This is a genomic window from Micromonospora sp. NPDC005686, assembly GCF_042871665.1.
Classification (GTDB): Bacteria; Actinomycetota; Actinomycetes; order Mycobacteriales; family Micromonosporaceae; genus Micromonospora.
Genome location: NZ_JBIAIY010000003.1, coordinates 229,636 through 287,113, shown reverse-complemented (window position 1 = coordinate 287,113; position 57,478 = coordinate 229,636). Strand labels below are relative to the sequence as shown.

At 73.6% G+C, this 57,478-nt stretch carries 47 protein-coding genes (2 of these 47 running past the window's edge); 22 read left to right on the top strand and 25 right to left on the bottom strand.

Translation table 11 applies throughout. The annotated features are described in order from the left end of the window. Positions 1-1,173, top strand: partial view of a cellulase family glycosylhydrolase gene (locus ACFYON_RS08450; RefSeq protein WP_355094894.1) — the 3' portion only. It extends 936 nt beyond the left edge of the window; the window shows 1,173 of its 2,109 coding nt (coding positions 937-2,109); its start codon lies off the left edge, out of view; its stop codon occupies positions 1,171-1,173. 46 nt (positions 1,174-1,219) lie between these two features. Here ACFYON_RS08450 and rph read toward each other — a convergent pair whose 3' ends face one another. After that, positions 1,220-3,817, bottom strand: a complete 2,598-nt coding sequence (rph, locus tag ACFYON_RS08445; RefSeq protein ID WP_357710951.1) for a rifamycin-inactivating phosphotransferase — start codon at positions 3,815-3,817, stop codon at positions 1,220-1,222. Between the two features lie 304 nt (positions 3,818-4,121). Here rph and ACFYON_RS08440 point away from each other — a divergent pair, with 304 nt between their 5' ends. Together ACFYON_RS08440 and ACFYON_RS08435 are read left to right on the top strand one after the other, a co-directional pair. Further along, on the top strand, positions 4,122-8,270 hold the full coding sequence (locus ACFYON_RS08440; RefSeq protein WP_354864045.1) for a SpoIIE family protein phosphatase: 4,149 nt from the start codon (positions 4,122-4,124) through the stop codon (positions 8,268-8,270). Beyond that, complete coding sequence (locus ACFYON_RS08435) at positions 8,267-8,566, top strand: STAS domain-containing protein (RefSeq protein ID WP_354864046.1); 300 nt, start codon at positions 8,267-8,269, stop codon at positions 8,564-8,566. Before ACFYON_RS08440 ends, ACFYON_RS08435 begins: the two co-directional genes overlap by 4 nt. Positions 8,567-8,593: 27 nt before the next feature. On the opposite strand, the gene ACFYON_RS08430 is transcribed toward ACFYON_RS08435, so the two are convergent. Further along, positions 8,594-9,523 (bottom strand): universal stress protein, encoded by a 930-nt coding sequence (locus ACFYON_RS08430; RefSeq protein WP_354864048.1) that lies wholly within the window; start codon positions 9,521-9,523, stop codon positions 8,594-8,596. Positions 9,524-9,544: 21 nt separating this feature from the next. After that, the gene (locus ACFYON_RS08425) at positions 9,545-12,217 is read right to left on the bottom strand and encodes a cation-transporting P-type ATPase (protein ID WP_354864050.1); all 2,673 of its coding nucleotides are present in this window, start codon (positions 12,215-12,217) and stop codon (positions 9,545-9,547) included. Between the two features lie 112 nt (positions 12,218-12,329). Here ACFYON_RS08425 and ACFYON_RS08420 point away from each other — a divergent pair, with 112 nt between their 5' ends. The 4 genes from ACFYON_RS08420 to ACFYON_RS08405 all read left to right on the top strand — a co-directional run bounded on the left by ACFYON_RS08420 (position 12,330) and on the right by ACFYON_RS08405 (position 15,212). Beyond that, positions 12,330-13,142 (top strand): hypothetical protein, encoded by an 813-nt coding sequence (locus tag ACFYON_RS08420; protein ID WP_354864052.1) that lies wholly within the window; start codon positions 12,330-12,332, stop codon positions 13,140-13,142. A gap of 76 nt (positions 13,143-13,218) precedes the next feature. Next, positions 13,219-13,407: a ribonuclease gene (locus ACFYON_RS08415; RefSeq protein WP_354864054.1), complete on the top strand. Its 189-nt coding sequence runs from the start codon at positions 13,219-13,221 to the stop codon at positions 13,405-13,407. A 34-nt stretch (positions 13,408-13,441) separates the two neighbouring features. After that, positions 13,442-13,915: a hypothetical protein gene (locus ACFYON_RS08410; RefSeq protein ID WP_354864056.1), complete on the top strand. Its 474-nt coding sequence runs from the start codon at positions 13,442-13,444 to the stop codon at positions 13,913-13,915. A gap of 76 nt (positions 13,916-13,991) precedes the next feature. Next, on the top strand, positions 13,992-15,212 hold the full coding sequence (locus ACFYON_RS08405) for an MFS transporter (RefSeq protein ID WP_354864058.1): 1,221 nt from the start codon (positions 13,992-13,994) through the stop codon (positions 15,210-15,212). Between the two features lie 287 nt (positions 15,213-15,499). On the opposite strand, the gene katG is transcribed toward ACFYON_RS08405, so the two are convergent. The 3 genes from katG to ACFYON_RS08390 form a co-directional block, all read right to left on the bottom strand. Continuing rightward, positions 15,500-17,776 carry a catalase/peroxidase HPI gene (gene katG, locus ACFYON_RS08400; RefSeq protein ID WP_354864060.1) on the bottom strand — a complete coding sequence of 759 codons (2,277 nt, stop codon included), beginning with the start codon at positions 17,774-17,776 and terminating at the stop codon, positions 15,500-15,502. Between the two features lie 26 nt (positions 17,777-17,802). After that, positions 17,803-18,228: a Fur family transcriptional regulator gene (locus ACFYON_RS08395; protein ID WP_354864062.1), complete on the bottom strand. Its 426-nt coding sequence runs from the start codon at positions 18,226-18,228 to the stop codon at positions 17,803-17,805. Positions 18,229-18,356: 128 nt separating this feature from the next. Then, positions 18,357-19,358 (bottom strand): glycoside hydrolase family 11 protein, encoded by a 1,002-nt coding sequence (locus ACFYON_RS08390; RefSeq protein WP_354864064.1) that lies wholly within the window; start codon positions 19,356-19,358, stop codon positions 18,357-18,359. 515 nt (positions 19,359-19,873) lie between these two features. Between ACFYON_RS08390 and ACFYON_RS08385 the strand changes: the two genes are divergently transcribed. Next, positions 19,874-21,463: a ricin-type beta-trefoil lectin domain protein gene (locus tag ACFYON_RS08385; protein WP_354864066.1), complete on the top strand. Its 1,590-nt coding sequence runs from the start codon at positions 19,874-19,876 to the stop codon at positions 21,461-21,463. Positions 21,464-21,490: 27 nt separating this feature from the next. On the opposite strand, the gene ACFYON_RS08380 is transcribed toward ACFYON_RS08385, so the two are convergent. Beyond that, complete coding sequence (locus tag ACFYON_RS08380) at positions 21,491-21,970, bottom strand: hypothetical protein (RefSeq protein WP_354864068.1); 480 nt, start codon at positions 21,968-21,970, stop codon at positions 21,491-21,493. A 108-nt stretch (positions 21,971-22,078) separates the two neighbouring features. Between ACFYON_RS08380 and ACFYON_RS08375 the strand changes: the two genes are divergently transcribed. Beyond that, complete coding sequence (locus tag ACFYON_RS08375; protein ID WP_354864070.1) at positions 22,079-22,753, top strand: 4'-phosphopantetheinyl transferase superfamily protein; 675 nt, start codon at positions 22,079-22,081, stop codon at positions 22,751-22,753. 9 nt (positions 22,754-22,762) lie between these two features. Here the strand turns inward: ACFYON_RS08375 and ACFYON_RS08370 are convergent, their stop codons facing one another. Next, positions 22,763-23,734 carry a PaaX family transcriptional regulator C-terminal domain-containing protein gene (locus ACFYON_RS08370; protein WP_354864072.1) on the bottom strand — a complete coding sequence of 324 codons (972 nt, stop codon included), beginning with the start codon at positions 23,732-23,734 and terminating at the stop codon, positions 22,763-22,765. A gap of 238 nt (positions 23,735-23,972) precedes the next feature. On the opposite strand from ACFYON_RS08370, the gene ACFYON_RS08365 reads away from it, so the two are divergent. The 4 genes from ACFYON_RS08365 to ACFYON_RS08350 all read left to right on the top strand — a co-directional run bounded on the left by ACFYON_RS08365 (position 23,973) and on the right by ACFYON_RS08350 (position 27,998). Further along, on the top strand, positions 23,973-25,316 hold the full coding sequence (locus ACFYON_RS08365; RefSeq protein ID WP_355096678.1) for a PHB depolymerase family esterase: 1,344 nt from the start codon (positions 23,973-23,975) through the stop codon (positions 25,314-25,316). 193 nt (positions 25,317-25,509) lie between these two features. Continuing rightward, complete coding sequence (locus ACFYON_RS08360) at positions 25,510-26,640, top strand: ABC transporter permease (RefSeq protein ID WP_354864076.1); 1,131 nt, start codon at positions 25,510-25,512, stop codon at positions 26,638-26,640. After that, the gene (locus ACFYON_RS08355) at positions 26,637-27,362 is read left to right on the top strand and encodes an ABC transporter ATP-binding protein (protein WP_354864078.1); all 726 of its coding nucleotides are present in this window, start codon (positions 26,637-26,639) and stop codon (positions 27,360-27,362) included. The genes ACFYON_RS08360 and ACFYON_RS08355 overlap by 4 nt, the downstream gene beginning before the upstream one ends. Before the next feature lie 51 nt (positions 27,363-27,413). Next, positions 27,414-27,998, top strand: coding sequence for a TetR/AcrR family transcriptional regulator (locus tag ACFYON_RS08350; protein WP_354864080.1), 585 nt, complete (start codon positions 27,414-27,416; stop codon positions 27,996-27,998). 182 nt (positions 27,999-28,180) lie between these two features. Here ACFYON_RS08350 and ACFYON_RS08345 read toward each other — a convergent pair whose 3' ends face one another. From ACFYON_RS08345 to ACFYON_RS08315, 7 genes are all read right to left on the bottom strand, one after another. Then, the gene (locus ACFYON_RS08345) at positions 28,181-29,080 is read right to left on the bottom strand and encodes an ROK family protein (protein ID WP_354864082.1); all 900 of its coding nucleotides are present in this window, start codon (positions 29,078-29,080) and stop codon (positions 28,181-28,183) included. A gap of 95 nt (positions 29,081-29,175) precedes the next feature. Beyond that, positions 29,176-30,630 carry a lyase family protein gene (locus ACFYON_RS08340; RefSeq protein ID WP_354864084.1) on the bottom strand — a complete coding sequence of 485 codons (1,455 nt, stop codon included), beginning with the start codon at positions 30,628-30,630 and terminating at the stop codon, positions 29,176-29,178. Between the two features lie 47 nt (positions 30,631-30,677). Beyond that, on the bottom strand, positions 30,678-31,499 hold the full coding sequence (locus tag ACFYON_RS08335; RefSeq protein WP_355095033.1) for a creatininase family protein: 822 nt from the start codon (positions 31,497-31,499) through the stop codon (positions 30,678-30,680). Further along, complete coding sequence (locus ACFYON_RS08330) at positions 31,487-33,235, bottom strand: iron ABC transporter permease (protein ID WP_354864088.1); 1,749 nt, start codon at positions 33,233-33,235, stop codon at positions 31,487-31,489. Before ACFYON_RS08330 ends, ACFYON_RS08335 begins: the two co-directional genes overlap by 13 nt. Continuing rightward, positions 33,232-34,308 carry an ABC transporter ATP-binding protein gene (locus tag ACFYON_RS08325; protein WP_355095031.1) on the bottom strand — a complete coding sequence of 359 codons (1,077 nt, stop codon included), beginning with the start codon at positions 34,306-34,308 and terminating at the stop codon, positions 33,232-33,234. Before ACFYON_RS08325 ends, ACFYON_RS08330 begins: the two co-directional genes overlap by 4 nt. A gap of 60 nt (positions 34,309-34,368) precedes the next feature. Then, positions 34,369-35,421, bottom strand: coding sequence for an extracellular solute-binding protein (locus ACFYON_RS08320; RefSeq protein WP_354864092.1), 1,053 nt, complete (start codon positions 35,419-35,421; stop codon positions 34,369-34,371). Positions 35,422-35,628: 207 nt separating this feature from the next. Beyond that, positions 35,629-36,777 carry an ROK family transcriptional regulator gene (locus ACFYON_RS08315; RefSeq protein WP_354864094.1) on the bottom strand — a complete coding sequence of 383 codons (1,149 nt, stop codon included), beginning with the start codon at positions 36,775-36,777 and terminating at the stop codon, positions 35,629-35,631. A 527-nt stretch (positions 36,778-37,304) separates the two neighbouring features. Here ACFYON_RS08315 and ACFYON_RS08310 point away from each other — a divergent pair. Then, entirely contained in the window at positions 37,305-40,022 is a 2,718-nt protein-coding gene (locus tag ACFYON_RS08310) for a sugar-binding protein (protein WP_354864096.1), read from the top strand. Between the two features lie 79 nt (positions 40,023-40,101). Here the strand turns inward: ACFYON_RS08310 and ACFYON_RS08305 are convergent, their stop codons facing one another. The 3 genes from ACFYON_RS08305 to ACFYON_RS08295 form a co-directional block, all read right to left on the bottom strand. Beyond that, positions 40,102-40,695, bottom strand: coding sequence for a VanZ family protein (locus ACFYON_RS08305; protein WP_354864098.1), 594 nt, complete (start codon positions 40,693-40,695; stop codon positions 40,102-40,104). Between the two features lie 128 nt (positions 40,696-40,823). Next, positions 40,824-41,837, bottom strand: a complete 1,014-nt coding sequence (locus tag ACFYON_RS08300; protein ID WP_354864100.1) for a cupin-like domain-containing protein — start codon at positions 41,835-41,837, stop codon at positions 40,824-40,826. Continuing rightward, positions 41,834-42,013, bottom strand: coding sequence for a hypothetical protein (locus ACFYON_RS08295; RefSeq protein WP_354864102.1), 180 nt, complete (start codon positions 42,011-42,013; stop codon positions 41,834-41,836). The genes ACFYON_RS08300 and ACFYON_RS08295 overlap by 4 nt, the downstream gene beginning before the upstream one ends. A gap of 216 nt (positions 42,014-42,229) precedes the next feature. On the opposite strand from ACFYON_RS08295, the gene ACFYON_RS08290 reads away from it, so the two are divergent. The 4 genes from ACFYON_RS08290 (at position 42,230) to ACFYON_RS08275 (ending at position 46,449) form a co-directional block, all read left to right on the top strand. Continuing rightward, positions 42,230-44,185, top strand: a complete 1,956-nt coding sequence (locus ACFYON_RS08290) for a sensor histidine kinase (protein WP_357708835.1) — start codon at positions 42,230-42,232, stop codon at positions 44,183-44,185. Next, positions 44,182-44,859: a response regulator transcription factor gene (locus ACFYON_RS08285; protein ID WP_354864106.1), complete on the top strand. Its 678-nt coding sequence runs from the start codon at positions 44,182-44,184 to the stop codon at positions 44,857-44,859. The genes ACFYON_RS08290 and ACFYON_RS08285 overlap by 4 nt, the downstream gene beginning before the upstream one ends. Before the next feature lie 360 nt (positions 44,860-45,219). Then, positions 45,220-45,516 (top strand): DUF1540 domain-containing protein, encoded by a 297-nt coding sequence (locus tag ACFYON_RS08280; protein WP_013286940.1) that lies wholly within the window; start codon positions 45,220-45,222, stop codon positions 45,514-45,516. A 150-nt stretch (positions 45,517-45,666) separates the two neighbouring features. Then, positions 45,667-46,449, top strand: coding sequence for a DUF2470 domain-containing protein (locus ACFYON_RS08275; protein WP_354864109.1), 783 nt, complete (start codon positions 45,667-45,669; stop codon positions 46,447-46,449). Here the strand turns inward: ACFYON_RS08275 and ACFYON_RS08270 are convergent. The 3 genes from ACFYON_RS08270 to ACFYON_RS08260 form a co-directional block, all read right to left on the bottom strand. Continuing rightward, positions 46,446-47,687 carry an MFS transporter gene (locus tag ACFYON_RS08270; RefSeq protein WP_354864111.1) on the bottom strand — a complete coding sequence of 414 codons (1,242 nt, stop codon included), beginning with the start codon at positions 47,685-47,687 and terminating at the stop codon, positions 46,446-46,448. The genes ACFYON_RS08275 and ACFYON_RS08270 overlap by 4 nt on opposite strands. Further along, a complete protein-coding gene (locus ACFYON_RS08265) occupies positions 47,687-49,102 on the bottom strand; it encodes an NAD(P)-binding domain-containing protein (RefSeq protein ID WP_387188635.1) in 1,416 nt (471 codons plus the stop codon). The genes ACFYON_RS08270 and ACFYON_RS08265 overlap by 1 nt, the downstream gene beginning before the upstream one ends. Before the next feature lie 163 nt (positions 49,103-49,265). Beyond that, on the bottom strand, positions 49,266-49,592 hold the full coding sequence (locus ACFYON_RS08260; protein WP_354864115.1) for a metalloregulator ArsR/SmtB family transcription factor: 327 nt from the start codon (positions 49,590-49,592) through the stop codon (positions 49,266-49,268). A 160-nt stretch (positions 49,593-49,752) separates the two neighbouring features. On the opposite strand from ACFYON_RS08260, the gene ACFYON_RS08255 reads away from it, so the two are divergent. The 4 genes from ACFYON_RS08255 to ACFYON_RS08240 all read left to right on the top strand — a co-directional run bounded on the left by ACFYON_RS08255 (position 49,753) and on the right by ACFYON_RS08240 (position 52,134). Then, positions 49,753-50,136 (top strand): metalloregulator ArsR/SmtB family transcription factor, encoded by a 384-nt coding sequence (locus tag ACFYON_RS08255; protein WP_354864117.1) that lies wholly within the window; start codon positions 49,753-49,755, stop codon positions 50,134-50,136. 33 nt (positions 50,137-50,169) lie between these two features. Further along, positions 50,170-51,255, top strand: coding sequence for an ACR3 family arsenite efflux transporter (arsB, locus tag ACFYON_RS08250; protein WP_354864119.1), 1,086 nt, complete (start codon positions 50,170-50,172; stop codon positions 51,253-51,255). Positions 51,256-51,269: 14 nt separating this feature from the next. Next, positions 51,270-51,677, top strand: coding sequence for an arsenate reductase ArsC (locus ACFYON_RS08245; RefSeq protein ID WP_355096644.1), 408 nt, complete (start codon positions 51,270-51,272; stop codon positions 51,675-51,677). A gap of 94 nt (positions 51,678-51,771) precedes the next feature. Further along, positions 51,772-52,134 (top strand): metalloregulator ArsR/SmtB family transcription factor, encoded by a 363-nt coding sequence (locus ACFYON_RS08240; protein ID WP_354864123.1) that lies wholly within the window; start codon positions 51,772-51,774, stop codon positions 52,132-52,134. 51 nt (positions 52,135-52,185) lie between these two features. Here ACFYON_RS08240 and ACFYON_RS08235 read toward each other — a convergent pair whose 3' ends face one another. The 4 genes from ACFYON_RS08235 to ACFYON_RS08220 form a co-directional block, all read right to left on the bottom strand. Beyond that, on the bottom strand, positions 52,186-53,493 hold the full coding sequence (locus ACFYON_RS08235; RefSeq protein WP_354864125.1) for an FAD-binding protein: 1,308 nt from the start codon (positions 53,491-53,493) through the stop codon (positions 52,186-52,188). 157 nt (positions 53,494-53,650) lie between these two features. Continuing rightward, positions 53,651-55,174: a class I SAM-dependent methyltransferase gene (locus ACFYON_RS08230; protein ID WP_355097025.1), complete on the bottom strand. Its 1,524-nt coding sequence runs from the start codon at positions 55,172-55,174 to the stop codon at positions 53,651-53,653. A 34-nt stretch (positions 55,175-55,208) separates the two neighbouring features. Then, entirely contained in the window at positions 55,209-57,035 is a 1,827-nt protein-coding gene (locus tag ACFYON_RS08225) for an ABC transporter ATP-binding protein (protein ID WP_387187999.1), read from the bottom strand. Continuing rightward, positions 57,032-57,478, bottom strand: the 3' portion of a protein-coding gene (locus ACFYON_RS08220) for an ABC transporter ATP-binding protein (protein WP_354864131.1). It continues 1,275 nt past the right edge of the window; the window shows 447 of its 1,722 coding nt (coding positions 1,276-1,722); the start codon falls outside the window, past its right edge — the gene reads right to left on this strand; it ends in the stop codon at positions 57,032-57,034. The genes ACFYON_RS08225 and ACFYON_RS08220 overlap by 4 nt, the downstream gene beginning before the upstream one ends.

The following is a 57,478-nucleotide window of genomic DNA, read 5'->3' as shown; positions in this document are numbered from 1 at the left end:
AACGAGCCGCAGTTCACCGGCACCGCGGGTGACGCACAGAGCGACGAGGTGCTGGACGAGCTGAACACCGCGTTCGTCCGCCTGGTACGCCGCACCGGCGGGAACAACACCGGCCGCGTACTGGTGCTGCCCACCCTGCACACCAGCTCCGAGCAGGCCCGGCTCGACGCGCTGTCGGCAACGATCGGCCGGCTCCAGGACGACCACATCGCCGCGACCGTCCACTTCTACGGATGGTGGCCGTTCAGCGTCAACATCGCCGGCGGCACCCGGTACGACGCCAACGTCGAACAGGACCTGGTCGACGGCTTCAACCGGGTGCGCGACACTTTCGTCTCCCGGGGCATCCCGGTGGTCATCGGCGAGTGGGCGCTGCTCAGCTACGACTACACCCGGCCCGGCATCATCGAGCGCGGGGAACTACTCAAGTTCTTCGAGGCCGTCGGCTACCACGCCCGCAGCCGGGGTCTCACCACTGTCCTCTGGGACGCCGGTTCGTTCCTCAACCGCAACGACCTCCAGTGGCGCGACCCCGGCCTGTTCGCGCTGATGAAGGCGAGCTGGACCACCCGTTCCGCCACCGCGTCCTCGGACCGGATCTACGTGGCCCGCACCGGCGCCGTCACCGGCAAGGCACTCACGCTCGATCTGCACGGCACGACGTTCCAGGGGCTGTGGCAGGGCGGCACCAGGCTGGCCGAGGGCGCCGACTACACCGTCTCGGGCGCCACGCTCACGCTGACCGGGGCGGCCGTGGCCCGGCTGGCCGGCAGCCGCGCCCCGGGCGTCAACGCCACCGTCGAGGCCCGCTTCTCCGCCGGCGTGCCGTGGCAGATCAGCGTCGTCTCGTACGATCCGCCGACGCAGTCCGCGGCGACCGGCACGACCGGCGCCTTCGCCCTCCCCACCCGGTTCAACGGCGACGAGCTGGCCACGATGGAGGCGAAGTACGCCGACGGCAGCCCCGCCGGGCCGGCCGACTGGACTCCGTACAAGGAGTTCTGGACGCACTTCCAGCCCGACTACGCCGCGAACACGATCCTCCTGAAGCCGGAGTTCTTCGCCGAGGTCGACGACGGCCCGGTCACGCTCACCTTCCACTTCTGGAGCGGCACCCAGGTCACGTACCGGATAGTCAGGTCCGGAGACACGGTGACCGGCAGCCCCGCCTGACCGGCGCTCCGGGTCCCGGCGGGCACGCCGGGACCCGGACCGGCCGTCAGGACAGCAGCTCGACGTACCCGTCGGTGCCGTGCACGCGGATCCGCCCGCCGTCGGGGATCAGCCGGGTCGCGTCCGGCACCGCGACCACGGCCGGCAGGCCGTACTCGCGGGCGATCACCGCGCCGTGCGTCATCAGGCCGCCCACCTCCGTCACCAGGCCGGCGGCACCCACGAACAGCGGCGTCCAGCTCGGGTCGGTGTGCGCGGTGACGAGGATGTCGCCCGGCTCCAGGTCGGCCCCGGCCAGGTCCGCCACGACCCGCGCCCGCCCCTCGACCACGCCGGCCGAGACCGCCAGCCCCGCCAGGGCGCCCGGGGGCACGTCGTCACGCCGGTACGAGCCGTTGAGGGCCTCGCCGTCGGAGGTGAGCACCCGGGGCGGGGTGAGCCCCTGGTGCGCCCGGAACTCCTCCCGGCGCCGGCGGATCAGCCCGGCGTCCACCCGGCCGGTGGCCGCGGCCTCGCGGAACTCGTCGAAGGTGAGGTGGAAGGCGTCCTCGGGATCGGCGAGCACACCGGCCCGCGCCAGCCGGCCGGCCTCGGCCACGAGCGCCGCCTTGTAGACCGCGTAGCGGCTCACGATGTCGTACTTCGGGTACTCGCGGTAGCCGGCGAACGTCCGTACCCGCTCGATCATGGCCTGCGTCTCGGCGGCCCTGCGGTCGCCGTCGGGCAGCGCGCGCAGGCGGTCGAGCACCTCCCGGGCCTTCGCCTCGGCCCGCTCCCGGCCGTGGGCGAAGCGGCGCGCGGCGGCTCCCGGGGCGAAGTTGCGGACGTTGTCCAGGATCAGCGGCACCAGCGTGACGGGCCGCTCGCTCCACCGGGGCCGGCTGATGTCGATCTCCCCGACGCAGCGCATGCCGTACCGGTCGAGATAGCCGGCGATGGCGTCGCGCGCCTGCGCGCCGCCCGGCAGCCCGGGCAGCTCGTCCAGGAACCCGTCGTCGGCGGCGTGGTCCCGCAGGAACGCCACCACCTCGGGGTACGCGCGGATCACGTCGGCCACGTCGAGCAACGCCAGTCCCATCTCGGCGGTGACGTTGCCGGGCGCGGAGAGCGTGAGCGTGTCGGCCGTGCCGCGCTCGCCGAGCCACTCCCCCAGCTTGTCGTCGAGCCACCAGGCGGCCTGCATCCCCGCCATGATCGCCTGGCCGCTCAGCGGATCGGTGAGCACCCGCTTGTGCTCGGCGAACGCCTCGGTCAGGAAGTCGAACAGCTCGGGTCCGGATCGGCCACCGATGTCGCGGCGCAGCGCGGCGACGGACGCCCGGCTGCGCTCGACCAGCGTGACGACGATCGCCGGGTCGGTGTCGATCGGGGGCGGCGGGCCGCCGGCCGGCCGGGCGTCCGTCGCCGGATCCGGCACGGCCGGCAGGACGTCGCGGGCGAGGACCGTCTCCAGCGCGTCCCGGGTGAGCGGGTCGGCCCGGCCGATCATGTCCAGGAACGCGGCCCGGCCGGCCCGAGTGGCCAGGTACGGCGTGGCGTCGACGAACAGCCGCCCGCCCGCCTCGTGCATCGGCGCCATGGCGGTGAGCCGCCACATCGACAGGCCCAGCGGCGTCATCGCGTCGGTCATCATCTGCTGGTGCCCGACCGACAGGTAGACGTGGAACCGGTTGTCGGCGGCAGCCGGCGCCGGGAACAGCGTGGTGATCGGCCGGCTCTGAAGGATGTGCACGTCGTCGCCGGTCAGGGCCCACTCGATGTCCTGCGGGCGCCCGAAGCGCGCCTCGATCAGCCGGCCCAGCGCGGCGAGGCGTACCGCCTGGGCGTCGGTCAGCGCGGGCCGGGCCTGCCGCGCCGGGTCGACGGGCGTCTCCCGGGTGCCGCCGCCGGGCACCGCGCGCACCTCCCGCGACTTCGCGCCGATCGTCCTGGCCACGACCGTGCCGTCGCGCACCGTGAGAACGTCCGGGTTCACCAGGCCGGAGACCAGGGCCTCGCCGAGACCGAACCCGGCCTCCACCGCGACCACCGTCCGGTCTCCGGTGACCGGGTCGGCGGTGAACATCACCCCGGCCGAGTCCGGGACGACCATCCGCTGCACCACCACCGCCATCTCCACGGCGCGGTCGTCGATGCCGTGCCGCCGCCGGTACGTCACCGCCCGCTCGGTGAACAGCGAGGCCCAGCAGCGACTGACGTGCCGCAGCACCTCGGACGTGCCCACCACGTTCAGGTAGGTGTCCTGCTGGCCGGCGAACGAGGCGGCCGGCAGGTCCTCCGCTGTCGCGCTCGACCGCACGGCGTACGCGCCGTCGGCGCCGAGCCCGGCCAGCGCGGCGGTGACCGCCGCCGCGACCTCGCCGGGCAACGCGGTCCCCTCGACGACGCGGCGGACCTCGGCGGCGGCCGTCCGGATCGCCGCCGGGTCGTCCCCGTCCGCGCCGGCGAGCCGGTCCAGCGGGCCGGCGAGCGCCGGCGTCCGCGCCACGGCAAGCCGGAAGGCGCCGGTCGTGACGCAGAAACCAGGTGGTACGCGCACCCCGTCGATGCGCGTCAACGCGCCCAGCTGCGTGCCCTTGCCGCCGACCGCGGCGATGCGCGTGTCGTTCACCTCGCGCAGTTCCCACACGTACCGTCCGGCCATGCCGTTCCCCCGTTTCCGCAGCTCGATCCGCGTCGGGCGAGAATTCTGCGGCAACACCGGGGCCTTGCGGCAAGACCCCGGGTGCGATATACGTTGACAGTGGCGAGGAGATACGTCTCCTCGCCACTCGTTTGCGCTCCTCTACGAACCCCCTGCCCTGACCCGCTGCCGCCTGGTGAGTCAGATCTCCCCGCCCCGGGTGGAGTGCCGAGGGCGCGACGGGGCAAGAATCGACCACGAGGACGCGGGGCCCGCCCGCGGACTGGACGAGCGGGACCGGACGGGGTGGGGGGAGACTCGGGCGATGAGCGGCGCTGACACCGACCCGCGTACGCGTGCCGACGTCTTCGCCGTCGACGGTGAGATCGGGCCGGACCTGGCGCGGATCGACTGGTCGGCGCACCCCCTGGGCCCGCCGGACACCTGGCCGCAGAGCCTGCGGACCGCGGTGCGGATCCTGCTGTCCTCCCGGTTCCCGATGTGGATGGCCTGGGGGCCGCAGCTCACCTTCTTCTGCAACGCCGCCTACCGGCGGGACACGCTGGGCCGCAAGTACCCGTGGGCGCTGGGACGTCCGGCGAACGAGGTGTGGGCGGAGATCTGGGACGACATCGGCCCCCGCGTGGACACCGTGCTGCGCACCGGCGAGGCGACCTGGGACGAGGGCCTGCTGCTGTTCCTGGAGCGCGCCGGCTACCGCGAGGAGACGTACCACACGTTCTCCTACAGCCCGCTGCGCGCCGACGACGGCGGCCTGGTCGGGATGCTCTGCGTGGTCAGCGAGGACACCGAGCGGGTCATCGGTGAGCGGCGGATGGCCACGCTGCGTGACCTCGGCTCGGACCCGAGCGTCATCCGCACCGAGCAGGAGACGCTGGCGTTCGTCAGCCGCCAGTTGGCCCGCAACCCGCAGGACCTGCCGTTCACACTCACCTACCTGTACGACGACGACGGTGGCGCCCGGCTGGTGGAGGCGACCGGGCTGGCGGCGGGCCACCCGGCAGCACCGGCCACCCTGTCCCCCGGTGACCCCGCCGCACCGTGGCCGGCGGAGGCCCCCGCCGACGGCGAGTCGGTGCGGGTCGCGCTCGACGGCCCGGCCTTCGCGGACCTTCCCACCGGCGTCTGGACCGCCCCGCCCACCGAGGCGCTCCTGGTCCCGCTGCGGCAGCAGGGCGGGGCGCCGTACGGGTTCCTGGTCGCCGGGCTGAACCGCTACCGGGAGCTGGACGACGGGTACCGCGGCTTCGTCGAGCTGACCGCCGGGCATCTGGCCACCGGTATCGCCAGCGCCCGTAGCTACCAGGCGCAGCAGCGGCGGGCCGAGGAGCTCGCTGATCTGGACCGCGCGAAGACCGCGTTCTTCTCCAACATCAGCCACGAGTTCCGCACCCCACTCACGTTGATCATGGGACCGCTGGACGAGCTGCGCGGCCGGTTGCCGGACGCCGACGAGCAGGTCCGCGCCGAGCTGGACGTCATCCGCCGTAACGGGCTGCGCCTGGGCAAGCTGGTGAACAGCCTGCTCGACTTCTCCCGGATCGAGGCCGGGCGGATGCAGGCCCGCTACGAACCGGTGGACCTGGCCGCGGTGACCGCCGACCTGGCGAGTGTCTTCCGGTCGGCGATCGAACGGGCCGGTCTGTCCTTCGAGGTCGACTGCCCGCCCCTGCCCGAGCCGGTGCACCTGGACGTCGGCATGTGGGAGAAGGTGGTGCTCAACCTGCTCAGCAACGCGCTGAAGTTCACCTTCGACGGCACCATCCGGGTGGAGCTGCGCGCCGAGGGCGACACGGCCGTGCTGCGGATCTCCGACACCGGCATCGGCGTACCCGCCGACGAGATGCCGCGCCTGTTCGAGCGGTTCCACCGCATCGAGAACGCCCGCTCCCGGTCCGACGAGGGCAGCGGGATCGGCCTGGCCCTGGTCAAGGAGCTGGTCACGCTGCACGGCGGTGACATCGACGCGCACAGCGCGGTGGGCAGCGGCACCACCTTCACGATCCGGCTGCCGCTCGGTGCCGCCCACCTGCCCGCCGACGCGCTCGCCCCGGCGGGCACCGGCCGGACATCCGCGTCGGCCGAGCCGTTCGTGCAGGAGGCACTGCGCTGGCTGCCCGCCGACCCGGGAGCCGCGCTCGGTGGCGACGATCCGGCCGGCGGGCCGGTCCAGCCGCTGCCCGGCGGGGCGCCGGCCCGCGTCCTGGTGGCCGACGACAACGCCGACATGCGGGAGTACCTCACCCGGCTGCTGCGCTCGGCCGGGCACGAGGTGCGGGCCGTCGCCGACGGGCAGGCCGCGCTGGACGCCGCCCGCGCGCACACCCAGGACCTGGTGGTCAGCGACGTGATGATGCCTCGGCTCGACGGCCTGCAACTCGTCGCCGCGCTGCGCGCCGACCAGCGTACGGCCGGCACCCCGGTGCTGCTGCTGTCCGCCCGCGCCGGTCAGGAGGCCTCGATCGAGGGGTTGGAGGCCGGCGCCGACGACTACCTGGTCAAGCCGTTCCCGGCCGCCGAGCTGCTGGCCCGCGTACGCGCCAACGTGGAGCTGGCCCGGCTGCGCAACCACCACGCCCGCTGGCGTACCGCGCTCGTCGACTCGTTGCAGGAGGGGTTCTTCGTCTGCGACGAGGAGGGCGCGGTGATCGAGATCAACGCGGCGTTCACCGGCATCCTCGGCTACGACACCGACGGACTGCCCTATCCGCCGGTGCACCCGTGGTGGCCGGACCGGGAGGCCGAACCCGAGGCGCACCGTCAGGTGGCGGAGGCGTTCTCCACGCTCGTCGGGCAGACCCGTGGCACCTACACCGTGCCGGTGACCCATCGCGCCGGGCACCGGATCTGGATCTCGGCCGCGTTCAACCAGGTAGACGACCCGGACGGCGGGCGGCGGATGATCGTCGGTACGTTCCGGGACGTCACCGCGGAGCACTACGCGGTGCAGCGGGAGACCGCCCTGGCCGGGCTGAGCATGCGGCTGTCGCAGGCCGAGGACCTCACCGACGCGCTGCACGGGGTGCTGGACGAGCTGCGCAAGCTGTGGCGGGCCGCGGGCGTCCTCGCCGCCGTCTTCGGTGACCCGCCCGCCCCCGACGTGACCGCCACCGACCCGGCGGCACGGTGGGAGACGTTGCCGCACGAGCGCCGGCAGGCGTTGCTCGCGCTGCGGGACACGCCGCTGCTGACGCCGGTGGCGACGCGTACGCACGGCGCCGGCATCGCCGTCGAACACCCGCACGGCACCATGGCGCTCTGGATCGACCTGGGCGAGAAGCGGCCCTTCACCGAGCAGGACCAGACCCTGCTGGCGCTGCTGGCCGGCCACATCGGCCAGGCACTGCACCGGGTGCACCAGATCGACCAGCAGCGGGAGACCGCGCTGGCCCTGCAGCGGGCGATCCTCGGCCCGGCGCAGCTGCCCGCCGGCTTCGCGGTGCGATACTCCCCCGCCGCGATGCCGCTCAAGGTCGGCGGCGACTGGTACGACACCGTGGAACTGCCGGACGGGCGCATCGGCATCGTGGTCGGCGACTGCGTCGGACACGGCCTGCGGGCCGCGACGGTGATGGGGCAGTTGCGCAGCGCCTGCCGGGCACTGCTGTTGCAGGACCCCAGCCCGGCCGGGACGCTCGTGGCCCTGGACCGGTTCGCCGCGCTGCTGCCGGGGGCCGCCTGCGCCACCGTCTTCTGCGGCGTCCTCGACCCGGCCACCGGCCTGCTGCGCTACTCCAGCGCCGGTCACCCGCCGGCCATCGTGGTCCGCGCCGACGGCACTCCCGAACTCCTGCAACACGGCCGGTCCCGGCCGCTGGCCGTACGCCCGGGCCAGGAACGGCCGCAGGCGGAGGCGACGGTGCCGGCGCGCGCCACCCTGATGCTCTACACCGACGGCCTCGTGGAGCGCCGCCGCCAGCCCATCACCACCGGCATCGCCCGCGCGACCCACGCGATCCAGCAGGGCCACCAGGCACCGATCGAGACGCTGGCCACCGAGATCATGGCCCGGCTCACCCCCGACGGCGGCTACCACGACGACGTGGCGCTGCTGCTCTACCGCCACCCCGGGCCGTTGGAGCTGGAGTTCCCCGCCGAGTCGACACGGCTGGCCGAGGTCCGCACCGCGCTGCGGGGATGGCTCGACCGCTGCGGGCTGGCCCCGGCCCACGCCTACAACATCCTGGTGGCGGCGGGCGAGGCGTGCGCCAACGCGATCGAGCACGGGCACCGCGACGACCCGGGCGGCCGGATCCGGCTGCGCGCCGCCGCCACCGCCGACGACCTGCGCCTGAGTGTCACCGACAGCGGGCACTGGCGGGACCGGGACCAGCCTTCCGACCCGCACCGCGGCCGGGGACTCGTGCTCATGCGCGCGCTGATGGACAGCATCAGCGTCACCGCGGGGGCGACCGGCACCACGGTTGACATGCAGGCGAGGATCACGCCATGAGCACGTCCCTGACTCTGACCACGAGCGACAGCCCGGACGGCGTACGCGTGCTGGCCGCCGTCGGCGAGATAGACATGAGCAACGCGTCCACGTTCGCCGACGCGCTGGCCGGGGCCGTGCGCGCCGACGGCGATCCCCTGCTCGTGGACCTCACCGAGGTGGAGTACCTGGACAGCGCCGGGCTGGCCGCGCTGTTCCCGCACGCCGACCGGATCGCGTTGGTCGCCGGCCCGCTGCTGGAGCCGCTGCTGACCATCTCCGGGCTGGCCGACCTCACCACGGTCCGCAGCGCCTGACGCGCCGCCGACGGCGGTGACGCGTCATCAGCCCGGTGTGGCCGGCTCTCCGGACCCGGCCAGGTCACGGGCCACCTCCGGCAGGTTACGCACGATCACCAGCGGCGAGTGGGCGTGGTGCAGCACCGCGTGGCTCACCGACCCGAGCAGCAGCCCGCCCAGCGCGCCGCGGCCGTGCGCGCCGACCACCACCAACTGGGCGTCCTTCGACTGCTCCACCAGCACCCGGGCCGGGGCGCCGCGGACCGACCGCTGCCGCACCGGCACGTCCGGGTAGCGCTCGGCCCAGCCGGCGATCGACTCGGCGACGACCCGCCTGGACTCCTCTTCGAGCGCCGCCGGGTCGTACACCAGGGGCAGGATGTCGCCGGGGCCGATCGGGGTGGGATACAGCCACGCGTGCAGCACGACCAGCGGCGCGTCCCGGCGGGCGGCCTCCTCGTACGCGAACCCGACCGCCGCGGTGGACGACTCGGAACCGTCCACGCCGACCACGACCGGGCCGTCGGCGCGCGCCTCGCCGCGCGTCACCAGCACCGGGCAGTGCGCGCGGGCCGACACCTGGAGCGTGACCGAGCCGATCAGCAGGCCGGCGAAGCCGCCCAGGCCGCGGTGGCCGAGCACGATCAGCGCCGCGTCGCGGGACTCGGCGACGAGCACCGCCGCCGCCGCGCCGTCGGCCACCACGCCGGTGACCGGTACGTCCGGCGCGACCTTGCGGGCCTCGGCGACCGCCTCGGCGACGCACCGCTCGGCCTGGTTGCGCAGGCCGGCGCCGGCGGGCGCGCCCGGCGCCGGGGTGAGCGGCGCGCGGGTCAGCGGCCAGATGAAGGCGTGCACCACCTGCAACGGGCGGTTGCGGTCGGCGGCCTCGCGGGCGGCCACCCGGACCGCGTCCAGCGCGGCGGCGGAGCCGTCCACGCCCACCACGACGGGGGCCTGCGGGCGGATCGTCATGACATCCTCCTTCGCTCGTCCTCAGCCTGCCCGTCCGGCGGCCGGCCCGGCAGGGCCGTCGGTCCCCACCCGGGGGTCGCCGGTCCCCCGGAAGCGGCGGGTCAGCCGCAGCACCAGACCGGGCAGTACGCCGATCGCGGCGCAGGCCAGCAGGTCGAGCGCGCTGAGCGGAGACGTGCCGAGCAGCTCGCGCAGGGGCGGCAGCAGCACGCCCGCCACCTGCAGGACCGCGGAGACCGCGACCGCCACCGGCAACGCGAGGTTGCGTTCGCGCGTGCCCGGCGTACGGGTCGCGCGGACCGCCAGCGCCACGCCGAGCTGGGCCAGGCCGAGCACCACGAACACCACCGACTGCCACGGCCGGTCCGCCGCCGCGGCCCAGACACCGGCGCCGAGCGTCGCCGCGGCGATCAGCGCGCCGGTGAGCAGCACGTCCCGGCCCAGGCCACCGCCGAGCACCGACTCCTGCGGCGAGCGGGGTCGCCGGCGCAGCGTGCCCGGCTCGGCCGGTTCCGCGCCCAGCGCCACCCCGGGAACGCCGTGGGTGAGCAGGTTGATCCAGAGGATCTGCGCCGGCAGAAGCGGCACCGGCAGGCCGACCAGCGGGCCGAGCAGCATCACCGCGATCTCGGCCACGCCACCGGCGAGCGCGTAGCGCAGGAACCGGCGGATGTTGTCGTAGATGCGGCGGCCCTCACCGATGGCGGTCGCCACAGTGGTCAGGTCGTCGTCGACGAGCACCAGGTCGGAGGCCTGCCGGGCCACCTCGGTGCCGCCGCCCATCGCCACGCCGATGTCCGCGCGGCGTAGCGCCGGGGCGTCGTTCACGCCGTCGCCGGTCATCGCCACCACGTGCCCCTGGTTCTGAAGGCCGGCGATGATGTCGAGCTTCTGCTCCGGCTGGGTCCGCGCGTACACCCGGGTCTCGGGGTGGGCCCGGCCCGGGTCGCCGTCGTCGCCGTTGGCGAGCGGGTCGCCGTCGCGCCAGAGCCCGAGCCGCCCGCCGATGGCGGCGGCGGTCGCCGGGTGGTCACCGGTGATCAGTACCAGCCGAATGCCGGCCTCCTCGAAACCCGCGGCGATGCCGGGCGCGGCCGCCCGCAGCGGGTCGCCGACCGCGACCAGGCCCAGCGGGCGCAGGCCGGTCGGCCGGGCCGGGTCCGGCACGGTGTCGACCACCGCGGCGGCGACCGCCAGCACCCGGAGCCCTTCGGTGGCGAGCCGGTGCGCGGCGTCGGTCAGCTCGGCCAGTTCCCCGGCGTCGGCGTCCACCAGCGGCGCGGCCAGCAGGTTCTCCGGGGCGCCCTTGCAGACCACCAGGTAGCGCCCGTCGTCGCGGCGGTGCACGGTGGTCATCCGGCGCAGGTCCTGGTCGAACGGGGCCTCCGCCACCCGGGGCCAGGCCCCGCGGGTGGTCTCCGGGTCCAGGCCGCAGCGGGCGCCGAACGTGACCAGCGCCGCCTCCAGCGGGTCACCGATGGCGGTCCACTCCGGCCGTTCGTCGGTCGGTGGCGTCACGGTGGCGTCGTTGCAGAGCAGCCCGGCGCGGGCGAGGGCGCGCAGCTCGTCGGGGGCGCTCACCGGCTCGCCCCGGTGGTGCACCTCGCCGTCGGGCGCGTAGCCGATGCCGGTGACGGCGTAGCGGTCGCGGCCGGGGACGACCGCGTACTGCACCGCCATCCGGCCCTCGGTGAGCGTGCCGGTCTTGTCGGAGGCGATCACCGTGACCGAGCCGAGGGTCTCCACCGCGTGCAGCCGGCGGGGGATGGCCCGGCTGCCGGCCATCCGGCGCGCGCCCAGGGCAAGTGCGAGCGTGACGACGGCGGGCAGCGACTCCGGCACGGCCGCCACCACGAGGCTGACAGCGGTGACCGCCATCTGCGTGACCGGCCGCCCGTCGAGTACGCCGATCGCGAAGACCAGCCCGGAGAGCACCACGGCGGTCAGGCCGAGCACCCGGCCGAGGGAGGAGAGACGTCGTTGCAGCGGGGTGGGCGCCGGCCGGGTCGCCGCGACGAGGGCGCTGATCCGGCCCAGCGCGCTCGCCGCGCCGGTGCGCACCACGGTTCCGGCGGCACGGCCGGTGGTGACGACGGTGCCCGCGCTCGCCTCCTCCCCCGCGGCCCGGGCCACCGGCACCGACTCGCCGGTCAGCGCCGACTCGTCCAGGCTGAGGCGTACGGCGGCGGTGAGGTCGAGGTCGGCGGGCACCACGTCGCCCGCCTCCAGCCGGACCAGGTCGCCCCGGACCAGGTCGGCGGCGGGCAGCACGAGGTCGCGGCCGTCGCGGACGACGCGCGCGGTCGGCGCGGCGAGCCGGTCCAGCGCCGCGACGGCCCGGTCGGCGCGTACCTCCTGCACCACGCCGATCGCCGTGTTGATCAGGACGACCAGCACGATCACCGCGGTGTCCGGGTAGTCGCGCAGCAGCGTGGTCACCACGGCGGCGGCCAGCAGGAGCGCCACCAGCGGGTCGGTGAGCTGGCGGAGGATCCGGCCGGCGAGTCCGCGCTTGCGCGGGGCGGCCACGGTGTTCGGACCGTCGGCGCGCAGCCGGGCGGCCGCCTCGGCGGAGCCGAGCCCGGTCGCGAAAGCCGGAGAGATCTCGGTGGGCGTCGTCGCTGTAGCGGGCCCGCCGTTGAACACCACATCGTCCTCCGTGTCGTCGCCGCCCGCGCCGGGCCGTTCCAGCATGGCGCGCCAGGATATGCGGGTCGCAGGGCCGAGGACCTGTGGGGCCCGGGACCAACGGCCCTCAGGCGGTACGGGGCAACGCGACACCCGGCTCGTCGGTAACGTCTGCGCGATGAGCCGGACACCCAGCGCCACCCGGCCGAAACCTCTGTCCCGTCACCGGTGGGTCCGCAGCGCGCTCGCGGTGCTTTTCCTCACGTCGGCCGGTTGCGGCAAGGGGATCGGGGAGGAGAGCGGCGACACACTGGCGCGCGACGCCGCAGCGGCGGAGGCGAAGCAGCTCAACACGGAGCTGGGGCACCGTGACCGGGTGCGGGACGCCGGGTCGATCGCGGCGGCCGAGATCATCGAGGAGGCGGGGTCCACCACGCCGGGCAGCGGTGCGACAGTCCGGCGGGAGGCGCTGGCCTGGTCCGGCCGCACCGCCCGGGACGAGCGGGCAACCGTCGACGTGCGGTTCGTGGTGACAGTGACCGAGCAGCCTCAGGTATCGATCGGCGGCGCGAGCAACACCGCCGGTGAGGCCGTCCGCTGCTACCGCTACGAGTTCCAGCTCTACCGCTACACGACGTACCGCGAGATCGACTGCCCGAGCGGCGCCGCTCCCCCACCACCCACTGCCGCGCCGGTGCCGGGCCTGCCCGAGGACGGGCGGAAGCGGCTCACCGCAGTGCTGCGCGACGCCACCCCGGCCACGCTCGCCGCAGCGGTGCGGGCGGCCTTCCCGCAGGAGTGGATCACCGTCGACACGACAGTGCACGAGGGCGCGCTCGTCGCCGCCGTCGGCGTACCGGCCGAACGGGACTGCCTCCTGCTCGTGCGCACGCCGGCCGGCAGGATCGAGTCCCCCGGGTACGACCGGATCTGGCTGGAACCGGGCGAGACCGGCTGCAGGACGGGCCTGTACGTCTCACCGCCGCGCTGAGCACCCGCCGGTTCGCCGCCGCGTGGCCGGGGCGTCCGCCCGGTTTGGCGCTGCGTGGCCGGGGCACCTGACGGTCATGACGGATCCGGAGCAGTTCCAGCGGCAGCAGGAGGGCGCGCTCGAGCGCGGGCAGGTGTTCCAGGACTCGGAGGGGCGGCGTACCCGGGATCCGGGTGCCGGGGCGGAGAACGCCGAGAGCGAGGCCGACCGCAATGCCGAGCACCTGGCACGTGGCGAGGTCGGCCCGGGCCTCCCGGAGGACTGACGCCCCGAGCCGGATGTCAATGTAGCGTTGACGGGTGACCCCCGGGAGCCTGTCCGAGATCGCCGCGGCTCGGGTCGCGCTGGACGACCGCGAGCTGGACCTGATCGACCGGGCCCGCCACGACGGCGCCACCTGGGCCGAGATCGCGCAGGCGCTGGACCTCGGCAGTCGGCAGGCCGCCGAGCAGCGACGGCAACGCCTCGTGGCGGCTCGCCGGGCCCGCCTCACCCGGCTCGACCCGGTCGCGTCCCCCGAGGTGCCGGCGCTGCGGTCGGCCGTCACCGACCTGCATCGCTGGATCGAGGCGGATCGCGCGTGGGACGGCCGGTTCCCCCGCGCGGCCCTGGCGCGGCGCACCTGCGCGCTCGCCCTCGACGCCACCACCGGGCCGCTGCACACGCTGGCCGCGAACCTCGCCGCAGACCTGACCGGGCCCGGACAGGCGCTGCCCGGGCCGGCACGCGACGCCGCCCGGCGCATCGCCACCGCACTGTCAACACGACATTGACGTGCGCTTGACGCATTGCTCCTCGACGGCTCAACTCCCGAAGATGAGTCCACCAGGCTCAATCTTTCGGGGGACCATGCGCCGCAACGCCGTCCTGTTCGTGGCCGTCTCGCTGCTGTCCGGCCTCGGCGGCAGCGCCATGGCCCTGGTCTCCGGCATCTGGATCCTGGACCTCACCGGCTCCACCGGGCTCGCCGCCCTGGCCGGTCTCTGCGTCTACGCCCCGACGCTGGCCGGACCGTGGCTCGGCGGCCTGCTCGACCGGGCGCCCCGGCGTCCCCTGGTGATCGGCGTCAACCTCGCGCTCGCCGCCGCGCTGCTGAGCCTGCTGGCGGTACGCGGGCCCGGCCAGGCGTGGCTGATCTACTTCGTCTCGCTCGTCTACGGCGTCGGCTACGTGCTCGTCGACGCCGGCGAGACCGCGCTGCTGCCCGCCGCGCTCCCGCCGGCCCGGCTGGCCGACGTCAACGGCTGGCGGTCGAGCGCGCAGGAGGGCATGAAGCTGGTGGCGCCGCTGGCCGGCGCGGGACTGTACGCGTGGCGGGGCGGCCACGTCGTCGCGGTGCTCGCCGCCGCCGTACCGGTGCTCGTGGCCGTCCTGTACGGCGCGCTGCGCCTGACGCGGACGGCACCCGCTCCCCCGCCCGCGCGCCCGGTGGGAGTGCGGGACGGTCTCGCCGCGCTCCTGGCCCGGCGGGCGGTACGCGTACCGGTGGCGCTCGCGGCGGTGTCCATCGCGATGTCCGGCTTCACCACCGCGGCGTTGTACGACGTGGTGGTGACGGACCTGGCGCTGCCGCCGGCATCTCTCGGCGTGCTGGCCAGCGCGCAGGGCGGGGGTTCGCTGCTCGCCGGGCTGGTCGTCGGCCGGCTCGTCCGCCGCCACGGCGAGATCGCGATCGGGGTCGCCGGCACCGTCCTGTTCGCGGCCGGCTGTCTGGGACGCTGCCTGCCGTGGTGGCCGGGCACGCTCGCCGCCTCGGTGGTGATCGGCGTCGGCCTGCCGTGGACGCTCGTCGCGGCGGTCACCGCCGTGCAGACGTACACGCCGCAGGCGATGCTCGGGCGGGTCGCCGGCACCGCGAACACGGCGATGTTCGGCCCGATCACGCTCGCCATCCCGCTCGGGTCGGCGGCGGTCGCCGTCGGCGGCCGGCCGCCACTGGTGCTCGCCGCCGTGGTGTGCCTGGCCGCGGCACTGGCGGCGGCCGTCCGGCCGGGTCGTCAGCCCGCAGCCGGCGGGCCGGACAGGTGGCGGACCAGCGCCGGCCGGGAGCGCAGCCGCGGCTTCCGGTAGACGTTGCCGTCTGACCGGCGCGGACGCGGCCCGTCCCCAGGGGTGACGGGGACGGGCCGCACGATCGTCAGCGCCAGGTGTCGCTGACGGCGCGGGTGCCGCCGGACGGGGTGGTGAGGCGACGATCCATGCTGGACGGCGCTACCGAGCGCCGGAAGGGCTCCCGCTGCCTGGGACGGGGTGAACCGATCAGCTGCGCACCCACGCGCGGCGGCCGCCGGTGCCGAAAACGGCGAGCCCCGGCCCGTCGCGGCGCGACGGACCGGGGCTCGGGACGGTACGGCGGATCAGGCCAGGTCGAAGCGGTCCAGCTCCATGACCTTCGTCCAGGCGGCGACGAAGTCGCGGACGAACTTCTCCCGCGCGTCGTCACTGGCGTAGACCTCGGCCAGCGCCCGCAGCTGCGAGTTGGAGCCGAAGATGAGGTCGACCGCGGTGGCGGTCCACTTCACCTGGTCGGTCGCGAGGTCCCGGATCTCGTACACGTGCTCCTCGGACTCCGCCGCCTTCCACCGGGTGCCCGGGGACAGCAGGTTGGCGAAGAAGTCGTTCGTGAGCACGCCGGGCCGGTCGGTGAGCACGCCGTGCGCGGCGCCACCGACGTTGTTGCCGAGCGCGCGCAGGCCGCCGACGAGGACGGTCATCTCCGGCGCGGTCAGGTTCAGCATGTACGCGCGGTCGACGAGCAGCACCTCCGGCTGGGTCTTCTCGCCCGGCCGCAGGTAGTTGCGGAACCCGTCGGCGCGCGGCTCCATCACCCGGAACGACTCGACGTCGGTCTGCTCCTGCGTGGCGTCGGCGCGACCCGGGTGGAACGGCACCGTCACCTCGACACCGGCGTCGCGCGCCGCCTGCTCGACAGCGGCCGAGCCGGCCAGCACGATCAGGTCCGCGAGCGAGATCCGGGCGCCACCGGCGGCGTTGAACTCCTGCTGGATGCCCTCCAGGGTGGAAAGCACGACAGCGAGCTGCTCGGGCTGGTTGACCTCCCAGTTGCGCTGCGGCTCCAGCCGGATCCGCGCGCCGTTGGCGCCACCGCGCTTGTCGGTGGAGCGGTAGCTGGCGGCCGACGCCCAGGCGGTGGAGACCAGCTGGGCGGTGGTGAGGCCGGACTCCAGCACCTTCGCCTTGAGCGCGGCGATGTCGGCGTCGTTCACCAGCTCGTGCTCGACGGCCGGCACCGGGTCCTGCCAGAGCTGGGCCTCCGGCACCCACGGGCCGAGGAAGCGGCTGACCGGGCCCATGTCACGGTGCAGCAGCTTGTACCAGGCCTTGGCGAACGCCAGCGCGAACTCGTCCGGGTTCTCCAGGAAACGGCGGGAGATCTTCTCGTACGCCGGGTCGACACGCAGCGACAGGTCGGTCGTCAGCATGGTCGGCTTGTGCTTCTTCGACGGGTCGTGGGCGTCCGGGATGATCGCCTCGGCGTCCTTGGCGACCCACTGCTTCGCGCCGGCGGGGCTGGTGGTCAGCTCCCACTCGTAGCCGAAGAGGATCTCGAAGAACCGGTTGCTCCACTGGGTCGGGCGGTCGGTCCAGGTGACCTCGAGACCGCTGGTGATCGTGTCACCACCCTTGCCCTCGCCGTACGTGCTCAGCCAGCCCAGGCCCTGCGCCTCCAGCGGCGCACCCTCCGGCTCGGGGCCGACGTGCTGGTCGGCGGGGCCGGCGCCGTGGGTCTTGCCGAACGTGTGGCCGCCGGCGATCAGCGCGACGGTCTCCTCGTCGTTCATCGCCATCCGGCGGAAGGTCTCGCGGATGAAGTGCGCCGCCGCGAGCGGGTCGGCGTTGCCGCGCGGGCCCTCCGGGTTGACGTAGATCAGGCCCATCTCGGTCGCGCCGACGCCGGCCACCATGTCCTTCTCGGTGGCGTAGCGCTCGTCGCCCAGCCAGGTGTCCTCGGGGCCCCAGAAGATCTCCTCCGGCTCCCAGACGTCCTCGCGACCGAAGCCGAAGCCGAAGGTCTTGAAGCCCATCGACTCGAGGGATACGTTGCCGGCGAGCACCAGCAGGTCGGCCCAGGAGATCTTCTGGCCGTACTTCTGCTTGACCGGCCAGAGCAGGCGGCGGGCCTTGTCCAGGTTGGCGTTGTCCGGCCAGCTGTTCAGCGGGGCGAACCGCTGCCCGCCGTCACCGGCGCCACCGCGGCCGTCCTCGATCCGGTAGGTGCCCGCGGCGTGCCAGCTCATCCGGATCATCAGGCCGCCGTAGTGGCCGAAGTCGGCCGGCCACCAGTCCTGCGAGGTGGTGAGCACCTCGGTGATGTCCCGCTTGAGCGCCTCGACGTCGAGCTTGGCGAACTCCCTGGCGTAGCTGAACTCCGGCCCCAGCGGGTTGCCCTTGTGCGAGTGGGCGTGCAGCACCGACAGGTCGAGCTGGTTGGGCCACCAGTCCCGGTTGCTACGCGGACGACCGCCGGTCTTCGGGGTCGGCGAGTCGATCGCCGGGTTCTCGCTCTCGCTGCCGTGCGCGGTCACGGAGTCGTGCGCGACCGGGCATCCGGCCGCCTCCTTGGCGTCCACGCCCTGCGGGCTGACGGGCCGGTTGTCCTGGGTGTCGCTCATCTGTTTCCTTCCGAACTGGCGGATCACTAGGCGGTGCGGTCGGCCGCACAGCCGGGGCAGGTGCCCCAGTAGACGACCTCCGCCTCGTCCACCACGAAGCCGTGGTCGTCGGAGGCGGTGAGACAGGGGGCGTGGCCGACGGCGCACTCGACGTCGGCGATGGCGCCGCAGGAACGGCACACGACGTGGTGGTGGTTGTCTCCCACCCGCGACTCGTAACGCGCCGTGGCGCCGGCCGGCTGGATGCGCCGGATCAGCCCGGCGTCGGTGAGTGCCCGCAGCACATCGTAGACCGTCTGGTGGGAGACGGTGGGCTGCTCGGCGCGGACCAGCGCGATCACGGTGTCGGTGTCGACGTGCGGGTGGTCACGCAGCGCGGCCAGCACCGCCAGGCGGGGCCGTGTCACCCGCAACGAGACCGCCCGGAGCTGCGTCTCGAAGTCGGCCGTCATGCGTCGACCTTAGTCCGGTCTTTTGGAATCAATCAAGTTTTTGCCAAGGTGTGGCGGCTGTCACGTGCTTCGGGCACGCGAAACGGGGGTGCCGCGCCAGGCGCGGCACCCCCTCCCCGGAAGAAGGTTCAGGCGGCGGAACAGCTCGCCGTCGGGGTGTTGCTGTTGCCGTTCTTGTAGAGCGTGACGCCGAAGCTGTTGCCGTTGCCGTTCGGGCGCGCGGTGAGCGTGCCGCTGGTGCCGCTGACCGACGCGTTCCAGCTGTTCTGCAGGCTCTGGCCACCCTGGGTCTGGATGTTGACCACCCAGTTGCTGGTGCCGCTGACCGAGAAGGTCACGTTGAACCGGTCGCCCCACTCCTCGGCCCGGCTGACGCTGACCGTGCAGCCACCGTTGTTCGGCGGCGGGGTGGTCGGGTCGCCACCACTGGTCCCGCCGATCGTGATGTTGGAGTTGCCGCTGCTCTGGTAGCCCTCGGTGGCCAGGATCTGGTAGTCGTGCGTACCGAGGTTCATGCCGTAGCGGGACCAGGCGTCGAAGTGGTTACCGGCGTTGATGGTGCCGCCCACGCGCTTCGACTGCCGGACGCTCCAGTACTGGTAGAACGTCCGCGTGCCCTCGATCGACGGGGCGTTCACCCGCTGGGTCCGGTAGACGTCGTACGTGCCGCCGTCGGAGGACACCGAGCCCATGTAGCCGCTGCCCGGCGGGCGCCAGCTACCCCAGCTGTCGACGATGTAGTACTCGACCAGCGGGTTGCGCGTCCACCCGTAGAGCGTCAGGTACGCGTTGCCGGAGGGGTTGAAGCTGCCGGAGTAGCTGACCGTGCGGCGGCCGCCCGGGTTCCAGCCCTTGCCGGCGACGAAGTTGTTGATGTTGCTCCACTGGGTGCTGTACTGACCGCCGTTGCCCATGGTCATGGAGACGTTGCCACTGTCTTTCCAGAAGGAATAGAAGTAGCCGTTGTTGGTGCCGGTCGAGTTCGACGTGACGGTGGTGTCGGCGTAGGCCGGACCGGACGTGACCGCCGTCGCCCCGGCGGCGATCAGCGCCACGGCGCAGGCGCCGCCGAGGACCATCCTGAGACCTCCGCGCCTGCGGATGCCCGTACGGACGGGGGCGTCTTTCATGGACGGGTTTCCTCCCTGTGACGACTGGCGGGCGGCCAGCCGGGTGGCGCGAGCCGGGTGCGCTCGCCCGCCCGCGAACGGCGGGACCGGGGCGACAGCCGCGCCACGGGTGGTGGTAGGACATCGACGTCAATCGAGATACGCCGATGGCCACAGTATTGGAGTGCCGGTTCATCCTGTCAACAAGTTCCGGAAATGTTGTGGTAACCGTTGCCGGACTCCTGAGGAGGCGTTACGGCTGCCGGAAAGGGCGTCCGATCAGCCCTTTCGGAATGTCGGCGGGCCGCCGGCAGGGGCCGGGACCGGGATCGAGTTCCGAAAGTTTTCGGTCCCGTTCCGGATCAACACCGCCCCACCCGGCCCGGACACCCGGACCCGGCCGTAGTGTCCACATTGACGGCCCGCCGGTCGGTCGGTTCAATGGCGGCCGGACCGGAGTCGGACCCGATTCCGGCCGGGTGAACCGAGGACGTCGCGCACCCGTCCGGCGTACGTCATCACCGGAAGGACCGCCTGTGACACCCGATGCCCCCGGCCCGCGCTCCCGGCCGCGCCGGATCCCGCGCGGCGTCGTCGCCGCCGGAGCCGCCGGCCTGGCGGCGCTGAGCCTGGTGGTCGCCGCCCTCGGCTGGAACGTCGCCACCGCCCGCGACGACGCGCCGGCCGGTCGAACCGTCTCCGCCGAGCAGCTCACCGCCGTCCGGACCGCGGCCCGGTCCTGCCCCGTGCTGACCCCGGCGCGGCTGGCCGGCCAGTTGATGGCCGAGTCGGGTCTGGACGGCCGGGCCGAGCGGACCGCGTCCGGCGGGCGGGGCCTGGCCGGACTGGACGACGAGCGGTGGCGGACCTGGGCGCCGTGGCCGGACGCGCAGCGCACGGACGCCGCCGTCAACGTCCTCGCGCTGGCGCACCACATGTGCGACCTGGCCGGTCAGCTGCGCGCGGCGGCCGTGCCGGGTGACCCGTGGCGGCTGTCGCTGGCCGCCTTCCACACCGGGTTCGACGAGGTCCGGTCCGCCACCGGAGTGCCCTCGGCCGCGCTGCCGTACGTCGAGGAGGCGGCCCGGTACGCCGCCTACTACGGCCGGCTGGCCGGCTTCGCCGAGTCCGGTCCGGTCAGCGAGGGCGAACGGCGGCAGCCGAAGGCGGTCCCCGCCGCGTACGTCCGCCTGGTGGTGCGGGCCGGCTCGGTGTGCCAGCAGGTGCCGCCGGCTGCGGTCGCCGCCCAGCTGATGGCCTCCTCCGGCTTCGACCCGAACCTGCTCGGCGCCGACGGCCGCAAGGGCATCGCCCAGTTCCGGCCCGACGTGTGGCGTGCCCACGGGCCGTCCGGCGCCTCGCCGTGGGATCCGCGGGCGGCCGTGCCGGCGGCCGGCGCCACGCTCTGCGCGCTGCGGCGGGAACTGGCCGCGCTCGACGGCGACCCGGACCTGCTGGCGCTGGCGGCGTACCGCAACGGGACCGACGCCGTGCGCCGCACCGGCGGCGACTTCGACGCCGGCACGCAGGCGTTCCTGCGCACGGTCCGGGAGTTCACCGACTTCTACGCCCTCGACGGCCGGCTGCGCGGCACGCCGCCGAGTTCCGGCACGCCCGCCGCCAGCACGCGCACGCCGAAGCCGTCGTCCTCCCCGTCCACGCGCCCGTCCACGCCGTCGCCTGCGGCGGGCAAGCCGGGCAAGCCGGGCCAGCCGGAGAAGCCGGCCGCGCCGGCCCGGCCGGCCGGCGCGAAGCAACTCGTCGGCAAGGAGACCGGTCTGTGCGCCAGCGGCGGCAGCGGGGACGGCGTACGCGTCGTCCTGCGTGCCTGCCGGGAGGAGCGTGCTCAGTGGTGGACGTTCGCCTCCGACGGCAGCGTCCGGGTCAACGGCGGCCTCTGCCTGGACGTGGCCTGGGGCGAGAAGCGCGACGGCGTGCCGGTGCAGACCGCGTGGTGCAGCGGCAACCCGGCACAGAAGTGGGAGTGGATCGAGAGCCAGGGCCGGCGGTCGCTGTTCAACCGGGCCACCGACCGCTGCCTGGACGTCGACGGGCACTCCGCGGGCGCCCCGCTGAACGCCTGGACCTGCGTGTTCAACGTGAAGCAGACCTGGTCGCTGCGCTAGCCGCGCGACCAGGCCCGCCCGGCCGGATCAGGGGGTCACGCCCAGGAACAGCCCGAACAGCCCGCAGCAGATCAGGCCGACGACGGCCAGCGTGACCAGCATGACGCTGTAGTTGGACCACAGGCCGAACCGGGTGACGTCGGTGCCGTATCCGTCGTAGACCCGGTTGCGCCAACCGCCGAAGCGGAACGAGAGGTGGTGGGCGGCCCCCGGCTGCACCGCGAGCGCCGTGGTGACCAGCGGGAAACCCATGAAGTCGGTGTACCGGACGTCGTGCGAGCCGGCCGGCACCGCGACGTGCCACGTCCCCTCGCCGGGGATCGCGACCACCTGGCGGTCGATCTTGAAGCGGCTGGTCACCGGCACGGGAATCGCGTACGGCCCGCGGTTCACCGAGACGACGAGCACGCCGCAGCCGGGCGGTGGGGCGATCGGGTGCGGGTAGGCGATCAGCGGGCTGACGCCGCCGGGCATCGGCGGGTACGGCTGCGAGGGGAGGTAGGACACGGCCAGATTCTGACACGGCCCCGCCAGCTGTCGATCTTCGCGTGACGGCCCGCGGCACCGGGCGCGCAGGCGGGCGCCCGCGTGACGGGCGAGGTTACTCTGCCGTCCATGCGGGACGCCGTCCAGGTCTGGATCGTCGCCGCCGAGGTGCCGGCGGACGAGCTGGCCCGCTACCGGTCGGTGCTCGACGCGGACGAGCGGCGCCGGGCCGCGCGGCTCGGCACCGAGGCGCTGCGGGACCGGTTCACCGTGGCGCACGGCGCGCTGCGTCTCCTGGCCGGGCGGGCCACCGCCACGTCACCGGCGGCGCTGGCCTGGCGGCCGGGCCGGTACGGCAAACCGGCGCTGATCGGCCCGGGGGCGGGCCTGCACACGAGCCTGTCGTACTCCGGCGATCTCGTGGCGGTCGCGTTGAGCGAGGACCGGCCGGTAGGGGTGGACATCCAGCACGTCGCGCCGGGCGGGGACCCGGTGTCCGCGTCCGTGCGCCTCTTCCATCCGCAGGAGGCACGGCACGTCGCCGCCGGGGCCGACCACGCCGACCGGGCGCTGCGGTTCACCCGGCTCTGGGCCCGCAAGGAGGCGGCCGTCAAGGCGGCCGGGGGCCGGCTGTGGCCCAACCTCGGCATGCCGGTGCACCGGGGCGACGTCGTCGAGTGCGTCCGGCCTGCCGGCCCGCACCGGCTCGCCGACCTGCCCGCGCCCGCCGGGGTCGCGGTGGCTGTCGCGCTGGCCGGCGACGGGCCGTACGCCGTCGAGGGCCGCTCCCGCGTCGGCGGGTGACCGTCGCGGTCAGCCCGCGGTGGCTCCGCACCCGTCCTCGCCCACGCCGGCGAGCATGTCGGTGGTGGTGTGCGCCCGGATGCCGGCCGGCACCGGGTCGGCGAACCGCGCGACGACCGCCCGGACGTGGGTCTCGGCGGGCTCGGCCAGGCCGTCGTAGACGGCCGCGAACAGGTCCCGGGCCGCCCGGCGCGGCCACCCGGCCGGGAGCAGCTCCAGCGGCAGCCGCGGGTCGAGGGTGGGAAACCGCCGGTACGTGTCCATCACCTCGGTCCGCGCTCGCACGGCCGTGGCGCCGTCGACCGTGGCGAGGCGCGACGCCAGCGGGCTCCACCGGCGCAGGAACGCCTCGTACCGTCCGCTTATCGCATCGACGTCCCAGGCGTCGACGGGGGCGCGCTGGCCGATCGCGTCCAGCGCGTCCTGCCGGCCCCGGAACACGGTGACCGCGCCGAGGGCGAGCTGGGCGAGCCGGGCCCGCGCGGGCGCGGCGAGCTCGTACGGCGATATCCACAGCCCGTCGTAGAGCGGCGCGAAACCGAGCCAGCGCAACTGGCCGCGCAGCGCACGGCGCTGCGCCCCGTGGTCCTGCGGCAGCGAGAAGGCGACGATGGTCCAGCAGCCGTCCCACGCCTGCACCTCGGTCGTGGAGGCGATGATCCAGTTCCCGCCGGCGGACAGGTATTCGGCGGCGGTGCGGCTGAGCCGGTAGGAGCTGTTGCGGCCCTGCCGGCTGCCCTCCAGCACACCACGGCGGGCCAGCCGGCTGATCGCGGTACGGGCGCCGGCGCTCGTCACACCGGCCTCGCCGAGCAGGGCGACGATCGCCGCGGACGGCAGGGCGGCGCGGGTACGCAGCGTGTAGTCGGCGAGCAGGGTCACCGCGACACTCTGCGGCGACGTGCCGGCCTGCCGCCGGGGCAGCCGCGCCGCGGGCCCCTCGTCCGGGTAGATCTCCTCGATGTCGAACGGGTTTGCCACACGCGCTCCGGGCTCGGCTCAGGGACGGTGCACCGACTGTAGACGAACGCCGCCGCAGCTCATCGGAGCACATCGATTGACACTTCAGCGTCCGGCGGGAACACTATGTGCCACACGACGGAGCCGGGCCGGGCGAGACACGTCAGTGGGCGAGACGCGGCAACCGCGGCGGTCCGGGCCGCCGACGCGGCGCGTACCCGCCCGTCACCGCCCGCACAGGGCGATCGAAGGAGATTCCGTGAGAATCAGAGCCAAGATGGTGGTGGCCCTGGCCGCGTCGCTGGGGGCGGCCGGCCTGGTGCTCCCCACCGTCCAACCCGCCTACGCGGCCTCGCTGACCGAGGTGACCAGCTTCGGCGACAACCCCGGCCGGATGCGCATGCACGTCTACGTACCGGACAACCGTCCGGCCCGTCCGGCCACCGTGGTGGCCATGCACGGCTGCGGCGGATCCGGCCCCGGCTTCTACTCCGGCAGCGAGTTCGCCAGCCTGGCCGACCGGTACGGGTACATCGTGATCTATCCCAGCGCGACCCAGCAGGCCGGTTTCGGCAACTGCTTCGACACCTGGTCCGACGCGGCCAAGCGGCGCGGCGGCGGCAGCGACCCGGTGTCGCTCATCTCGATGGTCCGATACGTCCAGCAGCAGTACGGCGCCGACCCGGACCGGGTCTACGCCACCGGAAGCTCGTCCGGCGGCATGATGACCAACCACATGCTGGCGCTCTACCCGGACGTCTTCAAGGCCGGCGCGGCGTTCATGGGCGTGCCGTTCAACTGCTTCGCCGGCGCCGCCGACTATCCCCCCGGCGCCAGCCAGTGCACCGGCGGGAACATGAACCGCACCCCGCAGCAGTGGGGTGACGCGGTCCGCCAGGCGTACCCCGGCTACACCGGACCCCGTCCCCGGGTGCAGTTGTGGCACGGCACGGCCGACACGCTGGTGCCGTACTCGCTGCTCCAGGAGACGATCGAGCAGTGGACGAACGTGTTCGGGCTCAGCCAGAACCCCACGTCCACCGACACGCCGCAGTCCGGCTGGAACCGGCGCCGCTACGCCGACAGCACCGGCACCGTCCAGGTGGAGGCGTACAGCATCCAGGGCGCCGGGCACAGCCTGCCGTCGGCCGGCATGGCCGCGGCCGCGCTGGCGTTCTTCGGCCTGACCAGCACGCCCAGCCCCACCACCACGGCCAGCCCGACGGTGTCGCCGAGCCCGACCGTCTCGCCGACGCCGGGCCCGACCACCCCGCCGCCCGGCACCGGCGCCTGCTCGGTGAGCATCGAGCTGAACGCCTGGAACAACGGGCTGACCGAGAACATCACCATCACCAACACCGGCACGACCGCGGTTAACGGCTGGTCGCTGACGTTCACGCTGCCCGGCGGCCAGACCATCACCTCGGGCTGGAACGCGTCCTACTCCCCCGCCTCGGGTCAGGTGACCGCACGCAACGTCGCGTACAACGCGGCCATCCCGGCCCGCGGCTCGACCACCATCGGCTTCCAGGCCACGCACACCGGCAACACCGCCCGGCCCGGCTCGGTCAGCCTCAACGGCTCGCCCTGCACGCTCGCCTGACCGGCGCTCCACACTCCGGCGTTTCTTCCCACGGCGCCGGGGACGGCCCCGCGACCCGAGAGGTCGCGGGGCCGTTTCACGCGCACGTCCCGCCTTGCGGTGTGGTCGGGTAGACAGCCGCCGCTCCCTTTTTGCCGACACCGCGTTGCTAACATAGCGACATGGTGTCGACAAGTTTGAAAGGTGGCGGCTGATGTTCCTGGCCATTCGCGAGCTGGGGTTCGCGCGGCTGCGATTCGCCCTGATGGGGGCCGTGATCGCGCTGATCTCGGTGCTGATGGTGATGCTGTCCGGCCTGTCCGTCGGGCTGGTCCGCGACGGCGTCTCCGGCCTGCAGAACCTGCCGGTCACCTCGTTCGCCTTCGCCCACGGCGTGCAGCACGACTCGGCGTTCTCGCGCAGCGTGGTGGACGCCTCGGCGGTGGACACCTGGCGCGACCAGCCGGGCGTGGCGGAGGCGACAGCGTTCGGCAACACGCTCATCAACGGGCGTACCGACGGGGGCACCGAGGTCGACCTGGCGCTGTTCGGCGTCGAGACCGACTCGTTCCTGTCACCCGCCGTCGGTGAGGGCGACCGCCTCGGCCCGGCGGACGGGATCGTGGTGAGCCCCACCGCTGTCGACGCGGGCCTGCGCGTCGGCGACACGGTGACCGTGGACCGGCTCGGCACCCGGCTGCGCGTGGTCGGCGTCACCGAGCAACAGGACACCTTCGGCCACGTCGACGTGGCGTACGTGCCGCTCGCCACGTGGCAGGCGATCAAGTCCGGTACCCCGGCCGGCGCGCAGGTGCCGGCGCAGGCGGCCCAGGAGATCACCGCCGTCGCGGTCCGCGCCGCCGACGGCGACTCGGTGGACCTGGCCGCGGGCGACAAGGCGGCGGGCACGGAGAGCATGACGCTCGACGAGTCCTACGGCGCCTCTCCGGGCTACACCGCCGAGACGACCACGCTCCAGTTGATCCAGGGCTTCCTCTACGCGATCTCGGCGCTCGTGGCCGGCGCGTTCTTCGCGGTCTGGGCGATCCAGCGCAAGCAGGAGGTCGCGGTGCTGCGGGCACTCGGCGCCTCGACCCGCTGGGTGCTGCGCGACGCCCTCACCCAGGCGCTGATCCTGCTGGCCCTCGCCATCGCCGTCGGCATGGGGATCGGCCTCGGCCTCGGCGCGCTGATCTCCGGCGGCAACGTGCCGTTCGCACTGCACCCGCAGAGCATCGCCGCCGCCGCGGCCGGCCTGCTCGTGCTCGGCCTGGCCGGCGCGGCAGCCGCCGTCGTCCGCCTCACCTCCATCGACCCGGCGACCGCCCTGGGAGGCAACCGATGAGCAGCCGGCGCACCCCGTACCCCTCGACTCCGGGCACCACTCCGGCCGCCCTCGGCCTGGTCATGCGCGGCGTGCACCTGCGTCACGGCGACGGCGCGGAGACCGTGCACGCGCTCGACGACGTCGACCTGACCGTCACGCCGGGCGAGCTGGCCGCGATCGTCGGGCCGTCCGGCGCGGGCAAGTCCAGCCTGCTCGCCGTCGCCGGTGGGCTGGCCCGCCCCGACGAGGGGGCCGTCACGGTGGCCGGGCACGACATGACCGTGTCCAGCCGCCGGGCGCGCACCGAGCTGCGCCGCCGGCACGTGGGGTTCGTGTTCCAGTCGGGCAACCTGCTGCCCGCGCTGACCGCCGCCGACCAGCTGCGCCTGCCGCTTCGGCTGGGCGGGCGGCGGGAGCGGTCCGGCCGCGGCCCGCTGGAGATGCTCGCGCACGTCGGCCTGGCCGGCAAGGCCGACCGACGGCCGCACCAGCTCTCCGGTGGCGAGCGCCAGCGCGTCGGGATCGCCCGGGCGCTGATGACCGAGCCCTCGGTGCTGCTGGTGGACGAGCCGACCGCGGCCCTGGACCGGGCCCGCAGCCACGACATCGTCCAGCTGCTCGCCCAGGAGGCGCGGGAGCGCTCGGTGGCGGTCGTGATGGTCACTCACGACCACGACGTGCTGCAATACTGTGACACCGTTTACGAGATGGTCGACGGCAAGCTCGCCGCGAGCGGCTGAGCACGACCGCGGGGAACGACGCGGGCGACGGGGAGAGACGGGGAGGTCGGCGTGCCGAAGATCCAAGCCTCGACCGTTGCGGAACACCGGGCCGCGCAGCGGGCGGCGTTGCTGGACGCCGCCCGCGCCCTGCTCTCCGAGCACCCGGAGCGGATTCCGAGCCTCGCCGACGTGGCCCGGCACGCCGGGCTGGCCCGTTCCAGCGCGTACTCGTACTTCAAGTCCCGCACCGACATGTTCGACGTGCTGGTCGCCGACACCTTCCCCCGGTGGTCGGCCTTCGTCGAGAAGCAGATGGCCGAGGCCGGCACGCCGGGAGCGAGGATCCTGGCGTACGTCGAGGCCAACCTGCAACTGGTCGCCCGGGGGGACCACGCGCTGGCCCGGGCGCTGGCGTCGGCGGGTGACAGCGAGGTGCTGGCGACCTCCAGCCGGCTGCTGCACGACAGCCTCGAAGCGCCGCTGCGCGCCGCGCTCACCGAGCACGGGGCGAGCGACCCGGACCGGATGGCGGAACTCGTCCAGTCCATCGTGTACACCCTCAGCCGGATGATCGAGAACGGGCTCGACCTGGCGGTCGCGACCGGTCTCGCCCGCGAGTTGCTCGCGCCGTACCTGCGACCGGACGCCGGCTGACCCGAAGCCCGCGGCCGGGCCGGCGGCGGGCGCGACGTGTCCCGGCCCGGCGCGGGTCCTCGGCGACCGGGCCGCAGATCCAGGAGGCGGCCGCCGCGTTCCGCACATGAGCCGGCCGGCGCGGACCGGGCGGGGCACACAGCTGCGCGCCCCGCCCGGCGGCGTTTCCCCGGTGGTCGCCTTCAGACCACCGCGGGCTGGGCCTCGGTGGCCAGGGCGAGCGCGCCGAGCAGCGCGGCGTCCTGCGCGAAGTCCGACAGCACGATCTCCGGCGGGTACGGCAGCGTGTGGGTGAGCCGTTCGCTGAGCAGCTCACGCACCAGGTCGTTGCCGGCGACGCTGCCGACCAGCACGATCCGCTGCGGGTCGAGCAGCAGGCAGCACGTGATCAGCTGACGGGCCAGTTCGTCGACGCGCCGGCGGAGCTGCTCGCGTACCGGGCCGGGCTGCTCCGCGGCCGCGCACAGGCCGGCCGCCCGGCCGTCCACCCCGAGCCGCTGCGCCAGCTCGTCCAGGGCCCGGCCGGAGAACGTCGCCTCCAGCATCGGTTCCAGGCGAGGCGGCCAGCTGAGGTCGGTCAGTCCGTAGGCGATCTCGCCGGACGCGCCGTGGCGGCCCGGCAGCACCTCACCGTTGACGGTGACCGCCGCGGCCACCCCGGTCCCCAGCCCGACGACGAGTCCCGGGTCGGCGTCGCGCAGCGCACCGAGCCGCAGCTCGGCGTGGGCGGCGGCCTTCAGGTCGTTGACCACCCGCACGTGCGCCACGTTCAGGTGGGCGCGGACCGCGTCGGCCAGCCGCAGCCGTTCCCAGCCGGGGACGTTCGGCGCCAGTTCGATGCCGTCGTCGTGCACGATGCCGGGTGAGGCGATGCCGGCCGCCACGATGGTGCCGCCGGTCTGCTCGGCGAGGTCGCGCGCCCGGTCCAGCGCCCGGGTGAGGGCCTGTTGCGCGCCCTGCTCGGCGTTCGTGGGCAGGCGCTCGGAGACGAGCAGCCGGCCGTCGGTGTCGCCCACACCGATGGCCATCTTGGTGCCGCCGAAGTCGATGCCGAGCAGGCGCGAATTTGCCGGTCGTTCCATGGTGATGTCAGATCGCCCTTCGGGCCGTCGGTCCAGATCACGTGGTCGCCGCGACACGACGTCCGCGACCACGGCCAGCGGCGTCGGCCGGCCCGTCACGGGCCTACCCTCGCCGCGACCGCCTCGGCGAGAGCCGCGTCGGCACGGGTCAGCCGGTCGCGCAACGCCTGCGCCCGCTCCTGCACCGCGTCGAGCATTGTAGACAGTCGCCCGACCTGGTCCCGGACGGCCGCCTCGCCGGGCCCGTCGGCCTGGGCCCGGCGCAGCACGAGCTCGGGGCGGACGGCGGCGCCCAGCAGGTCCCGTACCGCGGCGTCGTCGAGCGTCAGGCCGAGGTCGGCGGCGGTGGACCGGACCAGCTCCCCGGTCCAGGTGGCCGGGGCGCCGCCGCGTACCAGACGGCCGAGCAGCGAGTGGGCGCCCCGGAACGGCACGCCGTGGCGGGCCAGCGCGTCGGCGGCGGCGGTGGTGGTGGCGCCGGAGGCGACGATCTCCTCGCCGGACGGCGGGCGCTGGGGGTCCAGCTTCTCGATCAGGCCGCCGAGCAGGGAGAAGAACCGGTACGCCCGGTCGTCGCCGTCCCAGAGCCGGGCCTGCACGTCGGTGGTGGCGTTGTTGGAGTCCTCCCACCAGGCGGCGCCGACGTTGTTCAGCACGCTGGCCGCGTCGGCGGCGGCGGCGCCGGCCATCGAGACGAGGTGTTCCAGCACCACCGGGTTGCGCTTCTGCGGCATGATGCTGCTGCCCTGGGTGAAGTCGGCGGGCGTGACCACCCAGCCCCAGCTCAGCCAGTCCATCAGGGTGCGGGCGAGCCGGGCGCCGGTGGCGAGCGCCTGCGCGTTGAGCGTGGCGACCCGGACCAGGTGGTCGGCGCCGGCCACCGCCTCGTACGAGTTGACGATGAGCTGGTCGAAGCCGAGCAGGTCGGCCAGCCGGCGGGGCGAGATGTCCAGGTCGGTGCCGGCGAAGGCGCAGGAGCCCAGCGGCGAGCGGTTCATCTCGTCGAGCAGGTCGGCGTACGCGGCGGCCTCACCGGCGAGCGCCTCGGCGTAGCCGGCGAAGACGTGCCCGATGCTGGTCGGCTGGGCCGGGCGGCGGTGCGTGTAGCCGGTGATCACCACGTCGGCGTGCCGGTCCGCGCGGTCCAGCACGGTCCGGCCGGTGGCCAGCAGCGCGTCGAGCACCTGGAGCAGCTGGTCGCGCAGCACCATCCGGAAGACGCCGGCGTCGAGGTCGTTGCGGCTGCGCGCGAGCTGCACGCTCAGTTGCGACACCTCGATGCCGGCCGCGGCGGCGAGACGCTTCTCCAGCGTGTAGTAGACGTCCTCGACGCTGCCGTCGTACTCCAGTTCCTCAGGCCGGTCGCCGGTGAGGGCGGCCAGGCCACGCAGCATCGTCGCGGCGGCCTCGTCGGAGATCAGCCCCTGCTCGGCGAGCATGACGACGTGGGCCTTGCTGGCCGTGACCATCGCCGGGTAGAGGTGGGCGACGTGGTGGTCGAACACGACGCGCAGATGGTGCTGTTGGTAGACGGTCAGTGACGGGCTCATGGTGGCCTCCCGAGGTGGTGCGTTGTCGTGCGGCGTGCCGCGCGTGGTCATCCGGTCGTCTGGTCCGGCCGGTCGGCGCCGGGCGGCCCGGGCAGCGGCGCGGCCAGCCACGCCTCGACCAGCTCGCGCAGGCGTGCGCCGGCGGTGACGCGGATCCGGTCGCCGGCCTCCCGGCCGGCCAGCGAGACGTGGCCCGACCAGCCCTGCCAGGGATCCGGCCGCGACTCCACCAGCACGTACGGGTAGGGGACGGGCAGTTTCGGCTTCGGCGGCAGGTCCGGCGCCGCGTCCAGGCGCACCGCGTCCGGGTCGAAGCCGAGCACCGCGGAACTCTCGTACGCGCCGCCGTGCCCCCGGGCCGGCAGCTCCCCGAACATGTCGGTCGTCTCGTCCGGGCCGACAAGCTGGAACCAGTTCGCCAGCATCATGCTGGCCCGGTGCCGCCCGGACACCCACTCCATGGCGGCGCGGACGGTGGACATGTTGGCGTCGTGCCCGTTGACCACGAGCACCCGGGTGAAGCCCGCCTCGACGATGCCGGCGAGCACGTCGGCGAGGTAGCCGACGGCGATCTCCGGCCGCAGCGCCACGGTGCCCGGCCACTGCCGGGTCTGGCCCGGGCAGGCGGCGTACGGCGTGGCCGGGAACAGCACCGCCCGGGCGGACCCGTTGGCCAGTTCCCCGGCGAAGCCCTCGGCCAGGATCAGGTCGGTGCCGATCGGCAGGTGCGGACCGTGCCACTCGACCGCGCCGACCGGCAGCACCGCCAGGTCGGCCGCCTCGGTCACGGCGGCGAACGCGTGCCCGGGCACCCGGGTGACCGGGAGCAGACCTCCCCCGGTCCGCCACCGCTCGATCAGTTCGTCCACTGCTCGGCCCTCCGGGTCGCGGTACGGCTGCTCTCCAGCCGCCCGGAGAACCACATCACCACGAAGATGAGCAGCACCTGGAGCATGCCGTAGGCGGCCGCGGTGCCCAGCTCGAAGCTGTACATGCGGTTGTTGATGGCGACCGAGATCGGCACCGTCGACGAGGTGTAGATGAGCACCGAGGCGACGAACTCGCCGACACCGTGCACGAACGCCAGCAGCGCGCCGGCGAGCACGCCGGGCAGCATCAGCCGCACGGTGATCGTGTAGAACGCGCGCAGCCAGGAGGCGCCGAGGTTGCGCGCGGCGTCCTCCAGCGACGGGTCGATCAGCGCCAGCGTCGCGGAGCTGGACCGGAACACGATCGGCAGGAACCGCACGAAGTAGGCCAGCGGCAGGATCCAGAACGTGCCGACCAGCACCTGCCCGAAGCTGAACGCGTTGCCGGTGCTGAACGCCGAGATCAGGTTGATCGCCACGACCGTGCCGGGCAGCGCCCAGGCGATCATCACGGCCACGTCGAGCAGGCCGCGTCCGACGAACTTCAGCCGCCGCACCGCGTACGCGACGAGCACGCCGATGACCACGCAGCCCACGACCGCGAGGAGGCTCATCTGCACCGAGTTGAGGATCGGCTGGAACGCCTTGGGGTCGGTGAAGATGGTGACGAAATTCTCGAACGTGTACGTCGGCGGCAGCACCTCGGTGGTCCAGGACCGGTCCTCGGAGAACGCGACGAGCGCGATCGCGCCGACCGGGGCGAGCAGGACCAGCGTGGCCAGCACCGAGGCGAGCGGGGCCAGCCAGCGGCCGATCGGGTTGGTGATCTCCCGCCGGACCGCCGAGACGCCCTTGGACTGGGACTGGTAGTTACGCCGCCCCTCGTACCAGCGCATGCACAGCAGGAAGATGATCGAGACGATGCCGAGCACGGAGGCGTACGCCGAGGCCATCGGCAGGTCGCCGTTGGTGCGGTTGATGTAGATCTGCATCGTCATGGTCTGGCTGACGTTGAACAGCAGTGGCGCGGTGTAGGACGCCAGCGACGTCATGAAGACCAGCAGCGACGCCGAGATCAGCGCCGGGGTGAGCATCGGCAGCAGGACGGTGCGCCACACGCGCACCCGGCTCGCGCCGAGGTTGTACGCCGCCTCCTCGACCGACGGGTCCATGCCGGCCAGCGCCGCCGAGGCGGCCAGGAAGAAGAACGGGTACATGGTGAACGTGTGCACCACCAGCACGCCGGCGATGCCGTCGAAGGCCAGGACCGGCTTGTCGGTGCCAAGCAGCGCCTGAAGGCCGCGCGGCACGATGCCGATGTTGCTGTAGAGCAGCTGGAAGGACACGGCGCCGATCAGCGGCGGCAGGGCCGCCGGCACCAGGATGAAGGCCTCGATGAGCCGCCGGCCGCGGAAGTGGAACCGCTTGAGCAGGAACGCCATCGCCACGCCGACGACGCCGCACAGCAGCACGCTCGCGGCCGAGATGAACAGCGAGGTGAACAGCGACTCGCGGGCCACCCCGGAGGACGAGAGGAACTGGAGGTAGTTGTCGCTGCCGTTGGCGCTGACGCTCTCGCGGAAGGTGGCGAACATCGGCTGGACGACGAAGCCCCAGAGCACCAGGACCAGCGGCAGCACCAGCAGGTAGGGGAACCATCGTGAATTCGCCCCGCCGGCCAGGCGCCGGCCGAGGACCGCCGCCCAGCCGGGGGCGGTCGGGTTCGCAGCGGTCACGGCTTGACCACCCAGAGCCGCTCCGGTACGAGCCGCAGGCCCACGACGTCGCCGAGCTGGATACCGGCGGGCGCGTCGACCATGGCGGCCATCACGTCGTCGCCGTCCACGTCGACAGTCACGTGGGTGGCCATGCCGGTGAACTCGACGTGGTTGACCCGCCCGCGCAGGGCCGCCGTCGCGTCGTCGCCGCCGCCGACCGCGATGTGCTCGGGGCGCGCGGAGACCAGCGCGGTGTCGCCCTCGGCGAGGCCGTGTCCGGCGGGGGCGCCGACCTCGATCGTGGCGCCGCCGGGCAGGCGCGCCCGGACGCGCTGCTCCGTCGCGCCGGTCACCGGCAGACTGAGCACGTTGCTGCGTCCGATGAACCGGGCCACGAACGAGTTCGCGGGCCGGTAGTAGACCTCGTGCGGGGTGCCGACCTGCTGGACCCGGCCGGACTCCATCACGGCGATCCGGTCCGACATCGCCATCGCCTCGGCCTGGTCGTGCGTGACGTAGATCGAGGTGGTGCCGCTCTCCCGCTGGATGCGCCGGATCTCGGCGCGGGTCTCCTCGCGCAGCTTCGCGTCGAGGTTCGACAGCGGCTCGTCGAGCAGCATGGTGCGCGGGCGGATGACCAGGGCCCGCGCCAGCGCGACGCGCTGCTGCTGGCCGCCGGAGAGCGCGTCGATGCGCCGGTCGCCGTACCCGGCGAGGTGCACCTGGGCGAGCGCCTCGGTGACGCGGCGGGCCTGCTCGGCGCGGGAGACCCGGCGGACCTTCAGCCCGTATGCGACGTTCTGCGCCACCGTCATGTGCGGGAACAGCGCGTAGTTCTGGAACACCATGCCGGTGTCCCGCTTGTTCGGCGTCCAGTGGGTGACGTCGTCGTCGCCGAAGTGGATGTGACCGGAGGTCGGGAAGTAGAAGCCGGCCACCATGCGCAACGTCGTCGTCTTGCCACAACCGCTCGGTCCGAGCAGCGTGAAGAACTCGCCGGCTCCGATGGTGACGGTGACGTCATCGACCGCCGCGGAGTCGCTCGACTTGGCGAAGCGCTTACTGACCGCCGTCAGTCGGACATCGATCATTTCTGGGTCCTTCCAGGACGAAGCCGGGCCGTGCCGGAGCACGGCCCGGTTCCGAGCGTCTTAGCCCTTGCCCTTGATCTGGGCGTTCCAGTGGGTGATCCAGGCGGTCTCGTTCTTGCCGATCACGTTCCAGTCGACGTTCATCGGCTTGAGGTCGAGCTTGGTCAGCCACTCGGGCTTCTCGGCGATGTCGACAGCGGGGATCTGGAAGTAGTCCTTGGCCAGGCTGGCCCGCAGCGAGTCGTCGAACAGGAACTCGAGGAACTTCTTCGCGCCCTCGCTGTTGCCGCCCTTGACCGCCGCGACGCCGTCGACGAGCACCGGCGCGCCCGAGGCCGGCATGACGTAGCCGAACGGCATCTTCTCGTTGGCCTGGAGCAGGATGTCCTGGAGGTTCCAGGCGCTGACCACGCCCTGCTCACGCGACATCTTCAGGTAGAGGTCACTGGGGTTGGCGGCGTACTCGACGGTGTTGGCGTCGAGCTTGCGCAGCCAGTCGTAGCCGGGCTGCGGGTTGGACCCGTCGGCCGTGAAGCGCTGGATCATCGAGGCGTAGATCGAGCGCATGGTGCCGGAGGCGGCCACGTCCCGGATGATGATCTTGTCTTTCCACTTCGGGTCGACCAGGTCGTCCCAGTCCTTCGGCGCGGTCTCCGGGGTCAGCGCCTTGTTGTTGTACATGATGACCTCGGGCAGCAGGATCTCGCCGAACCAGCGGCCCTCGGCGTCCTTGTACCGCGCGTCGATCTTCGAGGCGAACGACGGCTGCCAGGACTCCAGCAGGCCATCCGACGCCCCGGCGGCGAGGCCCTGCTGGGTGCCGCCCCACCAGACCGACGCCTGCGGGTTGGCCTTCTCGGCGCGGACCCGCTCGAGCACCTCCTGGGCACCCATGTTGAGCACCTCGACCTTGCCCTTGTACTCGGGGTTCTTGGCCGTGAACTGCTCGACGACGTAGTCGGTGACCGACTTGTCGCGGGCGCTGTAGATGACGACCTTCTCGGCCGACGCGGAACTGCCGGAGCCGGCGTCCGCGTCGTCGTCGCTGCCGCCACACGCGCTGACGGCGAGTAGCGCGCTGAACGCGACGGCCAGGGCCAAACGACGTTTCATTGGAACCTCCACTTTGCGGGGGAACTATCGGAAGCGGGAAAGTCGGTGTGCGGTCCCGTCCCGGGACCGGGGCGTGCCGCATCGCGCCGCGACCTGCCGTCCGGGTACGGACGCGGTCGCCGCGACGGCGGCGGTGACGATGGGGGTGGGCGGCGGTGGGTGTGGTGTCGGGGTCGGGGGTCGTCCGGGGCCGGGGTCGGGGGGTGGTCAGGGAAGTGAGGGTCGGGGAACCGCGGCCGAGAGCGCGTAGCTGATCGCTCCGTGCAGCACGGCCTGGTCGCCCAGGGTGGCCCGGCGCACCTCGGTAGGGGCCGGGGTCCGGGCGGAGACGAGGGCCTGGAGCTGGTCCAGGGCCGCGTCGTCGAGCTCCGCGGCGGCGCCGCTGAGCAGCACCAGCCCTGGATCGACCACGCAGGCGCAGGAGAGGATGAGCCCGGCCCAGGCGCCGAGCACCTCGTCGAGGTAGTCGCGGGCGAGCGCCGAGGTCGCGGCGAGCCGGCTCAGCTCCCGTACCGGCGACTCGGGCCGGCGGCCGGGGTTGAGCGCGACCACCCGCTCCGCTATGGCGTTCACCGACCACTGCGCCTCGAACTCGCCCACGCCGGTGTAGCGGCGCTCGGTGCCGCCGCCCAGCGGCAGGAAGCCGACCTCGCCGGCCGCTCCGCTGGCGCCACGCCGAACCTTGCCGTCCAGCACGAGCCCGGCGCCGATGCCGTCGGCGACGTGGATCAGCAGCAGGTTGGCCACGTCCGCGCCGGCACCGGCCACGCACTCGCCGGCGGCCATGAGGTTGACGTCGTTGTCGACGACCACGGGTACGCCGAGCCGCCGCTGCACCGATTCGCCGATCGGCCACGCCTCGACCAGCCCGACCGACGGCGCGAGGCGTACCGCGCCGTTGCTGGACACGCCGGGCACCGCGATCGCGACGCCGCGAAGCGACGGCAGGTTGTCGCCGACCAGGTCGAGCACGAACTCGCAGACGGTCTCCACCACGTCCGCGCCGAGCCGCGCGACGCGGTGCGCGATGACCGCGCCCTCGCTGTCGGCGATCTCGCAGCTGATCCGGGGTGGCTCCAGCGACACCGCCGCGACGAGCTCGGCGCGGGGGTTGAACTCGAGCATCTCCCGGGGCCGACCGGTGGTGGGCGCGCCGGGGCCGCGTTCGATGAGGTAGCCCTCGGCGACCAGCTCCCGCACGAGCGCGGTCACGGTTGCCGCCGAGAGGCCGGTCATCTCGGCGAGGTCCACCCGGGACAGCCGCCGGGCCTGCCGGGCGGCCAAGATCACCGAGAGACGCTTGATCTCACGGGACCGCTCACGGCTGACCGGGCTGGTCGGGGCTTTGTCAGACACACTTTATTCTTAGTGCGAAAAAATTATCTGGTCAAGTAACGAGATGATCTCGGTCCGCCGACCAGGGAGAGTTTGTCTGCCGACAAGCTGGGCGGGCCGGGGCCAGACCGACATGGCAGGCAAAACGAGCCCTCCGGTCCACATTGGGGTCCCAAACCCGGACATAGACTGTCCACAGGTTACCGAAGACCGCGCGGCCATCGCCCTGAGCAGGGGGGATTGTTTCTTCGAATAAGGAAGAAAGTCGTCCAAGCCTATTGACGACGGCTCCGCAAGATCCCTAGGTTACGGCCCGAAGGCCTTCCGGTGGCCCGAACACGGCGCCACTGTGCGCACCGCTCACGCCGTGACGGTGCGCGTGCACCACCACCCCCGTTGTCGAGCACCACCACCAGCGAGGATCCGACAATCCTCAGTGGACAGCTGTCCGCCTCACGGCCCGGCACGAGCCACGTGTCAGCCGGCCCGCGCCGGGCCCGTCACCGTCCAGCCGCAGCACTCCCGCTTCGAGACGAAGAGGTATGCCCATGAGATGGCGCACCAGCGCGGCGATCGCCATGTGCGGTCTGCTGTCGATGGGCCTGGCCGCTCCGGCCCAGGCCAACCCCCAGCAAGCAGCACCGAAGCCCCAGGCCAAGAAGTCCGACAAGCCGGTTGACCTGGACATCATGTTCATCGGCGCCCACCCGGACGACGAGGCCGGCCAGCTCGGCATGCTCGGATACTGGAACGAGTATCACGGCATGAAGGCCGGCGTCATCACCACCACCCGCGGCGAGGGCGGCGGCAACGCCACCGGCCTCGAAGAGGGCCCGGAGCTCGGCATCCTGCGGGAGGCCGAGGAGCGCAAGGCCGTCGGCTGGGCCGGCGTCGAGCACATCTACAACCTGGACGCGCTGGACTTCTGGTACACCGCCAGCGCCCCCCTGACCGAGGAGGTCTGGGGCCACCAGGAGACGCTGTCCCGGATCGTGCGGGTCCTGCGGACCACCAAGCCCGAGGTCATCCTCACGATGAACCCCTCGGCGACGCAGGGCAACCACGGCAACCACCAGAAGGCGGCCATGCTGGCCGTGGAGGCCTTCTACGCGGCGGCCGACCCGAAGGCGTTCCCGGACCAGATCAAGAAGGAGGGACTCGCGCCCTGGCGGGTCTCCCGCATCTTCCAGACCGGCGGCAGCGGCACCGCCAGCAACGGTCCCGCCTGCGAGACCACGTTCACCCCGAACGAGGCCAGCAACGTCGTCTTCGGCACCTGGCAGGGCTACGAGTCGGCACGCCACGACGGCAACCGGTGGAACACGGTCCAGACCTGGGCCCGCCGGGAGTACGTGTCGCAGGGCTGGGGCAACAGCTCCTTCCCGACGACCAATCCCGACGCCATCGGCTGCAACCGGCTGACGCTGATCGACACCCGCACCCCGTACCCGGACCCGAACGTGGGCGCCGGCACCGGCGCGCTCCAGGGCGCCACCGTGCGCGCCCCGGGCGGCCTGCCGCTAGGCACCGAGGTCCACGTGCGTCCGCGCACCTGGGAGGCCGTGGCGGGCCAGCCCATCAAGGTGGACACCGTCCTGTACGCCGAGAAGGCCATCCCGGGCGCGGCTGTCACCCTGAACGTGCCGGCCGGCTGGACGGTCAGCGGCAACGGCAACGTCGGCACCCTGACCCCGCGTAAGGAGGTCGTGAAGACCTTCACGGTCACCCCGCCCGCGCAGGTCCAGGTGGGTACCCGTTTCAAGATCGACGCCACGCTGACCAGCAAGAAGGACGGCAGCGGCACCAGCAGCGCCCAGGTTCAGGGCACCGCGCCGGTGCGCGGCACCCTGGAGCCGCTGGAGGAGATCGCCGACTTCCGCGCGTGGACCGTGCGGAACAAGACCCAGCAGCTCGACGCGCTCATCGAGTCCCTGCTGAACATCCCCAGCGGCGGCACCCGCAGCGTCAAGGTCAACCTGACCAACCACGGCACCCGGGTCGAGTCCGGCGCGGTCAAGCTGAACGTCCCCGCCGGCTTCTCGGTGGCCGAGCAGCAGGTGCCGTACAGCGGCCTCCAGCCGGGCGCCAGCACCTCGGTGACGTTCACCGTGACCAACACCGACACGTCGCTGCCGACGGCCAACCGGGCCCCGGACAACGGCGCCTACCGGGTGCAGATCGAGACCAGCTACACCGGTGGCAGCGCCAGCGAGCCCGGCGCGTTCAACCTGGTCCCGGTCACCACGATCCCGAAGGCCGCCACCGCGCCGACTGTGGACGGCCACGGTCACGACCACGAGTACACCGGCGAGGTCATCGACATCTCGACCCGCTGGGAGGGCACCGCCGCCCCGGCGTCGGACATCTCCGGCACCGCCCAGCTCACCCACACCGACGACGCCCTGTACGCCATCTTCACCATCACCGACGACGTGCTCGGCACCGTCCTGCCGCCGGAGGACTGCAAGCGTCCGCGGCGTAACGACAACATCGAGTTCGGCATCGACCCGCGGGGCAACTCGGCGAACACCTCCACCGTGTTCAACATGGCGCTCTTCCCGGCCACGAGGGACGAGGCCAACGGCAACCCGCCGTGCTTCGCCCGGGAGCGGGACAACCACCAGGGCGGCCCGGAGACCGCGCCGGGTGTGGAGATCGCCTCCGTGGTGACCAGCAACCCGTACACGGGTTACCGGATCGAGGTCAAGATTCCGTTCAGCGTGCTGCCGGACACCATCGACCCGAACCGGATGGGCCTGAACATCCTGGTCAACGACTCGGACACGCAGGACCTCAGCTCGCAGACCCGGGTCGGCTGGTCGACCTGGAGCGGCGTACGGGCCGACCCGTGGCGCTGGGGCAACGCGACGCTGCCGGCCCTGGCGGCGAAGCCGTCGGCGCCGAAGGCTCCGATCATGCCCGACACCGCGGCGCAGAGCGTGGACTCGCCGCAGACCCTGCTGCAGTCCGTCTCGGACGGGGTCGCACCGGGTGGTTACGCCAAGCTGCCGGACGACACCGTGAAGATCAAGAAGGTCACCAGCACCGCGAGCAAGGTGTCGGTCCAGCTCCAGGTGAAGAAGGCGGGCACCGCCCGGGCCTTCCTCTGGGACGGCACGAAGGTCGTGGCGCAGGCCAAGGCCGACCTGCGGAAGGACGGCACGCTCGTCCTGCCGCTGAACGGGCCGCTTCCGGCCGGCACCTCGCTGCTCGTCTCGTACGAGCACGGCGGCGCCACCACAGCTGCGGCGAAGACGCTGAGCTGACCGGACGGTGAGCGCGTCGACCTGACGTGCGCACCGCGATGGGCCGGGCCGGCAGGTCCGGCCCATCGTGCCGTCCGCACTACCCGGACCGCGCCCCCATCGGCGAACCGGCGCCGGTCGCGGGCGGTGACGCCTCGGCCGGCTCCCGCCACCAGCGGCGTGACGCCAGCGCGGCCAGCCCGGCCCCGGCGGCGTTGAGCAGGACGTCGTCGACCGAGGAGACCCGGTCCAGCCGCAGGACGTACTGCGCCACCTCGACCAGGACCGAGCAACCGGCCGCGAGCGCCAGGATCCGCGGCACCGACGCCAGCGCCGCGAACCGCAGCGGGGCGAAGAACCCGAGCGCCGCGAACACCAGCAGGTTGCCGACGATCTGGCCGGTCGCCGTCAGCGGCCCGCTCGCGAGGACGGTGAGCAGGTCCCGCAGCGGCACCAGGCTCACCCGGCCGGGGACGGCACCGGCCCGCTCCCCCGGCAGCATGATCATCCAGACCCAGGGCGCGGTCCCGTAGACGATGCCCACCTCCGCCACCGACCTACGCCACGCCGCCGCCCCGCCGCCGCGCCGGCGGGCCAGCACCCACACCGTGAGCGCGGCGGCCGGCAACGCGGCCACCGTGAGGAGCACGACCCCGGTGATCGTGCCGAACCAGCCGTGCCATCCCTCGACCACGCCGCCTCCACCTCCGTCCGGCCGACGGCCGTCCGGGTGTCATCCTGCCTCCCGCCGCGCGTCGTCGTCCGCGAGGCCGGCCGGTTCCGTCGAGTACGCGGGAAGCCCGGCCGGCACGCCGCCGGTCCTCACCCGTCGGCGCGGGCCGCCGGCGGCGTGGCCATCCGATGGTTCTGACCGGGCACCCGGAAGTGGTGGAACGTGACGGTGGCGCTGAGATCCAGCGCGTGCACCCAGTGCCACCACCCGACCGGCACCAGCAGCATCTGCCCCGGTTCGAGCACCGTCTCCAGCACCGTCGCCTCGGCGTACCGGGGATGCCGGTCGAGGTCCGGTCGCGCCGCGTCCACCGCGCTGAACGTCCCGCCGCGGGGATATACCAGATGCCGCTGGTACGACGGCACCAGCCGGACGTGCTTGCGCCCGAGCACCTGGCAGAGCAGCACCGTGCTGTTGTCCACGTGCAGCGGCGTCACCGTCCCCGCCGGTCCCAGCAGCAGATGGCCGCCACCGGCCGGGTCGACGAGGTGCGGGGGCGGAGCAACGTCGTCGGCGAGCGCCCGCAGCGCCCCGTTCCAGTTCTCGTTGCGGGGCACCATGTAGTAGTCGTTCGTCCGCGCGCCGGAGCCGAGCATCGCCAGGTAGTCGACGAACGCCATGGTGGTGCGGTGCCTGTCGTACTGCCAGGCGTGGTCGGGGTTCGCCTCCCGGCCGGTCATCACCTCGACGACCGCGTCCGGGCAGCTCCGGGCCATCCGGTCCAGTGTCCAGTCCAGTGCCGGCCAGTCCGCCATCAGGCCGTCGAGCACGACCGGCCGGTTGCCGTAGTAGTAGCGGCCGAAGAACTCCTCGGCGGTGAGGTCGGCCCGGCGTTCCAGGACGCGGCCCTCGTCGTCGTCGCGCAGCACCCGGTAGGTGTCCAGCACCGACTCCATCCAGTCGTAACGCAGCGCGAGCCGCCGGCAGACGGCGAAGTACGGATGGTCGGCGAGCGCCGCCAGTTCGGCGTCGACGGCGTCGGCGTCCGCGCCGGCGTCGACGGCCGCCGCCCGGGCCTGCCCGGCGGCGACTCCCATCGCCAGGTTCTCGGCGAGCCACTCCCGCCAGACGGGGAGCAGGCCCGGTGCGGCGGCCACGGTCACCGGGTGACCCCGACGGACGGAGCGGCCGGCGCGGACGGCCGCAGCGTCAGCACCACGGCGTCGGCGCGGCCCTCGGAGGGCGGCGGGGTGAGCCGGGGCGCCCGGGTGTACTCGGAGCAGTTGACGTAGGAATTCTTGACGTGGGCCGGGATGTGGTCCGGCGTGGTTTCGGTCATGCCCGGCAGTCAACCGGCGCGGCGTCCCGGTCCACCAGGGACGCCGATCCCGCCCGGCCCGGGACGCCGCCGCCACGCCGCACGGCCGATACCCCGGTCCCGCCCCGGCCGGGACATCCGCCCCCGGCCGCCGGGACACCCCCGTCCGGCCCGCCATCCACCGCACGCCGTTCAGGTGGTCCCCGGCGCCTTACGTCCTGACACAGTGGACCTGACATGCGCGACGAATTCCGTACCCGGCGCGCGGGGGCCTGGGTCGTCCTCGCCGCCTCCGGCGTGCTCACCCTCGGTGCGGTCGTCGGCTGGGCGGTGGCGACTCCCCCGTTCACCGCCACTCAGCTCTACTCGCTCGTCGACCTGCTCGACGGCGTCGTCTACGGCGCGGTGGCGTGGCTGATCCTGAGTCGCGGGCGCAGCGGCAGCCGGCTTCCGGGGTGGATCGCCACCGCGACGGCGCTCGGCGGCGCGCTCGCCGCGTGCTGCGGCCAGTGGCAGCTCGCCGTCGGCGGGCCGCCGCTGCTGACCGCCCTGCACCACTGGGCCTGGGTGCCGGGCCTCTACTCGCTCGTCGTGGTCATGCCCTGGCTGCTGCCGGAGCGGCCACCCGGCCGGCTCGAGCGGATCGCCGTCGCGGCCGGCCTCGGGTACGTGGTGCTGACGGTGGCCGTCCTCGTCACCGCGTCGCCGCCGGTGGGCGTGGTGCCGCTGACGCCGGAACTACGCGAGGGCCGCGCCGCGCTGCTGCGACAGCTGTCGCCCGTGCTGGCGTACGCGCTGGCCGGGCTCGGTCTGCTGGCCGCCGCCGGCGTCGCGTGGCGGTGGCGGCGCGGGGAGCCCACGCGGCGCAACGGCCTCGGCTGGGTGACCGCGGGCAGCGCGCTGCTCACCCTGGCCTTCCTGACCACGCTCCTGCCGCCGGCGGTGGCGCCGCCGGCCGTGCCCGCGCTGCTGATGCTCGCCTCCCAGGCGTTCTTCCCCGCCGCGGTGGCGGTGGTGGTGCTGCGCCAGCAGTTGTGGGGACTGCGGCTGGCCGTGCGGCGCACCCTGGTCTGGTACCTGATGACAGCCACGGTGATCGCCGCCTACTGCGCGGCCGTCGCATTGCTCGACCGGCTGCTGCCGCAGGCGATGCCGCTGCCGCAGCTGCTGGTCACCGGCGCGATCGCGGCCGCGTTCCAGCCGGTCCGCGCGCTCGTGCAGCGACGGGTGGACGGCCTCGTGCACGGCGAGGCGCCCGAACTCCTGCTGCACCGGGTGGTGCGCAGCGGCGGCAGCACGAGCGACATCGGCGCGGCGGTGGCCACCGCGCTGCGGCTGGCCGACGTGCTGATCACCGAGGACGAGCCGCAACCGCCGCCGCGTGAGGGCGGGCCGCCGGTCACCGTTGCGCTGCTCCGGGGCGACCGGCTGGTCGGTCACCTGCACGCCTGGCCCCGGCCCGGCGAGCTGCTCGACGACCGGGCCGGCGAGGCGCTCGCCGTGCTCGCCCCGGTGGTCGCCGCGATGGTGGAGCTGGTCGGCACCAACCGGGATCTGGCCCGGTCGCGGCAACGGCTGGCGGAGGTACGCGACGAGGAGCGCCGCTCCCTGCGGCGGGACCTGCACGACGGCCTCGGGCCGGCGCTCAGCGGCATCGGGCTGGGCCTGGCGGCCACCCGCAACCTGCTGCGCCGCGACCCGGACCGGGCCGAGGAGCTGCTGGACCGGTTGACCGAGGAGCTGACCGCCCGGGCGGCGGAGGTGCGGGAGATGGCACACGGCCTGCTGCCCCCGGTGCTCGCCGACGGCGGGCTGCGTCCCGCCCTGGACGTGCTGCGCGCGCAGTACGCGCGGGCCGGGCTGCGGATCGTGATGCGGGCTCCCGCCTCGCTGGACCCGCTGCCGGAGCCGGTCGCCACCGCCGCGTACGGCGTCACCGCCGAGGCGGTACGCAACGTGCACCGGCACGCCGGTGTGGACAGCTGCGTCGTGTCGCTGGACCGGCGGCCGGACCTGCTCCGGGTGACGGTCACCGACGAGGGCCGGGGTGTGCCCGCCGGGCCGGTCCGCCCCGGTGTGGGCCTGCACGCCATGCGGGAACGGGCGCAGGCGGTCGGCGCGACGCTGACCGTCGGACCGGCCGCCTCCCGCGGCACCACCGTCTGCCTGACCGTCCCCCTGGAGCGCCGGTGACCGAACGCCCGATCCGCGTCGTCGTGGTGGACGACCACCCGGTCTTCCGGCTCGGCATGAGCGCGCTGCTGGACACCCTCGACGGCATCGAGTGCGTCGGCGAGGCCGCCGACGCGGCCGGGGCCGGGACGCTCGTCGACCGGGTCCGGCCCGACGTGGTGCTGATGGACCTCCACCTCGGGCAGGGATCCGGGATCGAGGCCACCCGCGCGCTGAGCCGGGAGCACCCGGAGGTCCGGGTGCTGGTGGTGACCATGCTCAACGACGACGCCTCACTCGTCGCCGCGGTACGTGCCGGAGCGCGTGGTTACGTGCTCAAGGGGGCCTCGGCCGCCGACGTGGAACGGGGCATCCGGGGTGTGGCCGGTGGGGACCTGGTCCTCGGCGGCCCGCTCGCCGACCGCGCGGCCGCCCTGCTGGGCGCCCGCGCCGACGGCCCGTTCCCGGAGCTGACCGACCGGGAACGTGAGGTGCTGGACCTGCTCGCCCGGGGCCTGTCGAACCCGCTGATCGCGCATCGGCTCGGGCTGAGCGCCAAGACGGTGCGGAACAACGTCTCCGCCATTCTGGTGAAACTCCGCCTCGGCAGCCGCGCCGAGGCGATAGCCCGGGCGCGCGACCACGGTATCGGTGTGCCGAACGCCCCGGAACTGCCTCCGTCCCGGGCCCGCTGACCGGCCCGGCCGCGCAGTTCCGCTTTCCGCTCGGGGCCATTCCCCCGTGGGCCTCGGAGGCCGATTCCCGGGTGCCTTCTCCCGCACCGGACCAGGCCGGAATCGGCTCGGAAACAGCAGCTACGCGCGAGCAAACGAAGCCTTCCCTAACGAAGGCGAGGCTTACCTTCTCTCGTCCGGGGCACCGCACGGAAACGGCCGATAACGGCCGGCGGCCCCGTATTCCGTTGTTAGGGTGAGCGTGATCCGCACTGGTGGCCGACGGGTTTGGGAACCGGCCGCACGGCAAATACCAGATGGCGTTCGAGCACCACGAGGCCGGCCTTTCCGTTCCGCCGGCCCGCATGACTTGGAGGCACCATGAAGACGCTGTTGCAGTCTCCGCCGGTACGGGAGTGCGCCGCCACCGCGTGCAGCTTCAACGACAACGGCTGCCACGCCCCCGCGATCACCGTGGCGGCGTCCGCCGACGCGGCCTCCTGCGCGACGTTCGTCGAGTCGTCACTCAGCGGCGGGATCGCGGAGGTCACCGGTGCGGTGGGCGCGTGCGCGCGGGCCGAGTGCGTGTTCAACACCAACCTCGCCTGCACCGCCGAGTCGATCACGGTCGGGCCGGGCGCCACGGTCAGCGACTGCCTCACCTACCAGCCCGCCTGACGATCCGGACACCGCGCTCGTACGGGTCACGACGGTCACCGTCGTGACCCGTACCGCACCTGCGGCACCCGACCGCCGTTGCACAGGTAAGCCTTACCTATTACCGTCTGACCTGGGCCGACATCACCCTTCCCGGCCGAGGAGACAGACATGGCGTTGCACCCCGCCGGGCGTCCGGCCCCGTCGGCCGGCGTCGCCCCGCTCACCGCAGGGCCGTCGGCGGTCACCGCCACGCCCCGCGACGCCGTAGCCGCCCGGTGCGTGCTGAGCGCCGCCTCCTCGCTGCGCCTCACGCTCGGCGACACCACAGCCGATCTCCTCTCCGCCCACGTCGTCCTCCCCGACGGCACGATCGTCCTCGCCGTCGACGCGATGAGCCGTACCGGCGGTCTGCTGGTCGCCGCGCGCGGCCAGGGCAGCGCGGTACGCCTCGACGTCACAGACCTCGCCCCGGTCGCCGTACGCTCCCGGGTGCGGGCCCGGCTGCGGGTCCTCGGCACCGTCCGCCGCTTCGACCCGGCCGCCCTCGACGCCTGCGACCCGGTCACCGTGATGTCGCTGCTCGACCTGCCCTCGGTGGCGTTGTGGGCGATCGAGCCGGACGAGATCGTCCTGGACCGGGCCGCCGTTCCCGTCGCGGTGGACCCCGGCGCGTACCTCGTCGCCCGGCCGGATCCGATCGCCGTCGACGAGGCGGTCCACCTCGCGCACCTGACCCGGTGCCACGGCGACGTCCTCGACCGGCTCGCCGCGCTCGTCGACCCCGCCGTCAGCGCCGGCGCGGCCCGGATCGTCCCGGTCGCGCTCGACGCCGAGGGCATCGTGCTGCGCGCGGAGCGGCCGGACGGTCACGCCGACACCCGGCTGCCCTTCACCCGCCCGGTCGCCACCGGCACCGGCCTGACCGAGGCGCTGCGGACGCTGCTCGCCTAGCCGGCGCGCTCGTGCCGGTCGCCTCGGCGTCCTACGGCACGCATCGCGGCGGCCGCGAGAAGGCAGGCGGTGGTGACCGCGGCGAGCAGCAGGTGGTAGCCGCCGTTCGACAGGAGCACGGCGGCCAGCAGGGGCGCGGCGGCTCTGGCGGTGGTGACGGGGGCGGTGAGCCGTCCGGCGATGGTGGCGTAGGCGGTGGTCCCGTACCGGTCGGCGAGGATCGCGGGGGCGGCGAGGCTGGAGATGCCGAAGCCGAGGCCGAACCCTGTGACGGTGATGACGGCGCCCACCCGGCTTCCAGCGGTGAGGGGCATGGCGAGGACCGCGACGGCTTGGACGGCGAAGATCGCGGCGACGACGGTGGCGGTCGGGAGGCGGCGGCGGGCGCCGGTGAGGACGAGTCGTCCGGTGACGGACAGGACGCCGAGGAGGCCGGCGACGGCGGCGGCGAACGTCGCGGGGTGCCCGCGGCTGGTCAGGTAGCCGACGAGGTGGACGGCGACGGTGCTGGTGGCGGCGCCGTGGGCGATCAGGGCTGCGGTGAGGATCCAGAATCGGCGGTCGCGCATCGCGGCGCGGGCCGCCGCTTGTCGCGCGACGACAGGTGACGCCGCAGGGCCGGCGGGGGTGCGGTGCGGCGGTGTGCGGATGGTGAGGGCGTGCAGCGGGATGGTCACCGTGCCGTGGATCGCGGCAAGGACGAGGATCGCGTCGCGCCAGCCGACGTTGGTGACCAGTACGCCGGTGAGGGGCATGAAGACGGTGCTGGCGAACCCGGCCACGACGGTGATCGCGAGCAGCGCGGTGGGGCGTCTGTCTGGGGTGAACCAGGAGATGACGACGGCGAAGGCGGGTTCGTAGAGGACCATCGCGCCGGTGACGCCGATGCCGACCATGACGACGTAGAGCTGTCCGATGGTTCGGACCTGGGACCAGGCGACCAGGAGGGCGGTGGCGGCGATCGAGCCGGCGGTCATCAGGCCTCGTCCGCCGTGCCGGTCGAGCCACCTGCCCACAGGGACGGCCGTCAGCGCGCCGGCGAGGACGCTGGCGGTGAGCGCGCCGGTGACGGCGGTGGTGGAGGCGCCGAGGCCGGCGGCCATGGGGCCGAGGAGAACCGCGTAGGCGTAGTAGAGAGTGCCGTACCCGATGGTGCTGGTGACGGCGAGGGCGGCGACGATGCGCCACCCGTGGCGCCCGCCGACCGTGGGGCCGGCGGGCGCCGTCGTGGTGGTCATCAGCTGGTGCAGCAGCCGCCGGTCTGGCCGCCGGCCGGCGTGTCGAGGCCGACCAGGGTGAGCGGTGCGGACAGCAGGCCCCCGGAGATCCCGGTTGCCAGCCCTTGTGTGGCCGGCTGGGCCGCCGGCCCGGAGCCGCAGCAGTTGTCGGTGTCGGTGGAGTCGGCGGGGTTGCTGTTGCAGACGCCGGTCTCGGGCAGGTCGAGCTGGACGTCGCGGGCGGCTTCCCAGTCTCCGGCGAGGGCGGCGACGACGGAGCGGACCTGCTCGGAGCCGGTGGCCATGAGGAACGTCGGCGCGCGGCCGTAGCTCTTCATGCCGACGGCGTAGTAGCCGACCTCGGGGTGGGCGAGTTCGGCGGCGCCGTGCGGGGGGACGGTGCCGCAGGAGTGCTCGTTCGGGTCGATCAGCGGGGCGAGGGCGCGGGTGGCGCCCATGACCGGGTCGAGGTCCAGACGCAGCTCGGCCGCGATCGAGTGGTCGGGGCGGAAGCCGGTGGCGGCGACGACGCGGTCCACGGTCACGGACTCGTCGGTGCCGTCGGCGTGCCTGACGACCACGGCGACCCGGCCGTCGGCCGGGGTGAGGGCGTGCACGGAGAATCCGGTGAGCAGCCGGACGCGGCCGGCGTCGACGTGGTCGCGCAGCCGGGCGCCGAGCGCGCCGCGGGCGGGCAGGGCGTCGGCGTCGCCGCCGCCGTAGGTGCGGGCCGGGCTGGCCGAGCGGATCGCCCAGACCACCTCGGTGCCGGGCTCGGCGGCCGCCAGCTCGGCCAGCGAGAGCAGGGTGTTCGCGGCGGAGTGGCCGGCGCCGACGACGAGTGTGCGCCGGCCGGCGAAGCGGTGCCGGTCGGCGCCGAGCACGTCGGGCAGGGCGTGCTCGAGGAACGCTGCCGCGTCCTTCTCGCCCCGGGCGGGCAGGCCGGAGGCGCCGAGGACGTTGGGGGTGCCCCAGGTGCCGGAGGCGTCGATGACGGCGCGGGCCGGCAGCTCGTCGCCGTCGGCGAGGCGGATCAGGAACGGCGTCTGTTCACGGCCGGCGGTACGCAGCCGGTCCAGGCCGAGCCGGCTGATCGCCTCCACCCGTGCGCCGTAGCGCAGGTGGGGCTTGAGCTGCGGCAGCTCCGCGAGGGGCTGGAGGTAGTCGGTGGCCAGCTCGGCGCCGGTGGGCAGGGCGTCCTCGGGCGGGGCGACCCACCCGGCGTCGTCGAGCAGCCGGCGGGCGGCCGGGTCGACGTTGTACCGCCATGGGGAGAACAGCCGCACGTGCCCCCACTGCCGCACGGCCGCGCCGGCGGTGTCGCCGGCCTCCAGGACGAGGAAGGGCAGGTCACGCTCGTGCAGGTGGGCGGCGGCGGCCAGACCCACCGGGCCGGCGCCGATCACCACGACGGGCGACTCGTCCAGGACACTCATCGGCGACTCCTCTGTGTTGAGAATTGTCGAATCAAGTAGGCGCGGTGGGCGGGATCGAACTGGAGGTCAGGTGGTGACGCGACGGCGTCGCCCGAGCAGCGTCAGTCGCGCCGCCGGACGGGGTGCCGGCCGATCGGCGCCGGACGGATGGTGACGGCGGCCATCAGCAGGCTCCGACCGGATTGGGGGCCGGGCGGCCCATGACGACGTCGGCTGCGGACGGGAAGCAGCCGACGCAGGCGTCGTTGATGCGGTAGTGCCGGGCGGTGCCCACTCGCTCGACGAGGACGAACCGCACCTCGGTGAGGATCTTCAGGTGCTGCGAGACGGTGGACTGGGCGAGCCCGACGGCGGCGACGAGCTCGCCCACGCTCATGGGGCGGGCGTGGCGGGCCAGGTATTCCACGACCTGCACCCGCGTCGGGTCCGCCAGTGCCCGGAACCACGACGCGTAGGTCTGCGCGGTGTCCCGGTCGAGGAGGTCGGCCACCGTCACCCCTTTATCGTTAATCGCCGATTGACGATGAAGCTTAGCAGACACCGGAGCCGGCGACCCGCGCGGCGGCGGACCCGCCACCCGAACACCCCTGCCTTGATGCATGTCTAAACAGAGACTTGCACGCTGATTAGATAGATGTCAACCTAGAGGCATGCCGAAGCAACAGGCGCTGAGCCCATTGGTCGAGCTCGACGCCGACACACAGTGCTGCCCCTCGCTGGCGCAGCGCCGGGTCCCGGCCGAGACGGCTGCGGTGCTCGCACCCGCCTTCAAGGCGCTCGGCGACCCGGTGCGGCTGCAGCTGATGTCGATGATCGCTTCCGCCGAGGGCGGCGAGGTGTGCGTCTGCGACCTGACCCCGGCGTTCGACCTGACCGGGCCGACGATCTCACACCATCTCCGGACGTTGCGCGAGGCGGGCCTGGTGGACGCCGAGCGGCGGGGCACCTGGGTCTACTACCGGGCTCGGCCGCAGATCCTGCGTCAGCTCGCCGGCCTGCTGTCGGTCGAGCCCGCCGCCGCGGCGCAGCGGTAGGCCGCCGTGGTGCCGACACCCACGGAGTCGCGCATGAGCACCGCCACCGGAGCCGACCACGCCCCGCCGGTGGCGGCACGCCTGTCGCGCCTCGACCGGTTGCTGCCGGTCTGGATCGGCCTGGCCATGGTCGCCGGCCTGTTGCTCGGCCGGATCGTTCCCGGCCTGGACGACGCTCTCGACGCCGTCAAGGTCGGTGGCATCTCCCTGCCCATCGCGCTCGGCCTGCTGATCATGATGTACCCGGTGCTGGCCAAGGTCCGCTACGACCGCCTCGACACCGTCACCGGTGACCGGCGTCTCCTGGTCTCGTCGCTGGTCCTCAACTGGGTCGTCGGTCCCGCCCTCATGTTCGCCCTGGCCTGGGTCTTCCTGGCCGACCAGCCGGAGTACCGCACCGGTCTGATCATCGTCGGCCTGGCCCGTTGCATCGCGATGGTCGTCATCTGGAACGATCTCGCCTGCGGCGACCGGGAGGCAGCGGCGGTCCTCGTCGCCCTCAACTCGGTGTTCCAGGTCCTCGCCTTCGGCCTGCTCGGCTGGTTCTACCTGTCCGTGCTGCCGGGCTGGCTCGGACTCGACGGCGCCGCGCTGCAGGTCTCCGGCTGGGACATCGCCGGTAACGTGCTCGTCTTCCTCGGCATCCCACTGCTCGCCGGCTACCTCTCCCGCCGCCTCGGCGAGCGGGTCAGGGGCCGCGACTGGTACGAGCGGCGGTTCCTGCCCAGGGTCGGACCCGTCGCACTGTACGGACTGCTGTTCACCATCGTCATCCTCTTCGCACTGCAGGGCGAGGCCATCACCGACCGGCCGGTCGACGTGGCCCGCATCGCCCTGCCGCTGCTGGTCTACTTCGCCCTCATGTGGGCCGGGTCCTACCTGCTCGGCCGGGCCATCGGCCTGAACTACGAACGCACCACCACCCTGGCGTTCACCGCGGCGGGCAACAACTTCGAACTGGCCATCGCGGTCGCGATCGGCACCTTCGGGATCGCCTCCGGCCAGGCTCTCGCCGGCGTCGTCGGCCCGCTGATCGAGGTCCCGGTCCTCGTCGGCCTGGTCTACGTGTCGCTGTGGGCCCGCGCCCGCCTGTTCGCCCCGCCGGGAGCCCGGCCATGACACACGGAGACCCGATGAACGACAAGCCCAGCGTGCTCTTCGTCTGCGTGCACAACGCCGGCCGGTCCCAGATGGCCGCCGGGTGGCTGCGCCACCTCGCCGGCGACACCGTCGAGGTCCGCTCCGCCGGCAGCGCACCCGCCGGCCGGGTCAACCCTGCCGCCGTCGAGGCCATGCGGGAGGTCGGCATCGACATCACCGGCCAGACCCCCAGGCTCCTCCGGTACGAGACGGCGGAATCCTCGGACGTCATCGTCACCATGGGCTGCGGCGACGCCTGCCCCGTCTTCCCCGGCAAACGGTACGAGGACTGGAAGCTCGAAGACCCCGCGGGCAAGGGCGTCGACGCGGTACGTCCCATCCGGGACGAGATCCGCACCCGGGTGGAACAGTTGCTCGCCGAGCTGCGCGCCACCACCTGACATCCGCCCGCACGGTCACCCGACGGGTTGCACTGACGGTGGTCCGGTCCCGATTGCACCGGCACGCGGCCGGCGTTGATGCAACGATGCAGGCGTGGGAACTGCGAAAACTGCCACCCCTGCCATCTCGCCGCTCGCCGGTGAGCCGATCAAGCGCGCCGATGCCGAACGGCTCGCGGGAGTGCTGAAGGCCTTCGCCGACCCGGCCCGGCTGCGCCTGCTCAGCCTGATTCAATCCGCTCCGGAGGGCGAGGCGTCCGTCAGCGACCTCACCGCGCCGCTCGGTCTCTCCCAGCCGACCGTCAGCCATCACCTTCGGATCCTCACCGAGGCGGGCCTGCTCGAGCGGGAGAAGCGGGGCGTGTGGGCGTACTACCGCCTGGTGCCGTCCGCGATCTCGGCGATCGCCGAGTTGTTGACGCCGCCTCGTAAACGGCCGACGAAGAAGGCCCGCTGAGCCGGCGACCGCGAAGCACCCGCCGGCCCGACCCGGTCGCACCCTGGAGCGTCAGCCCTCCACCGGGAAGTTGGACCGGATGCGGCCGTCCGGATCGTGGCGGCGCTTGACCGTCCGGAGCCGGTCCAGGACGGCGGGGGTGAACGCGTCGGCCAGCGTCTCGTCCGGGTTGAGGAAGGTCACCGGCTTGCGCCCGCTGACCGGCAGGGCTTCGGCCAGGGCCCGCTGCCGCGCCGTGACCGCCGCCGGGTCGGTGGGCACGCCGAAGAGGTAGAGCGCGTACGGCTCGGTGAGCGGGCCGTGCGGGCTGTCGGAGGCCCGGGCGAGGGCACCGCCCAGGTGGCGGAGCTGGACGCTCAGCAGCGGGGCGATCGGATCGGCCAGCAGCGCCTCGCCCGCCTCGTCGTCGAGCCTGGTCAGCAGTTCGGCGCGGGATGCGCCCGGGCCGGGGTCGGTGGGCTCGGCGGTGATGCCCCCGAGCTCGGTGACCGGCATGATCCGCCTGCGGTCGGAGATCGGCGGGGCCAACCGGTCCAGCGGGGCGAGCAGGTCCCGGGCCGTGGTGTCGTCGCCGAGGTACGTGACGTCGAGGGCCACCATCGGCTCGGCGCCGGGGAAGTGCAGCAGGTCCATCCAGACGGTCAGCTCGTCGGGCGCGGTGGCGGTGATCCCCCGGTACGCCCGCAGCACGTCGCCCGCGTGCGCCGCCGCCCACAGCATCCGTCCGCCGAACAGGCTCGGCGCGGGGTGCAGCGCGACTTCGAGCGCCGTGACGACCGCGAAGTCACCGCCGCCGCCGCGTAGCGCCCAGAACAGGTCGGGATCGGTCTCGGCGGTGACGCGCCGCTGCCGCGCCTCGGCGTCCACCACGTCGAACGCGGTGACCGCGTCGGACACCCAGCCGTACGCGCGGCCGAACCAGCTCAGTCCGCCGCCGAGCGCCACCCCGGTCACGCTGACCACCGGGGAGCTCCCGGGCAGCCCGGTGAGCCGGTACGGCGCGGCGGCGGCCTGGAGGCGGCCGGAGGAGACACCCGCGCCGATCCGGGCCCGGCGGGCGCCTGGGTCGATCCGCACGATGTCCAGCCGGCCGGTCCGCAGCAGGATCGTGCCGTCGGCGCGGCCGGTGGCGCCGTGCCCGTTGGGCTGCACGGCGATGCCCAGTCCGGCCGAGCGGGCGTACCGGACGAGCGCGGCGACGTCGTCCGCGTCGGCGGCCTCGACCACCGCCGCCGGCGACTGCGCGACGGCCAGGTTCCAGGGCCGCCCGGCCGCGTCGAAACCGGCGTCCCCCGGCACCAGGACCCGGCCCCGGACGGCGGAGCGAAGCGGGTGCGGCGCTTTCGTGATCATGTCCATGAGCCCACACTAGGGTCGGAAAGACCCGCACCAGGGTGCATTCGCATGACGGGTTCGTGGGCCGATCCGGCGCGACCTCGGCATCGATTTGCAGCTGGAACTTGCCGGCTCCGCCGGCCGCCGTACCGGCGGGGTGCCGGTCGGGCGGCGCACCGGGTCAGGCGTTGCGCGGGCGGTGGGCGACGGTGAGGACGTGGGTGGTCGGCCAGTCCAGCGGCCGGCCGTCCAGGCCGGTCAGGGACGCGACCGGCGCGATCCGGTTGTCGATCACCCAGTCGTTGCGGACCGGAGCCGAGGCCGGGCCGATCTCGAAGCCCACCTCGGTGAGCAGGCCGGTCCAGTCGGCGAAGCTCAGGCCGCAGAACTGCTCCCTCGTCTCCGACAGCCAGTTGTCGGTGTAGTCCTTGCGGGTCAGGTAGTCCATCGCCGCACCCAGGCCGATGCGGACCGCGCCGTCGGCGAGCGGCTCGTACGCGCAGCCGAACGCGAAGTCGACGGCGAACTGGTCCAGCCGCGCCCGGGTGGACAGCCCGGAGACGTACCGCTTGACCTCGGCCGAGGACAGGCCGGCGAGATCCCGGCGCGGTGTCGCCGGGTTGTCCCCGTCGTCGGTGGCCAGTCGCAGGATCACCGGCCGGTCCGGCTCGTCCGGCCCGCACACGTCACTGTTGATCCAGACGCCGCCGGGCGCGGTGTGGTCGTGGATGCGGCGGGCGAACTGCAGCAGCGACTCCCGCTGCCGCCCGTACGACCAGATCTCGTGGGTGAGCGCGAAGGTGAGCGTGGTGTCCACCGACCGGTCCTTGAACACCGCGCCGCCGAGCACGTTGCGGTGGAAGAAGTAGACGTTGGCGTTGCGGAACACGCCCTGCGCCTTCTTGTGCAGGCACTCCTGGTAGAGGTGGCGGGCCACCTCCACGCCGATCAGGTCGCTCTCCCGCAGCGCGGCCTCCCGGTCGGCCAGCTCCAGGACCGAGCCTGCGCCGCAGCCGATGTCCACGATGCGGCCGGGCTGCACGTACCGGCGCACCGAGTCCCACTTGCGTTGCGCGGCCGAGGCGAACGCCTCCACGTACGTGCGGTAGTCGCGGGTCACGGTGAGCCCGCCCTCGTCGCCGACCAGCGGGTCGTTCACCACCGACCGGATCGCCTCGACCAGCCGGTAGCGCTCGAAGACGTCGATGGTCGCCGGGTGGGTGAGCGTCCGCCAGGTGTCGTCCCCGGCGGCCAGGCGCAGCAGCACGTCCCACGGCCGTTCGGGCGTCTCGGGCAGGTCCGGGTCGGCCTCCACCGGCGCGATCGGGAAGCCGAGCCGCTCGTACAGCTTCGCGACCTCCGGGGTGGAGCAGGCCACCACCGTGTCGGCCGGGACGAGGTCGATCCCGGTGGCCACCGCGATGCTCTTGAGCGTCACCTCCGCGAACGCGTCGGTGTACGCGGTGTCGAAGATCGGCACGGCCAGCGAGCGCAGCCCGGTCAGCACGCTGAACCGCTCGATCGCGGCCTCCCGTCTGTGGTACGCGACGGGGTTGCGCCTGGTGTTCTCGTGGTTGGCCGACGTCACCGCCCAGACCACTGTGGCCTCGTCGCCGGCGAGCCGGCTCAGGTAGTCGGCCTGGAACCGGGTCAGCAGGTGATGCCGCCCCGGGAAGAGCACGAAGCGGGTCGGCAGGTCGGTCATGGGCACCTCGCCTGGGCCGTGGAGCGGTCGGTGATCATACCGGGACGCGCCAGGATCGCCACAGGTGCCCGTACCGGCCGTCGACGGCCAGCAACTCCTCGTGCGTGCCCTGCTCCACGATCCGACCGTGGTCGAGCACGACGATCCGGTCCGCGCCGACCGCCTGGCTGAGCCGGTGCGCCACGATCAGCGTGGTCCGTCCTCGCGTGGCCGCCAGCGCCGCCCGGTCCAGGTCGCGGGCTCCGGCGCTGCCGGCCTCGGCGGTCGCCTCGTCCAGGACGGCCACGGCGGGCGCGGTGAGCACCAGCCGGGCCAGGGCGACCTGCTGGGCCTGCGCGGCGGTCAGCCGGTGGCCGCCCTCGCCGACCGGCGTCGACAGCCCGTCCGGCAGGGTACGCAGCCAGGTGGTGGCGCCGACCCGGTCCAGCGCGTCGAGCAGCTCGGCGTCGGTCGCGTCCGGGGCGGCCAGGCGCAGGTCCGCGGCGAGCGGCCCGGCGAAGACGTGCACCTCCTGGCTGACCAGCGCCACGTCACGGGGGGATGTGGCCTCGCCCGTCCCGGTCAGCGGCCCGCCGTCCAGGCGTACCGATCCGTCGGTGGGCGCGATGATCCCGGCGGCGATGCCGGCGAGCGTGCTCTTGCCGGCGCCGCTGGCGCCGACCAGCGCGACCCGCTCCCCCGGCGCCAGGCGCAGCTCGACGTCGGCCAGCACCAGCGGCCCGTCGTCGTAGTGGTGCCGGCGCACCGTGACGTCCAGCGCCGCCGGGCCACGCGGGCCGGCGGGCCGGGCGGCCCGGCCGGACGCACCGGGTGGGCCGGACGCACTGGCCGGGCCGGACGCGGCGGGCGGCGCGGTGTCGGGCAGGTCGGCCACGCCGACCAGCCGGGCGAGACTCGCGCCGGCCTGCAGCACCGAGTCGGACTCCATCAGCAGCAGGCCGATCGGGTTGAACAGGCGGTGGAAGTACAGCGCGGCGGTGGTCGCCGCGCCGACCGTGACCAGGTCGTCGCGGACCAGGAAGAACCCGGCCACCAGCACCGCGGCCAGGCCGAGGAACTCCGACCTGTTGATCCGCAGCCCGAAGCGGGTGTGCAGGTTGAAGATCTCCAGCGACAGGTCGCGCGCCACGCCGGAACGCTCGGCGATGGCGGCCACGTGCGCGCCCTCGGTCCGGTACGCGCGCACCGTCGCCGCGCCGCGCAGCGCGCCGGCCATCGCCTGCGTCCGCTCGCCGGTGGCGACCCGCTCCCGGGCGTAGTACGGCGCCGAGCGCCGCAGGTACCAGCGCAACGCCAGCGCGTACGCGGGCGCGGCGACCAGCCCGGCGAGGCCGAGCCGCCAGTCCAGCGCGACCAGCCCGAAAACGGTGAGCACCACCGACAGCAGCGCGCCGACGAACGCCGGGCCGCTCACCGCGATCACGTTCGTCACCACCGCCACGTCGTCGCCGACGCGCGCCAGCAGGTCGCCGGTGCCGGCCCGTTCCAGCGTCGCCGACGGCAGGTGCAGCGCCCGGTCGAGGACGCGCTCACGCAGCCGGGCCAGCACCGTCTCGCCGAGCCGGGACGCGAGCGCGGCGCCGAGCGCGGTGAGCAGGCCGGTGAGCACCGCGGCGGCGGCGATCACCGCCACCCGTCCGGCGATCCGGGAGACCGGGGCGTCGGCGATCACGTCGTCGACCAGGCGGCCGAGCACCCAGGGCGCGACCAGGCCACCCGCGGCGGCGACCACGAGCACCGTCGCGGCGGCGGCGCTGAGTCCGGGCCGGGCGCGGAACTGGGCGCCGAGCGTGGTCCAGGTCTGCCGGGCGGACGCGACCGGCAGCAGCGGCCGGCCGGGGGTGTGCGGGTCGGGGGTCACCGCAGCGTCTCCTCGCGGTAGCGGGTGTCGGAGGCCAGCAGGCGCTCGTGCGGCCCCTCGGCGGCCACCCGGCCTTCGGCGATCACCACCACCCGGTCGGTTATCCGCAGCAGGGCCGGGCTGCTGGTGATCAGTACCGTGCCCCGGGGCTCGGCCCGGCGCGCCCGCGCCAGTCCGTCGGCGAGCTGCGCCTCGGTGGCCGCGTCGACGGCGGTGGTGGGGTCGTGCAGCACCAGCACCGGCGGGTCGGCGTGTAGCGCCCGCGCCAGTCCGAGCCGCTGGCGCTGCCCGCCGGAGAGGTTCGCGCCCCGCTCGACGAGCCGGTGGTCCAGGCCGCCGGGGTGCGCGTCCACCACGTCCTGGGCCGCGGCCGCCCGGACGGCGGCGTGCAGCTTCGCCTCCTCGGTCCGGGCGCCGGCGGCGAGGTTGGCCGCCACCGTGCC

What these genes read in the sequence shown, in the direction of transcription:
- rph (WP_357710951.1), bottom strand. Translation starts at nt 3,817, where the DNA reads ATGGCCGGACGGTACGTGTGGGAACTGCGCGAGGTGAACGACACGCGC.
- ACFYON_RS08440 (WP_354864045.1), top strand. Translation starts at nt 4,122, where the DNA reads ATGAGCGGCGCTGACACCGACCCGCGTACGCGTGCCGACGTCTTCGCC.
- ACFYON_RS08435 (WP_354864046.1), top strand. Translation starts at nt 8,267, where the DNA reads ATGAGCACGTCCCTGACTCTGACCACGAGCGACAGCCCGGACGGCGTA.
- ACFYON_RS08430 (WP_354864048.1), bottom strand. Translation starts at nt 9,523, where the DNA reads ATGACGATCCGCCCGCAGGCCCCCGTCGTGGTGGGCGTGGACGGCTCC.
- ACFYON_RS08425 (WP_354864050.1), bottom strand. Translation starts at nt 12,217, where the DNA reads ATGCTGGAACGGCCCGGCGCGGGCGGCGACGACACGGAGGACGATGTG.
- ACFYON_RS08420 (WP_354864052.1), top strand. Translation starts at nt 12,330, where the DNA reads ATGAGCCGGACACCCAGCGCCACCCGGCCGAAACCTCTGTCCCGTCAC.
- ACFYON_RS08415 (WP_354864054.1), top strand. Translation starts at nt 13,219, where the DNA reads ATGACGGATCCGGAGCAGTTCCAGCGGCAGCAGGAGGGCGCGCTCGAG.
- ACFYON_RS08405 (WP_354864058.1), top strand. Translation starts at nt 13,992, where the DNA reads ATGCGCCGCAACGCCGTCCTGTTCGTGGCCGTCTCGCTGCTGTCCGGC.
- katG (WP_354864060.1), bottom strand. Translation starts at nt 17,776, where the DNA reads ATGAGCGACACCCAGGACAACCGGCCCGTCAGCCCGCAGGGCGTGGAC.
- ACFYON_RS08395 (WP_354864062.1), bottom strand. Translation starts at nt 18,228, where the DNA reads ATGACGGCCGACTTCGAGACGCAGCTCCGGGCGGTCTCGTTGCGGGTG.
- ACFYON_RS08390 (WP_354864064.1), bottom strand. Translation starts at nt 19,358, where the DNA reads ATGAAAGACGCCCCCGTCCGTACGGGCATCCGCAGGCGCGGAGGTCTC.
- ACFYON_RS08375 (WP_354864070.1), top strand. Translation starts at nt 22,079, where the DNA reads ATGCGGGACGCCGTCCAGGTCTGGATCGTCGCCGCCGAGGTGCCGGCG.
- ACFYON_RS08360 (WP_354864076.1), top strand. Translation starts at nt 25,510, where the DNA reads ATGTTCCTGGCCATTCGCGAGCTGGGGTTCGCGCGGCTGCGATTCGCC.
- ACFYON_RS08355 (WP_354864078.1), top strand. Translation starts at nt 26,637, where the DNA reads ATGAGCAGCCGGCGCACCCCGTACCCCTCGACTCCGGGCACCACTCCG.
- ACFYON_RS08345 (WP_354864082.1), bottom strand. Translation starts at nt 29,080, where the DNA reads ATGGAACGACCGGCAAATTCGCGCCTGCTCGGCATCGACTTCGGCGGC.
- ACFYON_RS08340 (WP_354864084.1), bottom strand. Translation starts at nt 30,630, where the DNA reads ATGAGCCCGTCACTGACCGTCTACCAACAGCACCATCTGCGCGTCGTG.
- ACFYON_RS08325 (WP_355095031.1), bottom strand. Translation starts at nt 34,308, where the DNA reads ATGATCGATGTCCGACTGACGGCGGTCAGTAAGCGCTTCGCCAAGTCG.
- ACFYON_RS08320 (WP_354864092.1), bottom strand. Translation starts at nt 35,421, where the DNA reads ATGAAACGTCGTTTGGCCCTGGCCGTCGCGTTCAGCGCGCTACTCGCC.
- ACFYON_RS08310 (WP_354864096.1), top strand. Translation starts at nt 37,305, where the DNA reads ATGAGATGGCGCACCAGCGCGGCGATCGCCATGTGCGGTCTGCTGTCG.
- ACFYON_RS08295 (WP_354864102.1), bottom strand. Translation starts at nt 42,013, where the DNA reads ATGACCGAAACCACGCCGGACCACATCCCGGCCCACGTCAAGAATTCC.
- ACFYON_RS08290 (WP_357708835.1), top strand. Translation starts at nt 42,230, where the DNA reads ATGCGCGACGAATTCCGTACCCGGCGCGCGGGGGCCTGGGTCGTCCTC.
- ACFYON_RS08280 (WP_013286940.1), top strand. Translation starts at nt 45,220, where the DNA reads ATGAAGACGCTGTTGCAGTCTCCGCCGGTACGGGAGTGCGCCGCCACC.
- ACFYON_RS08275 (WP_354864109.1), top strand. Translation starts at nt 45,667, where the DNA reads ATGGCGTTGCACCCCGCCGGGCGTCCGGCCCCGTCGGCCGGCGTCGCC.
- ACFYON_RS08270 (WP_354864111.1), bottom strand. Translation starts at nt 47,687, where the DNA reads ATGACCACCACGACGGCGCCCGCCGGCCCCACGGTCGGCGGGCGCCAC.
- ACFYON_RS08265 (WP_387188635.1), bottom strand. Translation starts at nt 49,102, where the DNA reads ATGAGTGTCCTGGACGAGTCGCCCGTCGTGGTGATCGGCGCCGGCCCG.
- ACFYON_RS08255 (WP_354864117.1), top strand. Translation starts at nt 49,753, where the DNA reads ATGCCGAAGCAACAGGCGCTGAGCCCATTGGTCGAGCTCGACGCCGAC.
- arsB (WP_354864119.1), top strand. Translation starts at nt 50,170, where the DNA reads ATGAGCACCGCCACCGGAGCCGACCACGCCCCGCCGGTGGCGGCACGC.
- ACFYON_RS08245 (WP_355096644.1), top strand. Translation starts at nt 51,270, where the DNA reads ATGAACGACAAGCCCAGCGTGCTCTTCGTCTGCGTGCACAACGCCGGC.
- ACFYON_RS08235 (WP_354864125.1), bottom strand. Translation starts at nt 53,493, where the DNA reads ATGGACATGATCACGAAAGCGCCGCACCCGCTTCGCTCCGCCGTCCGG.
- ACFYON_RS08230 (WP_355097025.1), bottom strand. Translation starts at nt 55,174, where the DNA reads ATGACCGACCTGCCGACCCGCTTCGTGCTCTTCCCGGGGCGGCATCAC.